The organism is Agrobacterium sp. NPDC089420, assembly GCF_044900305.1.
Taxonomy (GTDB): Bacteria; Pseudomonadota; Alphaproteobacteria; order Rhizobiales; family Rhizobiaceae; genus Agrobacterium.
In genome coordinates this window covers 346,029-402,222 of the sequence record NZ_JBJDMY010000003.1, presented here as the reverse complement: position 1 = coordinate 402,222, position 56,194 = coordinate 346,029, and the positions used below count along the sequence as shown (strand labels likewise).

Here is a 56,194-nt window from a genome sequence, read left to right as displayed (position 1 = left end):
CGCCATACGGCCGGCGCGGGCGCCGAAATTGTCTCGCAGCTTGAAATCACCGACCTCAGAAATCTGGGAGACGAGGTCGTCGTCGCCACCGCCGAGGGCAAGATTCTTTCCGCCCGCAACGTCGTCTTCTGCACCGGCTATCAGTTCCTGAAAATGCTTGAGAGCCCGCAACACCAGATCATTTCCACCTGGGCCTTGGCGAGCGGGAAAGGGCTCGACCTTCCGGACTGGTTGCGAAACCACATCGTCTGGGAGGCTTCCGACCCCTATCTTTATCTGCGCACCGACCGCGACGGACGCGTGATCGCCGGCGGCGAGGACGAAGAAAACCCAACCTCCTACCAGTCGGAGCGTAAACTCACCGCCAAGGCGAAGATCATCCGCCGCAAGATCGAAAAATTGCTGGGCATCGATATCGGCGAACCGGACTATCGCTGGGCGGCGGCCTTCGGCACCACCACGACCGGCCTGCCGCTGATCGGCACCGTTCCCGAGATGAGGAATGTCTATGCCGTCATGGGCTTCGGTGGCAACGGCATCACTTTCAGCCAGATCGCCGCCGAGATCGTCGCCGCTGCCGTAAGCGGCGGCAAGGACCCCGACGCCAATCTTTTCCGTTTCGGCTGATTTCGCTTCAGTTCTCCTTGATGCCCGCCGCCACCTGTACGCGGCGAAGCGTCCACAGAACGACAATGCCGACACCGGAGGCGAGCAGAGCAAGCGGCCACATGCCGAGACCGGCGGACAGACCGATCGCCGCCGAAAGCCACATGCTCGCCCCCGTCGTCAGGCCCTTGACATCGCCCTTGGTATAGACGACCACGCCGGCCGCAAGAAAGGCGATGCCCGCCGTCACGGCTTCCACCAGCCGGATGGGATCGAGCCGCGCCGCCTCATGACCTTCCGCCATGGTTTCCATCATATGGATGGTGATGATGCAGAAGGTGACCGCGGCGAGGCCGATCAGCATGTTGGTGCGCAGCCCGGCGGTATTCTTATGAAATTCCCGCTCCAGCCCGATCAGGCCGCACAGGATGACGGCGCCGAACACGCGCACCAGCAGCACCTCGAACGGAACGGAAATATTCATCGAAAATTCTTCTGCAAGGCTTTGGGGCACTGTCGCGTCTCCTCCCGAAATTTCATCACACTACGTTCGGCAAGGCCGGTTGGTTCCGCCCGGCAATATATAAACGTTGCGCGCAACGGAGCCGGAACCATAGGGGCGACGAAAGGTTTGCCTCCCGTGCGCATGGACGCACGTGACGCATTTTCACATCATGGGAGAAGCAACGATGGCCGAGAAGAAACTCGACGACCTGTTTTACGACACGCTGAAGGATATCTACTACGCCGAAAGGCAGGTCCTGAAAGCCCTGCCGAAAATGGCGCGTGCGGCAACCGACCCGAAGCTGAAACAGGCTTTCGAAAAGCACAAGGAAGAAACGCAGGGACACATCGAACGCCTGCAGGAGGTGTTCGAGATCGTCGGCAAGCGGGCGCAGGGCAAGACCTGCGAGGCGATCCAGGGCATCATTGCCGAGGGCGAGGAGATCATCGAGGATTTCAAGGGAACTGCGGCTCTCGATGCCGGCCTGATTTCGTCGGCCCAGGCCGTCGAGCATTACGAGATCGCCCGTTACGGCACGCTGAAGGCCTGGGCGGAAAAGCTCGGGCACACCAAGGCGGTGTCGCTGCTGGAAGCCACGCTCAAGGAAGAGTCGAAGACCGACGACGCCCTGACCGCGCTTGCCAAGACATCGGTGAATGCCGCCGCCCAGAAAAAGGCGGCGTGACACCGGCGAAGACCATCAAAAGAAAAACCGGAATGGTCGCCCATTCCGGTTTTTTATTGCCTGAAATCCGGTGAAAATTACGGCAGCGTATAGGCGATCACGTAATCACCCGGCTTGGTGCCGACCGAACCGTGGCCGCCCGCAACCATCACGACATATTGTTTGCCGTTATCCAGCGAATAGGTCATGGGGGTGGCCTGTCCGCCGGCCGGCAGACGTGCTTCCCAGAGCTGTCTGCCGGTGGTCAGATCATAGGCGCGCAGGTAGTTGTCGACGGCGGCGCCGAGGAAGGCGACACCGCCCTTGGTGATCATCGGCCCGCCAATGCCCGGCACGCCGACCTTGAAGGGCAGCGGCAGCGGCGTCATGTCATGGACCGTGCCGTTCTTGTGCTTGTAGGCGATATCGCCGGTGCGCAGATCAGCACCTGCGACATAACCCCATGGCGGCGCCTGGCAGGGAATCTGCAACGGGCCGAGGAACGGTCCCATGAACACGCCATAGGGCGCGCCGTCATTGCGGTTCAAGCCCTGCTCGCTGCCCTTTTCATCCTGACCCTTCGGCGGGATCTGGTCGCGCGGCACCAGCTTGGAGGTGAAGGCGAGATAGGTCGGCATGCCGAACATCACCTGCCGCTCGGGATCCACCGCCACGCTGCCCCAGTTGAACGTGCCGAAATTGCCCGGATAGATGATCGAACCGTTGAGCGAGGGCGGCGTGTAACGGCCCTTGTAGTTCAGCTGATGGAAGCGGATGCGGCAGGCAAGCTGGTCGAACATGGAGACGCCCCACATGTCCTTTTCCTTGAGCGGCTCCGGCTTGAAAGACAGCGCCGTCGTCGGCTGCGTCGGGGAACTGAAGTCCTCGGGAATGGCGCCGCCCGGGGCCGGTTCCTCGGTGATCGGCAGAAGCGGCTCGCCGGTGCGACGGTCGAGAACATAGATATCGCCCTGCTTGGTGGGTCCGACAAGCGCGGGAACGGTCTGGCCGTCCTTGGTGATGTCAAGCAGCACCGGCTGGGCGGGAACGTCCATGTCCCAAAGATCATGATGGACCGTCTGGCGCACCCAGCGGTCCTTGCCCGTATTGATATCGAGCGCGACAATGGAGGACGAATATTTCTCCACGCTCTCGCTGCGGCCCATGCCGAGCTGGTCCGGCACCTGATTGCCGAGCGGGACGTAAACGAGGCCCAACCCTTCATCGTAGCTGAAGACGGACCAGCTGTTCGGCGAATTGGTCGTATAGGTCTCGCCCGCCGCGATCGGCTCGGTCTTTTCCGGATTGCCGGAATCCCAGTTCCAGATGAGAGCCCCGGTGTTGACGTCGAAGGCGCGGATGACCCCGGACTGTTCCTGCGTGGAATAATTGTCATTCACCGCGCCGCCGATGATGATCTTGCCCGCCGCGATGGCGGGCGGCGAGGTCGAATAATAATAACCGGCCGGATTGTATTTCATGCCCTGTTCCAGATGCAGAACACCCTGATCGGCAAAGGACGTGCAGACCTGGCCGGTCGCAGCGTCGAGTGCGATCAGCCGCGCATCCGAGGTCGGCAGGTAGACGCGCTCGGCGCATGCCGTGCCTTGCGCGGCGCCTGGTTCGACATAATAGGAAACGCCGCGGCATGTCTGGTGCTGGCGGTCCGGATTGAGGCCGACATTGGGATCGTATTTCCACTTTTCCTTGCCGGTTGCCGCATCGATGGCAATCGCCCAATTATGCGGCGTGCAGATATAAAGCGTGCTGCCAACCTTGAGCGGAGTGACCTGATAGGTGGTTTCGCCGACATCGCCCGGCAGCTTCACATCGCCCGTCTGGTAACGCCAGGCTTCCTTCAGCTGCGAGACATTGTCCACATTCACCTGGGTCAGCGGCGAATAACGCTGGCCATAGGGCGTGCGGCCATATTGATGCCAGTCGCCATCCGGCACGTCGCCGCCATAGGCGGGCGTCGCCGACGCCGTCTCCTCGGGCAGGGAACCCGCCTGATCATGCGGGTCCTGCGCCATGGAATATCCCGCCACCACGATGGAAGCGAGAACGGACAATGCGAGCGGCCAGGCATTGGGGCCGTAATTCAGCCCGGTCGGGCTGGAAAAGCCGAGGGGCTTTCTGACCCACGGCACCAGAAGCCACAGGCCGATGAGAATGATGAGGCCGCCACGCGGGCCAAGCTGCCACCAGTCGAAGCCCACTTCCCAGATCGCCCAGAGAAGCGTCGCCACGATGAAGACGGCATAGACGTGGAGTGCCGCGCGATTGCGCTGGAACAGCAGAACGGCCGTCAACAGGAAGGCCAGTCCTGAAAGGACATAATAGAAACTGCCGCCCAGCATCACCAGCTGGGAGCCGAAACCGAACAGCGCAAGGCCGATCAGCGTGAGAACAACTGCAGTGACGGTGACTGCCATGAATGAAACCCCCGATTCCTGTCACTTTGCGTGAAATGAAATCGGGGCCAATCTGGTTCCATACAAACCATTCATTTGTCGTGAAAAATTTCACGCCATGGTCGTCAAGGGTTCTGCGGCGCCCCCGTGGAGTCCTGACGCGAGGGATTTGCGTCCGTGGAGGCAGGCGGTGAAGAGCCGCCATTCGCAGGATTGTTGTCGAAGCTTCCGGGTGCAGAAGGCTGCGGCGGTGCCGTCTCGGTCTGCGTCGCTCCAGGACGGTTTTCGTCCGGCTCGAAGACAGAATATTCGACAACCCCCCAGACCACCAGCGCAAGGACAAAGCTGACAATCAGGATGACGAGAACCGGCCGTCCTCTCTCTCCCTGCCGCGCCCGTGTCGCCGTCTCCGGTTTCGGTGCCTCGCCACCATGGAGAGTGCTGGCATTTTCTCTGGCCATGTCGTTTACTCCCTGTAACCCTGTCGATTTAATCCACAGGGTCACGGTTTGGTTCCAGACAGCCGCTGACGGCCAGCACGCCAAATTTATTTCGCGGTCCAGCCGCCATCGATGGAGATGGTGGTGCCGGTGATGGAGCGGGCCAGATCGCCGGCAAGATAAAGCGCCATTTCAGCTACTTCCTCCGGTTGCACGAATCGTCTGGTCGGCTGCGGCGCCAGCATCACCTTCTTCACCACCTCCTCCTCGCTCATGCCGTGCACCCGCACCTGATCGGCGACCTGCGCGGCGACAAGCGGCGTCCAGACGTAACCGGGGCAGATGGCGTTGCAGGTGATGCCGAGTTCGGCCACTTCCAGCGCCACGCTTTTCGTCAGCCCCACCACGGCATGTTTGGTCGCCACATAAGGCCCCTTGAAAGGCGAGGCGCGCAGGCCATGGGCAGACGCGATGTTGACGATGCGGCCCCAGCCCCTTTCCTTCATGCCCGGCAGGGCCGCGTGGATGGTATGAAAGGCGCTATCGAGCGAGATGGCGACGATGCGGGAGAAATCGGCGAAATCGAACGCGTCGATCGGCGCGACCTTCTGGATACCGGCATTGTTGACGAGCACGTCGATATGGCCGAATTCGGCGATGACGGTATCGGGCAGATGCGCGCTCTCGTCATAATTTGCGAGATTGGCCGAAAAATAGACCGGCCTGTGCCGCGCCACCTGCGCAACCATCTCCAGGGCCTGCGTCGCTTCTTCCGTCGTCTCTATGCCATGCACCGCGACCAGATAACCCGCCTCGGCAAAACGTCTGGCAATCGCAAGCCCAATGCCGCTGGTGGAGCCCGTGACGAGCACGGTTTTCGGTTGATCCTCCATCGGCCTAGTCCTTCAGCTGCGGCAGGTTGCGGAAAAGTTCGAGCGCTTCGGGATTGGCGAGCGCATCGGCATTCTTCACCGGCCGGCCGTGAATGGCGTCGCGCACCGCGATTTCGGAAATCTTGCCGGAACGGGTGCGGGGAATTGCGCTGACGGTGATGATCCTGGCCGGCACATGCCGCGGCGTCGCGCCCGAACGGATGCGGCTGCGGATGGTCTTTTCCAGCGCCTCCGTCAGCGCCGTGCCTTCCTTCATGCGCAGGAAGAGGATGACCCGCTGGTCGCCCTCCATATCCTGCCCGACGGCAATCGCCTCCTCGACCTCCGGCACGGTTTCAACCTGCCGGTAGATCTCCGCCGTGCCGATGCGCACCCCGCCGGGATTGAGCGTCGTGTCCGAACGGCCATGGATGACATAGCCGCCGGAGGGGCGCAGTTCGGCGAAATCGCCATGCGCCCAGATGCCGGGGAAGCGGTCGAAATAAGCGGCCTGATAGCGCGAGCCATCCTCATCGCCCCAGAATTTGACCGGCATGGACAGATGCGCATTGCGGCAGACGAGTTCACCGGCGACACCGCGAACGGAGCGCCCCTCGTCATCCAGCGTATCGATATCCATGCCCAGCATCGCGCCCTGCAATTCGCCGCGATGCACGGGCTGCAACGGATTGCCGCCAAGGAAACAGGCGCAGATATCCGTGCCGCCGGAAATGGAGGCAAGATGCACATCCGCCTTCCAGTCGCGATAGATGTAATCGAAGGATTGCGGGATGAGCGGCGAACCGGTGGAAAGGATTGTCCTCAGCGACGACAGATCGTGGCTTTCGCGCGGCTTCAGCCCGGCTTTGAGGCAGGCGTCGATGAACTTCGCCGAGGTTCCAAAGGTCGCGATCCGTTCGGCATCGATGAGATCGATCAGCCGCGCGGGCGTCGGATAACCGGGATTGCCGTCATAGGTGACGAGCGTCGCGCCGAGCGCCAGGCCGGAGACCTGCCAGTTCCACATCATCCAGCCGCAGGTGGTGAAATAGAAAAAGCGCTCCCCCTCCTCAATATCGCATTGCAGCTTTTGCTCCTTCATATGCTGAAGAAGCAGGCCGCCGCCGGAATGGGTGATGCATTTCGGCTTGCCTGTCGTGCCCGAGGAATAAAGGATCGCCAGCGGCGCCTTGACGGGAAGACGGTTGAAAGCAATCTCGCCCGCCGGATAGGGCGCGACGAAATCCGCAAGCGTCACGCAGCCGAGATCGGCGAGGCTTTCGGGAACGGTATCACCGATCAGCATGATCTTTTCGGGAGCCGCACTTTCCGCGACGGCGCGGATGGTCGGAGCGACATCGATGCGTTTGCCGGCATAACCATATTCCGGCACCGCGAGGAGGATTTTCGGGTCGATCTGCGACAGGCGATCGGAGGCGCCGGCAGGGCCGAAATCCGGCGAGCAAGACGACCAGATGGCACCGATGGCGCTGACAGCCAGATAGCTGACGATCGCTTCGATATCATGGATGACGATGGCCCCGACGCGGTCGCCCTCCTTCACGCCAGCATGACCGAGCGCCTGCACCATGCGGGACACTTCGTCGTAAAGCTGTCTGCGGGTCATCTCGCGCCTCGTGCCATCGTCGCGATGGGCGATGATGGCCAGCCGCTCGTCGGCATCGCGCAGCAGGTTTTCAGCATAACTGAGCCGGGCGCCCGGATAAAACTCGGCATCCCGGATCGTCGCGCCCGGTTTGAACGCCGTGTCGCCGCGTGTGCCAATGATCCCGAGTTCATCCCACAGCGCATCGTAAAACTCATCCGGCGCGTTGATGGACCAGCGCAGCAGCCCGGCATAATCATCGGCGGCCTGCCCGTGCAGCTTTGCCGTTTTCGTCGCGAAGGAGAAAAGCGCCGAGCGCTCCCGCCTCTTCTCAGGCGGCACCCATAAGATGTCGGATGGCGCGGCGTCCGTCATGCTTTGCCCCCGCGCAGCATTTCCACGATGGCGGAGAAATCGCGCCCGCCGCTCCCCTCGTCGACGAAATTCTCATAAAGCGACGCTGCCGCGGCACCGAGGGGAGTGGAGGCTCCGGCTCCATTCGCCGCCTCCTGCGAAAGCTTCAGATCCTTGAGCATCAAGGCCGCCGCAAAGCCGGGCTGATAATCCTTGTTGGCGGGCGATGTCGGCACCGGTCCCGGCACCGGGCAATAGGTGGTGAGCGACCAGCATTGCCCGGAAGAGGTGGAGGCGACATCGAACAGCGCCTGATACGAGAGCCCGAGTTTTTCGCCCAGCACGAAAGCTTCGGAAACGGCGATCATGGAAATGCCGAGGATCATGTTGTTGCAGATCTTCGCCGCCTGGCCGTTGCCGCTCTTGCCGCAATGCACGATCTTCTTGCCCATCGCCTCCAGCACCGGCCTTGCCGACGAAAACGCCTGCGCCTCGCCGCCGCACATGAAGGTCAGGGTGCCGGCCGCCGCGCCGCCCGTGCCGCCGGAGACCGGCGCATCCACCGAGGGGCAACCGGCGGAAGCGGCCAGCTCATGCGCTTTCAGCGCGCTTTCCATATCCACCGTCGAGCAATCGATGAGAAGCGTTCCGGCAGATACCTTTCGAACCAGATCGCCATAGACCGCAACGACATGTTCGCCCTTGGGCAGCATGGTGATGATCACATCCGCCGCGTCCGTTGCTTCGGCAGAATCCAATGCCACGGGAATGCCGGCCTCTTTCGCCGCCGTACGGCAGGCGTCGGCGAGATCATATCCCCTGACGGTATAACCCGCCTTGACGAGATTGGCGGCCATCGGCAGGCCCATATGTCCCAGCCCGAGAAAAGCGACGGTCTTCATCGGTGCGCTCCTTTCAGCGATTATCCGCAAGGATCATGTCCGCGGCCTTTTCGGCGATCATGATCGTCGGGGAATTGGTGTTTCCGGAAGTGATGCGCGGCATCACCGAGGCGTCGGCGACGCGCAGCCCGGCGAGCCTGCGGAATTTCAACCTGTTATCGACAACGCTCTCCACATCCGACCCCATGCGCAACGTGCCGACGGGATGGAAGATGGTGGTGCCGATATCGCCCGCCGCCTTGGCGAGATCATTGTCGTTTTCGAAGGATGGGCCGGGCCGGTATTCCTCTGGTTTGAAGCGGGAAAAAGCCGGCTGGGCAACGATGTGGCGCGTCAGCCGCATGGCGTCGATGGCCACCTGACGGTCGCCTTCGGTGGACAGGTAGTTCGGGCGGATTTCCGGCTGCATGGCGAAATCCGGTCCTTTCACATGCACGGAACCGCGGCTTTCCGGCCGCAGATTGCAGACACTTGCGGTAATGGCCGGAAAAGTGTGAACCGGATCACCGAACTTGTCGAGCGAAACCGGCTGGACATGATATTCCAGATCGGCGGTTTCCTTCTCGGGCGAAGAACGGGTGAAGACACCGAGCTGGCTCGGCGCCATCGACATCGGCCCGGAGCGGGTCAGCGCATATTCGAGGCCGATCCGCGCCTTGCCGAACAGGGTGGACGCCCTTTCATTCAGCGTCAGAACACCGGAGACCTTGTAGACCATGCGCAATTGCAGATGGTCCTGCAGATTTTCGCCCACACCCTGCACTTCGGTCACCGTGTCGATGCCGGCCGCCTGTAGCACGTCGCCACGGCCGACGCCGGAAAGTTCCAGAACATGCGGCGAGCCGATCGCGCCGGCCGACAGAACCGTCTCGCGCCGCGCCCGCATCTTTTTCAGGACGCCGTCATGGTGGAACTCGACACCCGTGACGCGGCCTTCTTCGATGATGAGCCGCTTGACATGGGCCTTGGTCAGAACCGTCAGGTTCTTGCGGCCGAGCGCCGGCTTCAGGAAGGCTTTGGCCGTGTTCCAGCGCCAGCCCGCCCGCTGGTTGACGTCGAAATAACCGGCGCCTTCATTGTCGCCCCGGTTGAAATCGTCGGTGGCGGGAATGCCGGCCTCCCCCGCTGCCGCCTGGAAGGCGTCCAGCACATCCCAGCGCACACGGGCCTTTTCCACGCGCCATTCGCCGCCGGCGGAATGCAGGTCGCTTTTTCCCCGATAAAAGTCTTCCGACTTCAGGAAATACGGCAGGATGTCGTTCCACCCCCAGCCCTCGCAGCCGAGCTGACGCCACATATCGTAATCGCGCGCCTGGCCGCGCATGTAGATCATGCCGTTGATGGACGAGCAGCCGCCCAGCACCTTGCCGCGCGGATAGATCAGCGCGCGGCCGTTAAGCCCCGGCTCCTCCGCCGTCTTGAAACACCAGTCGGTGCGCGGATTGTTGATGCAATAAAGGTAACCGACCGGAATATGGATCCAGTGGTAATTATCGTTGCCGCCCGCTTCCAAAAGCAGCACGCGGTTGTTCGGATCCTTCGAAAGGCGGTTGGCGAGGACACATCCGGCACTCCCCGCTCCGATGACGATATAGTCATATTCGCCCATGCTCTTCTCCATGCGCCACCCTTGCCGCATCGTCCCGGACGCGGGGGAGGCCTTGTCTGTGTTTTCAAAAATCCCTAGCCGCGGTGCTGGAAGCCGAGTTTTCTCCCGAGCCGCGACGCGTAAAATTCGCCGATCAGACCACGCCGGAACACCAGGACACAGGCCATGAAGACAAGGCCGGTGATGATGGTGACCGGGAAATCCGACGTCGCGAGATAGTTCTGCAAGGTGACGACGAGACCCGCGCCAAAGATCGGACCGATCATGGTGCCGATGCCGCCGAGTAGCGTCATCAGGATAACCTCGCCGGACATCTGCCAGGTCACATCCGTCAGCGTCGCGAACTGGAAGACCAGCGCCTTCAGACCGCCCGCAAGACCGGCCAGCGCCGCCGACATGACGAAGGCGCCGAGCTTGTAGCGCTGCACGCTGTAGCCCAGCGAAATGGCGCGCTGCTCGTTTTCGCGGATGGATTTCAGGATCATGCCGAAGGGCGAGTTGACGAAACGCCAGATGACCAGAAGCGCCAGCACGAAGGCGGCCAGAACCGTGTAATAGATGTTGAGCGGCGCATTGAGGTCGAGGATGCCGAAGAGATGGCCGCGCGGCACGCCCTGCAGGCCGTCTTCACCATGGGTAAACGGCGCCTGAAGGCAGAAGAAATAAAACATCTGCGACAGCGCCAGCGTGATCATGGCGAAATAGATGCCCTGGCGGCGAATGGCGACAAAACCGATGACAAGCCCGAGAAGGGCAGCACCCGCCATGCCGATCACAAGACCGATCTCCGGCGTCACGCCCCATTCTTTCACCGAATAGGCGGTGAAATAGGCGGCGCCGCCGAAAAACGCCGCATGGCCGAAGGACAGCAGGCCCGTGTAACCGATCAGCAGGTTGAAGGCGCAGGCAAACAGCGCAAAACACAGGAGCTTCATCAGAAAGATCGGATAGATAAACATCGGCGCGGCGATGAGCACGGCAAGCCCCGCCAGAATGAGGACGGTCTTGATGGTTCCGGCGGTCGTCGAAACCTCCGTCTGCGGCATCGCTCCGGCGGTGGGGCTATGGGTGGCTTTGGACATATCAGGCGTCCTTTCCGAAAAGTCCGGCGGGGCGGATGAGCAGCACAAAGGCCATGATGACGAAGATGACGATGTTGGAGGCCTCCGGGTAGAACACCTTGGTCAGGCCTTCGGCGATGCCGAGCATGTAACCGGTGACGATGGCCCCCATGATCGACCCCATGCCGCCGACGACGACCACGGCAAAGACGACGATGATGAGATTGGTGCCCATCAAGGGCGAGACCTGATAGATCGGTGCCGCCAGCACGCCGGTGAACCCCGCAAGGCCGGCCCCCAGGGCATAGGTCAGCGTCAGCAGTACCGGCACGTTGATGCCGAAGGCCTGCACCAGCGTCGGGTTCTCCGTCGCAGCCCGCAGATAGGAGCCGAGCCGTGTCTTTTCGATCAACGCCCAGGTGGCGATACAGGCGACCAGCGAAATGACCACGACGAAGGCGCGGTAGTTCGGCAGAAACATGAAACCGAGATTGGTGCCGCCGGCAAGTTCGCGCGGCACCGAATAAGGCTGGCCGGCAGCGCCGTAAAGCCAGCGGAACGTGCCTTCCACCACCAGCGCCAGGCCGAAGGTGAATAGCAGCCCGTAAAGCGGATCGAGATCATAAAGCCGCGACAGCAGGAAGCGTTCGACGATCGCGCCGAACAAAGCGACGACGAGCGGCGTCACCACCAGCGCCATCCAGAAATTGATGCCGAAATATTGCAGGCCGAGGAAAGCGACGAAAGCGCCGAGCATATATTGCGCGCCATGGGCAAAATTGATGACGCGCAGCAGGCCGAAAATGACGGCGAGGCCGAGCGACAGCAGGGCATAAAACGAACCGTTGATGAGGCCGATCAGCAATTGCCCGAGGAGCGCCTGGATTGGAACGCCGAAGATCATCGTCATTTTTAAACCCCCAGCACCCTGTTGAGTTCACCCATGCGGGCGGAAAGCTCGCTGACCGGAAAATCCCCGACCATCTGGCCGTGATCCATCAGGTAGAAACGATCGGCGATGCGGCTCGCAAACCGGAAATTCTGCTCGACCAGAACCACGGTCATGCCGCGGCTCTTCAGCTTCTGCAGCACCTCGCCGATGCGCTGCACGATAACCGGGGCAAGTCCCTCCGTCGGCTCGTCAAGCAAGAGCACCTTCACGCCGGTGCGCAGGATGCGCGCCATGGCGAGCATCTGCTGCTCGCCGCCGGAAAGCTTGGTGCCGGGGCTGGTGCGGCGTTCGTAAAGATTGGGAAACAGCTCGTAGATTTCATCGAGCGTCATGCCGCCCGATGCGACCACCGGCGGCAGCTTCAGGTTTTCCTCGACGCTCAGGGTTGCGAAGATGCCGCGCTCTTCCGGCACGAAACCGATGCCGTATTTCGCCGTGCGATGCAGCGGCACCGGCATCAGGTCCTTGCCGCCGAGCTTGATCACGCCCTTGCGGTTGCGAATGATGCCCATGATGGTGCGTAGCGTCGTGGTCTTGCCCACGCCGTTGCGGCCGAGAATGGTGATGGTTTCGCCTTCGCCGACCGTCAGATCGACGCCATGCAGCGCCTGGCTTTCGCCGTACCAGGATTTCAGGTTGGAGACTTCGAGCATTGCCGCCATGTCAAGCCTCCTCCGTGCCCATATAGGCCGTGCGCACGCGCGGATCGGCGGAAACGGCGGCATAATCGCCCTCCGCCAGAATTTCACCGCGCTGCAGCACCGTGACATGATGGCAGATATCGGCCACGACCTTCAGATTATGTTCGACCATCAGCACCGCGCGTGTTTTTGCCACCTCGCGGATAAGTTCGGCGACACGAGAAACGTCTTCGCCGCCCATGCCGGCCATCGGTTCGTCCAGCAGCAGCACCTTCGGATCGAGCGCCAGCGTGGTGGCGATTTCGAGAACCCGCTTGCGGCCGTAAGACAGATCGGCCGCAAGCGCATGTTTTTCCCTTGTCAGGCCGACCATGGCGATCAACTCCTCGGCGCGGACGTTCAGCCTGTCGAGCGAGGAGAGCGGCAGCCAGAACTGCGTTGCAAGGCTGTTCGGCCGCTGCAACGCCACCCGCACGTTTTCCAGAACCGTCAGATGCGGAAATACCGCCGATATCTGGAAAGACCTGACGAGGCCGAGACGCGCCACCTTGTCCGGCGGCGTCCTTGTTATGTCCGTTCCCATGAAGGTGATCGCTCCGCCCGTCGGCTGGAGAAACTTGGTCAACAGATTAAAGACCGTGGTCTTGCCGGCGCCGTTCGGACCGATCAGCGCATGCACGCGGGCATGATGCACGTCGAGATCGACGTTTTTCACGGCCGCGAATGCGCCAAAGGTTTTTGTCAGACCACGCGCCGAAAGAACGACGCGTGGTTTGGCCTGCCCGGCATGGGGTTCGGCCTGCCCGGCGGGGGCGGAAGCGATCGTCATGAAACTTTCCCCTCTGTCAGTCTTTTATTGGGTCACCAGCGGGCAACCGCTTTTTGCGGGGTCCATGAAGGCTTCCTTGCCGGGGATGGTGGCGAGCACCTTGTAATAATCCCACGGCTGCTTGCTCTCGTCCGGCTTCTTCACTTCCATCAGATACATGTCGTGGATCATGCGGCCATTGGCGGCCACATGGCCGTCCTTGGCGAAGACGTCATTGACGGGCATCTCCTTCATCGCCTTGGCGACGGCATCGGCATCGTCCGTGCCGGCCTTTTCGATGGCCTTCAGATAATGCAGCACGGCGGAATAGGTGCCGGCATGCACCATGTTCGGCATGGCGCCGGTGCGTTCCTTGAAACGTTCACCGAATTTGCGCGATTCATCGTCGCGATCCCAGTAGAAACCTTCCGTCAGCGTCAGGCCCTGCGCCGCTTCGAGACCGAGGCCGTGGACTTCGGCAAGCGTGAAAAGAAGCGCGGCAAGCCGCTGGCCGCCGGCGACGATGCCGAATTCGGCTGCCTGCTTGATGGCGTTGGAGGTGTCGAGACCGGCATTGGCAAGGCCGATGACCTTCGCGCCAGAGGACTGCGCCTGCAGCAGGAAGGAAGAATAATCCGTCGTCGCCAGCGGGTGGCGCACGGAACCCAGCACGGTGCCGCCATTGGCCTTCACGAAATTGGCGGTGTTTTCTTCGAGCGAATAACCGAAGGCATAGTCGGCGGTGAGGAAGAACCAGCTGTCGCCGCCCTGCTTGACGAGTGCGCCGCCGGTGCCGACCGCCAGCGAATAGGTGTCATAGGCCCAGTGGAAACCATAGGGGCTGCACTGCTTGCCGGTCAGTTCGGTGGTGGCAGCACCCGTGTTGATGGTGATCTTTTTCTTGTCCTTCGACAGCGCCTGCACGGCAAGACCCACCGACGACGAAGTCAGTTCCATGATCGAATCGACCTGTTCGGTGTCGTACCATTGCCGGGCGATGTTGGCGGCCACATCCGCCTTGTTCTGGTGGTCGGCGGTCACCACTTCCACCGGCGCGTCCAGCACCTTGCCGCCGAAATCCTCGACCGCCATCTTCGCGGCTTCATAAGAGTATTTGCCGCCGAAATTGGCGTAGACGCCCGATTGGTCGTTCAGGATACCGATCTTGACCTTGCCGTCCGAAATCTCGGCGGCATAAGCGGCGGTGCCGGCGGCAAGCGCCATGGCCGTGGATAAAACGATACTCTTGCGCATGACTTCTCCTCCCAGAGATGGATTGCGAGCCTCAGATTGTCTGTGCAAGGGTGAATGAAACCACATTGCGGCCTTCCGCATCCTTGCAGCGGAACGGTCACGCCGCCCTCCTCAAAGCGGCGCATCCTGAGCCTAGACTTCTCGAATTCGGCCGTTGACACAAGAGCCGGGCATCATCAAATTGCGAACAGGAACTGTTCATTTTTGAACAGAACTCGTGATCGGAGACGCAGATGGCCACGCCTTTTACCTGGGACGACCTGCAATATTTCCTGGCCGTGGCCCGCACCGGGCAGCTTTCTTCCGCAGCCAGAAGCCTGCGCACCAGCCACGCAACCGTCTCCCGCCATATCGACCGGCTGGAATTTTCCCTGAAAACCAAGCTGTTCGAGCGCAATCCGCGCGGTTACGAGCTGACGACGGTTGGACGGCGGCTGGTCGACACCGTCGAGCGCATAGAGGCGGAAGCCGAAAGGTTGCAATCGGATATTTCCGAAAGCGGCAGCCTGCTGCGCGGCGTGGTGCGGCTGAGCGCGCCGGAAGGTTTTTCCAATTTTTTCTTCGTCGAAAGGCTGAAGGACTTCGCCATAACCCATCCCCACATCATGGTGGAGATGGTGACGATCCAGCAGATCATGGCGCTGTCCCGCAAGGAGGCGGATGTGGCGGTGACGCTCGATCCGCCGAAGGCCGGTCCCTACATCAACGAACAGATCATCGATTACACGCTGCATATCTATGCCTCACGCTCCTATCTCGCCGGGCGGCCGAAGATCACACGGCGCGAGGACCTGCTCGACCATTTCTTCATCGGTTACGTGCAGGACCTGATCTTTTCGCCGGGCCTCGATTATATGCGCGACGTGCTGCCCGGCCTCAGGCCCAATTTCCAGTCATCGAGCATTTTTGCGCAGCTCACCGCCACGCTGAGCGGCCGTGGCCTGTGCATCTTGCCGAACTTCATCGCGGCGCGCTTTCCGGACCTGCAGATGGTGCTTGGCGGCGAGGTGGAATTGCGGCGCGGTTACTGGCTGACCAGCCACCACGATCTCGCCAACGTGCCGCGTGTGCGCTCGCTGATGGATTTCATCCTGACGACGGCACGCGCCCACGAAAATCTCTTCATCCTCGACCGCCGCACGATCGCCTGAAACGGCCATCGTTCACATTTCGGCGACACCGTGTCTACGGGCCGGCCGGTTGGAGGACATGCGCCCCTGCCTATATGACTGACAACAACGAAGCCGGTTTGTGAAAGCCGGCATCCTCCGACATCTGGAAGGTCATCATGAAAAAGATCGGATTTCTATCCTTCGGCCACTGGACGCCCTCACCCCAGTCGCAGACACGCTCGGCGGCAGACACGCTGCTGCAATCGATCGACCTCGCCGTCGCCGCTGAAGAACTCGGCGCCGATGGCGCTTATTTCCGCGTGCACCATTTCGCCCGCCAGCTTGCCTCGCCCTTTCCGCTTCTGGCCGCCGTCGGCGCCCGCACGAAAAACATCGAGATCGGCACCGGCGTCATCGACATGCGTTATGAAAACCCGTTCTATATGGCTGAAGACGCCGGTTCGGCCGACCTCATCGCCGGCGGACGCCTGCAGCTCGGCATCAGCCGCGGCTCGCCGGAACAGGTGATCGATGGCTGGCGTTATTTCGGTTACCGCCCGGCCGAGGGTCAGAGCGAAGAAGACATGGCGCGCCAGCATACCGAGGTCTTCCTCGAACTTCTGAAGGGCGACGGTTTCGCTGAGCCGAACCCGAGGCCGATGTTCCCGAACCCGCCCGGCCTTTTGCGGCTGGAGCCGCATTCCGAAGGGCTGCGTGAGCGCATCTGGTGGGGTTCGAGCTCCAATGCAACAGCGGTGTGGGCGGCAAAGCTCGGTATGAACCTGCAAAGCTCCACCCTGAAGACGGATGAGACCGGCGAGCCTTTCCATGTCCAGCAGGCGCAGCAGATTCGCACCTTCCGGGAAGCCTGGAAGGAGGCTGGTCATGCCCGTGAGCCGCGTGTATCGGTCAGCCGCAGCATCTTCGCCCTCGTCAGCGACCGTGACCGGGCCTATTTCGGTTACGGCAATGAAGGCGACGACAAGATCGGTTATATCGACGACAAGACGCGCGCGATCTTCGGGCGCAGCTATGCCGCCGAGCCTGAAGCGCTGATCGAACAGCTGAAGGCCGATGAAGCGATCGCCGAGGCCGACACGCTGCTCCTGACCGTGCCGAACCAGCTGGGCGTCGACTACAACGCCCATGTGATCGAGACGATCCTGAAGCAGGTGGCGCCGGCTCTCGGCTGGCGCTAAATTTGGAAAATTGCATCATCCACACTCCGTCACCCCGGACTTGATCCGGGGTCCAGAGCGATCAAGTCTTTGATCGCGAAGGACTCTTTTCACGGCGCAGACGCGCCGTGGCTGGATGCCGGATCATCCTCGGACTTGTTCCGGGGACCGGCATGACGGAGGACGGGCTTTCCCTCCCTTAAAATCCGGGCTGTATACCGCTGCTCATTTTACCGCCTTGCCATAACGGGCGAAGCTTTCCGCCAGCGGCGTGGTGCTGGTACCGGGGTGTTCCGGGCGTTTGTAAACGCCGTCCTGCACATGGATCGGCTCTTCGAAATGATCCTTGATCCACGGAATATATTCGAGAATGGTCGAAGCCGGATGCCAGTAGCTCAGATGCACATGCACCTGGCTCATCTCACCCGCATGCGGCACCACCGGCAGGCGATGGGCGAGTGCGAGATCAGCCACCTGAATATATTCGGTGATGCCGCCAAGCCGCGTCACGTCCGGCTGGACATAAGCGACCGCGCCGGCATCGATGAAGGAGCGGAACGCATCCACCGTATAAAGCTGCTCGCCCAGTGCAATGGGAATGGATGTGCTGCGCGCCAGCCGGGCGTGGCTGGTGACGTCATCGTACCACAGCGGTTCCTCGAACCAGTAGATGTCCAGATCTTTCGCCGCCGCACAGAAGCGCTGGCATATCGGCAGGTCCCACTTGCCATTGCCGTCAATGGCGATGCGGATGGCGGAGCCGACGCGCTTGCGAACAGCGGCAAGCCGGGCAATGTCGATATTCGGATCATCATGACCGACCTTGAGCTTCAGGCGGGTAAAACCATCCTCCTCCACGGCCTTTGCACTGCCCGCGAGCAAATCCTCCAGCTTGAAGGAAAGCCAGCCGATGTCGGTATTATAGGCTTCCACCACCGCCGTGCGCGCACCGCCAAGATAGTGCCAGAGCGGAACGCCCGCCTTTTTCGCCTTCAAATCCCAGAGCGCCACATCGATCGCGGCCAGCGCCAGATGCGTGATGCCGGCCCGGCCGACCCATTGCAGCGAGGGGTAACGGGCGAGTTTCGTCCAGAGCCTTGAATGCTCCGACGCATCCTCGCCCAGCAGCAGGGGCGCATAACAATCGCTGATGCAGGATGTGATCAACCGGTCGGACGGCAGATGCGCGTGGGTGCCGGTGAAACCATAACCCTCAATGCCGTCACTCGTCGTGATTTTTGCCCCGACGACGCCCCAATGGGTGATGCTGTGGGTGGAGTCGGAAATCGACTCCGAGGTCAGTGGCAGATGCAGGATGAAAGGTTCGACAGCGGTAATTTTCATGATCGGTCATTCCTCGATGCTTGAACGGCTTGCGGGGAGGAAAGGCGGAAATCCCTTTTCTGGCCGGCGCTTCGCCGATTGGCGGATGGAGCCGCGTCATTCTCCCGCACCCAACGACTGCGGGACTTGAACCGTCAGGGGATTGCCGAACTGCCCTCCTCCGGCAACCGGCTTCCGATGGTAGATAGAGCTAACGGAAAAACGGGCTTTGTAAAATAAAAAATTTTTTATTTTTAATATTTGGTCATTGCCCGCTTCTGCAAGCTAGGCAATGATGCGGCTATGAACACACTCGTCAAAGTCACGCTCGCCGAACAGGCGCACCGGGAACTGCGCGCGCGCATCGTCAGCGGCAGATTGCGCGGCGGCGAACGCCTGCTGCCGAACGAGCTTGCCGCCGATCTCGGCATCAGCCCCACCCCGGTCAAGGAAGCCTGCCTGAAACTCGAGGCCGATGGGCTGGTGATCAACTCCTCCAGGCGCGGCATGGTGGTGCGCGATTTCACCGTGGAGGATGTGGAAGAACTCTACGCAGCCAGAATGCTGCTCGAAAAAGGCGCGGTGGAAGTGGCCTTCGATGCCGGGCACCTGGATGGGGCGCTGCATGCGCAACTGCTGGAAAGCCTTGCCAAACATCGCGAATTCGCCAAAGGCCCGACGCTCGACGAATTGTCGAAAGCGCTTTTTCATGATCGCAGCTTTCACACGACACTGGTTTCGGCGGCCCGCATTCCGGTCATTTCCGGCTCGCATGAGCGGATTCTCGACCAGACCCACACGGTTTTCGTCTCGATCCTCGGCGATTACGCCCGTTCGGTGGAAGAGCACCAGAATATTGCCGACGCCATCGCCGCCGGCAGCAAGGCCCAGATCGTCGATGCTCTGTGGCGGCATCTCGAGCGCAGCCGGCAGAACACGCTGCGTCAGGTGCGGCTGCTCAAAGAGGCAGGCGCCTGATCCATTCTAACAACAAGGGGAGGAACTGACATGCGCAAGAACCCGAGCGCCGTAATTCCGGCGGCGCGAACCACGACTGGCGCGTTCGGGACGGGGATTTCGCATCGATGACAGACCGGCTTTCCACTGCCGCCCTTCCCCGCCTGCCGCAACCCGTTGCAAGGCCCGCCTATGACCGCCATACCGTAACGCCCGGCATCGTGCATCTCGGCGTCGGGGCCTTTCACCGGGCGCATCAGGCGGTTTTCATCGACGATTGCCTTAACCGCGGTGAAACGCAATGGGGCATCGTCGCCGCATCGCTGCGCAGCCCGGAGACGCGCGACGCCATCGAACCGCAGGACAATCTCTACACATTCTGCCTGCGCGACGGAAAGGGCGAGCGCCTGCGCATCATCGGCTCCATATTGGAAACCATCGTCGCACCCGAAAATCCCGAACGGCTGGTGGACAGGATGTCCGATCCGCGCATCCTCATCGTCACCCTCACCGTGACGGAGAAGGGTTACCTTACCAATCTCACCTCCCGCAGCCTGCTGCGCGATCATCCCGACATCGTCCACGATCTAGAAAATCCGGACCGGCCGCGCTCCATCTTCGGCTTCATTGTCGCCGCCACACGGCGCAGGCGCAAGGAAGGCGCCCTGCCGCTGACGCTCCTTTCCTGCGACAACCTGCCCGCCAACGGACAGGTGCTGCGAAAGCTGCTGCTGGAATTCGCCGCACTTGCCGATCAGGAACTGGCCGCGTTCATCGCAACCAATATTGCCTGCCCCTGCTCCATGGTGGACAGGATCGTTCCCGCCACCACCGACGCGGACCGGGATGCGATATCGGCAGCGCTTGGGGTGCGCGATGCCTGGCCCGTGGTGGCGGAGCCCTATTTCCGTTTCGTCATCGAGGACAATTTTCCGCATGGAAGACCCGCGCTTGAACGGTCGGGCGTGGAGTTCGTCGGCAACGTCGAGCCCTATGAACATATGAAGCTCAGAATGCTGAACGGCTCCCACAGCGCCATCGCCGCCATAGGCCAGATCGCCGGCCTTGCGACGGTTGCCGATGCATGGGGCGAAAAAACCGTGCGCGATTTCATCGATGCCTATTGGCGCGACGTCGGCCGGACGCTCGACGCCGCCGTCAACGGCGCGGAATTCGCAGCCGGCCTGCGCGAGCGTTTCGCCAATCCCTCGCTGCAGCACAAGACCATGCAGATCGCCTCCGACGCCTCGCAGAAAGTGCCGCTGCGCATTCTTGGTCCATTGCGCGAATTGCTGGCGGAGGGGGCGGAAAGCGGAGCGGTCATTTTCGCCGTCGCCCTGTGGATCAGATCCTGCGCGAACACGGATGAGAAGGGGCAGCCGATCACCATCCTCGATCCCGCTTTCCACGAGTGGGATGCACCGGACCAGCTGGCGATGGCGCCGGATGCCGTGGTTGACCGCTTTCTCACCTTCGGGCGCACATTCGGCGATGATCTGCCAGACGACGAAAGCTTCGTTGCCCGTCTGAAGGACGCCTATCGCGAAATCCGGGAACAAGGTGCGCTTGCCGCCATCGACCTGTTTTTGAAGTCCTGAAAAACAAACAGGCCGGAAAACCGGCCTGTTTTCAACGTCAATGCTCCGCCCTCAGGCAGTAGCGGCCAGCCGCGCCGCCTTGCGCCGCTCCACGCGGGCGCGGATGGCATCGACATCCGTGATCGGTGTCGCGGCAAAGAGCTGGCGCGTATAGGGATGCTTGGGATCGGCGAAGAGTTCCTCGCGCGTGCCCTGCTCGACCGCCACACCCTTGGAAATGACCATCACATCGTCGGCGATGTAACGGACAACCGAGAGATCGTGGCTGACAAAGACATAGGTGAGCTCGAATTCTTCCTGAAGGTCGGCGAGAAGGTTCAGCACCTGCGCCTGCACCGAAAGATCGAGCGCGGAAACCGGTTCGTCCAGCACCAGCAGCGCCGGGTTCAGCATCAACGCGCGGGCAATGGCGATACGCTGGCGCTGGCCGCCGGAGAACATGTGCGGATAGCGGTTGAAATGTTCAGGACCAAGGCCGACCTTCACCAGCATGGCTTCGGCCCGTTCGCGGCGTTCGGAGGCCGATATTTTCGTGTTGATGACCAGCGGTTCCATCAGCACGTCGCCCACCTTCTGGCGCGGATTGAGGCTGCCATAGGGGTTCTGGAACACCATCTGCACCTTGGAGCGCATCTGCGTGTCCGGACGCCGCCTGGCGATATCGACCGGCTGGCCCTCGATCTTCAACTCGCCGCCGGATGCTGGATCGATCAGCGCGATGATGCGGGCCAGCGTCGACTTGCCCGAGCCGGATTCGCCAACGATGGCAAGCGTCTTGCCGCGCTCGACGGCAAAATCGATGCCCTTCAGGGCCTGAACGGTCTTGGCGCCGCCGAACAGGCCGCCCGGAACGTGATAGTGGCGGGTGATGCCCTTGCCTTCGACAACAATGCTCATTGAACGCCCTCCTTGCCGAAGAAATCGGAAACCGTGGGCAGACGGTCGCCGGTGGCGTTTTCCGGCAGGGCCGAAAGCAATGCCTTGGTATAGGGGTGCTGCGGGGCTTCGAAGAGGCTCAGGACATCCGCCTCCTCCATCTTGCGGCCCTTATATTGCACCACGACGCGGTCTGCGGTTTCCGCCACCACGCCCATGTCATGGGTGATGAGGATCAACGCCATGCCGTATTCCTCCTGCAGGTTCATCAGGAGATCGAGGATCTGCTTCTGGATCGTGACATCGAGTGCGGTGGTCGGCTCGTCGGCGATCAACAGGCGCGGCTTGGAGGCGATCGCAATCGCGATCATCACACGCTGACACTGGCCGCCCGACATCTGATGCGGATAGGCCTTGAGCTTGGCTTCCGGCTCCGGAATGCCGACCGCGCGGAACAGTTCCAGCGCCCGCGCCCGGGCGGCGGCGGCGCTCATGCCGAGATTGAGGCGCAGCACCTCCTCGATCTGGAACCCGACCGTGAAGGACGGGTTGAGCGAGGCGACCGGCTCCTGGAAGATCATGGTGATCTCGCGGCCGATCACCCTGCGGCGCTCCTGCGGCGACATGGTCAAAAGGTTCTTGCCGTCGAAGGTCATCTCGTCGGCGGTGATCGTCGCCGTATCGGGCAGAAGCCCCATGACGGCAAGCATCGATACCGACTTGCCGGAACCGGACTCACCGACGATGGCCAGCACCTCATGCTTGTCGACGGAGACATCGATGCCGTTGACGGCAATGAAGGCGCCGGTGGCGGTGGCGAATTTGACCGTAAGGTTCTTGATTTTCAGCAGGCTCATCGCTCAGCTCCGCTTCAGTTTGGGATCGAGCGCATCGCGCAGGCCGTCGCCCATGAGGTTGATGGCAAGCACCGAAATCAGGATCGTCAGGCCGGGAAGGGTCACCACCCACCAGGCGCGCAGGATGAATTCCCGCGCTTCGGCCAGCATCGTGCCCCATTCGGAGGCAGGCGGCTGCGCGCCCATGCCAAGGAAGCCGAGGGCGGCGGCATCGAGAACCGCAGACGAAAAGGACAAGGTCGCCTGGACGATCAGCGGCGCAAGGCAGTTCGGCAGGATGGTCTTGAACATCAGCCGGAGATTGCCGGCCCCCGCCACACGGGCGGCGGTGACATATTCACGCCTGAGTTCGCTCATCACGGCAGCGCGTGTGAGACGCGCAAAATGCGGCTGATAGACGATAGCGATGGCGATCATGGCATTGGTGAGGCCCGGCCCAAGCACGGCGACCAGCACCAGCGCCAGAAGCAAAGACGGAAACGCCAGAATGACGTCCATCACGCGCATGATGACGGTATCCACCCAGCCGCCGAAAAAGCCGGCGACGAGACCGATGACGATGCCGCCGACAAGCGCGATGGAAACGACGACGACGCCGATGAACAGCGAATATTGCGCGCCGTAGATCAGGCGGGACAGCATGTCACGGCCCACCGCATCGGTGCCGAAGAAGAAGCCGGCGCGGCCGCCCTCCTGCCAGACCGGCGGGACGAGCAGCGCATCGCGATATTGCTGTGTCGGATCATGCGGCGCGATCAGCGGCGCGAAAACGGCCACCAGCACAAGCAGGATGAAGACGGCAAGGCCGATGACGGCGCCTCTGTTCTGGCGGAAATAGAACCAGAAATCGGCGAGCATCCGGCGGCGGATGGCGGCGTCGGAAAGGCGGACGCCGGGGGTGGTGGTCACATCGCTCATTTGTGACGGATCCTCGGATTGATGAGGCCATAGGTCAGATCGACGAGCAGGTTGACGATCATCACCAGACCCGCGATCAGGAGCAGGCCGCTCTGCACGACCGGGTAGTCGCGGCGCGAGATGGAATCGATCATCCACTTGCCGATGCCCGGCCAGGAAAAGATGGTTTCGGTCAGGATGGCGCCCGCCATCAGCACGCCGATTTGCAGGCCGATGGTGGTGATGACCGGGATCATGGCGTTGCGCAGCGCATGCACGCCGACGACGCGGGACGGCGACATGCCTTTTGCCCGTGCCGTGCGCACGTAATCTTCACCCAGAACCTCCAGCATGGCAGAGCGCGTCTGGCGCGCAATGACGGCGAGCGGAATGGTGGCCAGCACCACCGAGGGCAGGATGAGATGCGACAGGGCCGAGGCGAAAGCACCCTTCTGTCCCGAAATCAGGCTGTCGATCAGCATGAAGCCGGTGACGGAGGGGAAGAAATACATCAGCGAGATGCGTCCCGACACCGGCGTCCATTGCAGGATGCCGGAAAACATGATGATCAGCAGCAGGCCCCACCAGAAGATCGGCATGGAGAAGCCGACAAGGGCGGTCGTCATGGAAATCTGGTCGAACCAGGAGCCACGACGGATGGCGGCGATGACGCCGACCGGCACGCCGACCAATGTTGCGATGACGATGGCGACAAGACCAAGCTCGACCGTCGCGGGAAACAGCGACAGGAACTCGGTGAGGACGGGTTTCTTGGTGACCAGCGAATTGCCAAGATCGCCCTGAAGCAGCCGTCCGAGGAAATGAAGATATTGCTGCCAGATGGGCTGGCTGAAGCCGAGCTGTTCGGCAAGCTGCGCATGCCGCTCGGGCGAAATACCACGCTCGCCCGCCATCAGGAGCACGGGATCGCCCGGCAGGACGCGCACGAAGGCGAAGGCGACGAAGGTAATCCCGAGAAATGTCGGAACGAGGTAGAGAAGTTTGCCGAGAATGAACCGGATCATGGTTTTTTCCTGAAAAGACGCGCGGAAGAACAGGGTCCTTCCGCGCGTCCGTTGTTTGGGATTATTCCGCGATGTCGACGTTTTCGAAGGTGAAGTCACCAAGCGGGCTCATGGTGAAGCCGGAAACCTTGGCGGACATCGGAACGAACTGCGTGGAATGCGCAAGCGTCGCCCACGGAGCCTGTTCCTTGAAGATCACCTGCGCCTGTTCGTAGAGCTTGGTGCGCTCGGCAACATCCGTCGCCTGCTTCGCCTTGGAAATCAGGTCGGAGAACTCCTTGTTGCACCATTGCGCACGGTTCGTGCCGCCTTCGCCGGCAGAGGCGCAGGAAAGCAGAACGCCCAGGAAGTTGTCCGGGTCGCCATTGTCGCCGGTCCAGCCGAGGATGACGGCGCCGTCGCGCTTCACTTCGGTCGACTTCTTGAGATATTCACCCCATTCATAGGAGACGATCTCGGCCTTGACGCCGACCTTGGCGAAATCCGCCTGGATCAGCTCGGCCGTGCGGCGTGCATTCGGCATATAGGGACGCTGAACCGGCATCGCCCAGATCTTCATCGTCAGATCCTTGACGCCAGCGGCTTCGAGAGCCTTCTTGGCCGCTTCCGGATCGTAAGGATCGTCCTTGATGCTGTCGTTATAGGACCACATGGTCGGCGGGATCGGGTTTTTGGCAACCTGGCCGGCGCCCTGGAACACGGCGTCGATGATCGCCTGCTTGTTCATCGCCATGTTCAGCGCCTTGCGCACTTCCGGCTTGTCGAAAGGTGCAACGGTGGTGTTGTAGGCGAAGTAGGCGACGTTCAGACCCGACTGCTCGTCGAGCTTGAGGTTGGAATCGGCGCGGATGGCGGCAAGATCAGCCGGTGCCGGGTAAGGCATCAGATGGCATTCGCCGGCCTTCAGCTTCTGCAGGCGCACGGCGGCGTCCGGCGTGATTGCGAAGATCAGGTCGTCGATCTTCGGTGCTTCACCCCAGTAGTCGGCGTTCTTCTGGTAGCGGATGACCGCGTCCTTCTGATAGGCGACGAACTTGAACGGACCGGTGCCGATCGGCAGGTTGTTGAAGTCTTCCTTGGTGCCGGCCTTATCCAGCGTATCGGCATATTCCTTCGATACGATCGATGCGAAAGGCATGGCGATGTTGGCGAGGAACGGCGCTTCCGGACGCGTCAGCACGAACTTGACGGTATAATCGTCGACCTTGACGATTTCCTTGATCAGCGACGGCATTTCCATGGAGTTGTAATATTCGTAGGTGATGCCTGCGATATACTGGTTCCACGGGTTCTTCGCGTCGCCCTGGCGGTTGTAGCTGAAGATCACGTCGTCGGCATTGAAGTCACGGCTCGGCGTGAACTTCTCGTTGGAATGCCACTTCACGCCCTTGCGCAGATGGAAGGTGTATTCGAGGCCATCGCTCGAAACATCCCATTTTTCCGCAAGACCCGGCTCGACCTCGGTCGTGCCCTTCTTGAACTCGGTCAGACGGTTATAGACCGGATGCGCGGAAGCGTCGAAGGTGCCGCCGGCGGTATAGGGCGACGGATCGAAGCCTTCCGGCGATGCCTCGGAGCAATAAACGAAGGTCTTCGCCATGGCGGGCACGGCGGAAGTGATCGCAAGCGCAGAGGCGATAAGCAAACTGCGGGTCAGCGTTTTCATCTGGTGGTCCTTTCCCTCTTTTTCTGAGTTCCTGCGGCCCCGTCCGGGGGCCTACCTCTTCTGGTCAGCGGCGACACGCAACCGGCGTCGCCGTTCGGTCCTTTGCCTCCCGACCAATTACCCGGCGACCGGCTGGAACAGCCGGTCGAGGTTCGTTTCCGGCGGGCAGAACCAGCGCGGTCCTGCCTCCGTCATATAGACTATATCCTCAAGACGAACGCCGCATTCCCCATAAATGCACAGCATCGGCTCGATGGAAAAGCACATGCCGGGCGCAAGCGCCGTGGCATTTCCTGCAACGATATAGGGTTCTTCGTGAATATCCAGCCCAAGCCCGTGGCCGGTGCGGTGCGGCAGGCCTGGAAGCTGATAATCCGGGCCGAAACCGGCCGCCGTCAGGCTGTCGCGGGCGGCCTTGTCCACATCGGAACAAGCCGCGCCGACACGGGCCGCGGCAAAGGCCGCAGCCTGGGCGTCGCGCTCGGCGTTCCAGAGAAAACGCTGCCGTTCCGTCGGCGTGCCGAAGACATAGGTGCGGGTGATATCGGAACGATAGCCGTGAAGAATGCCGCCGAGATCGACCAGCACCATATCGCCGTCGTTCAGCGTCTGCGCATGGGGCACGCCATGCGGATAGGCCGTCGCCTCACCGAACTGCACCGCCACGAAAAGTGGCTTCAGGCCAAGGGCAATATGGGCGGCGTTGACGAAATCGGCGACTTCCGTGGTGGAAATGCCCGGACGCAACCCTTCGAACACGGCCTTCTGCACGCCGTAGCTCGCATCCATTGCCGTCTGGATAAGGGCGATCTCGGCCGCGGATTTGACCTGCCGCTGGGCGACAATCATCGGCTGGGCGGAGATGATGCGGCCTTCCAGGCGCTGCATGAGTGCCGATGCGAAGACAAAGGGCGTGGCGGGATCGATGGCGACAAGATGGCCGGGACAGGCCAGCGCCTCGATGCGCCGTGCCATCAGATCGAAGGGGCTTTCATCCTCTTCCCATACGGCGACTTCACCCGGGATACGGATCAGGGTCTGGAGTTTCGGCTCTTCAAAGGTCGGGCTGACATAAACCGGCGCACCCTCGGCCGGCACCAGGGCGCCATGAATGCGCTCCGACAGGCCAAGCGACAGGCCGGTATAATAGGTCAGCGACGATGATGCATCGAGCCAGACCGCCTTGATGTTTTGCTGGATCATCCGCGCCTGAAGGCCGCGCAGCCGCAACCGGAATTCGTTTTCAGCGATCGATGAAACCGCGATCGGCTGAAACCGCTTCAGCGCCTCTTGAAACTCTGCCATTCTCTCCCCGCCGCTTTCGGGCACACAGGCACAATGTGCCGGCAACCTCCCAAGCGTTCTTTTGCCCATGCTTAAACACAGGCCGGGGGCTAAGCAATGGGCCAGCGCCGCCCGCCGCCACAAAACTGTGCATATTTATCTAGACATAACGAAATCGTGATCGACACGCTTCCGATTTCCGCACTCATTGCCTTGACGGGAAAATTTGAAATCCCCCGGAAATCCACGGGGGAAGGATCGGAGACACAGCCGGCGCGGATCCGCGCCTTTTGAAAAAGGCCGACGAAAAACAGCGGAAAAGAAGCCCTGAAAAGGAAAAAGCCTGCCGCGGGAGGAGGTGCGGCAGGCTTCAAACTTGATCGGCGACTGGGAGGAGGAGTGTCACCGATCCACATCGAGCGACGCTGGGAGGAGGAGTGCGTCGCTTCGATGATTTGAATATAGTGACATCAGCGATTTTTAACAGAGCAAGTCTCGCAATGCAGCATTGCATTTCTGCATAGCTCGAAAATTCCTGCTTGGTTTTTCAGCACTCCCCTGAAACCGTTGAAAATCAGCTTTCCCGATGGACCTGAAAACCGGCAAAGGACTGGTTGACCGGCATGAGTTCGAGACTGTTGATGTTGATATGCCTGGGCTGCGAGGCGACCCAATAGATGGTGTTGGCAATGTCATCGGCGGTGATCGGATTGACCCCCTTGTAAAGATTGTCCGACGCATCCTGGTTGCCGCCGGTGCGCACCAGCGTGAATTCCGTCTCGCACATGCCGGGTTCGATCGAGGTCACCCGCACACCCTTGCCATGCAGGTCGGAGCGAAGGCCGAGCGAAAATTGCCGCAGGAAGGCTTTCGTCCCGCCATAGACATTGCCGCCGGTATAGGGCCAGTGCGCGGCAACCGACGAAAGGTTGACGACGATGCCCCTGCGCTCGATCAGCGTCGGCAGAATGAGGTGGGTGATGTTCAGCAGGCCGGTGATGTTGGTGTTCACCATGGTCTGCCAGTCTTTGAGCGGCACCTGCGGCGCGGGCGCGGTGCCAAGCGCCAGGCCGGCATTGTTGACGAGAATGTCGATATCCCGGAAAGCTTCCGGCAAAGCGGAAAGCGCCGTTTCCGTCGCATGTTCGTCCGTGATATCGAAGGCGGCGCCGTGGAAGGCCGAACCCAGTTCAGCCGCAAGCGCCGCAAGCCGCTCCGCCCGCCGGCCGGTGCCGATGACCTTCCAGCCCTCCTTGACGAAACGCCGCGCCGTGGCCTGTCCGAAACCGGACGTCGCGCCGGTGATGAGGATGGTTCCGCTCATGATGATGCCTCCGCTAAATTCGTTCTTTCAGTTGCGATCGGTGTCAGTAATTTTTCAGCCGCAGCCGCGAGACAGCGTCTATAGGCGTCGAGATCCGTATAAAGGGCCTCTTCAGGCGCGTTGCCGACAATGACGACGCCGCCGCGCCGCAGGATGCCGCCATGCAGCATGAGATTGTCGACCATGTCGAAATTCTCGATCGACAAGCCGTCCGGCCCGCGATAACGGCCCGTCTCGTCGATGGCGGCAACGCCGCCGTAATGGCCCATGATGCGGGTGAAATGATTGGCGGCGACATTGGTATAGGCGAAAACCGGCTTGCCCAGCGCGCACATGAAGCCCAGCTCATAGCTTGTTCCGGTATCGGCGGCGATGCCGCGAAACGGGGTCAAATTGGCGATCACCGCATCCGCTTCCAGCATCATTCGCTCATCGACTTCATTGATGTTGCAGCCATGGCCGATCCGGGTGTCCGCCGGCGGAATTTGCAGATCGCCCGGCGAAAGCGGCGTAAAACCGGCCTGCCGCGCCAGCGAGGCCTTGAGGTCGAGCATTTCCCGCGCATTCGGGAGGAAAACTTCCGGGCCGGCGAGATAGATTTTCTTTGTCATCGGGAATTCATGCAATCTGGAAGAACGGGATTTCCCGAACCTAACCCGGGGGCTTTTGCAAAGGCAAGCCAAGCCGCAGGGAAACGGCCCATAAAAGCGGTATCGTCCGGCCGCTCTTTCCGTTATAGCCGGAACACGAACTGGAATTCCCGGAGCAAGACATGGCCGCACCCATCCGTTATCACGAAGGCGATATCTCCGCCGCGGACGCCGCACGTTACACCGGCGCGATCGCCATCGACACGGAAACGCTGGGTCTGGTACCGCGCCGCGACCGTCTCTGCGTCGTCCAGCTTTCTCCGGGCGACGGCACGGCGGATGTCATCCGCATCGCCGCCGGACAGAAAGAGGCCCCGAACCTCGTTCGCATGCTTGCCGATCCCGCCCGCCAGAAAATCTTCCATTACGGCCGTTTCGACATTGCCGTCCTGTTCCACACCTTCGGCGTGACGACCACGCCGGTCTTCTGCACCAAGATCGCCTCGCGCCTCACCCGCACCTATACGGACCGGCACGGGCTGAAGGACAATCTGAAGGAAATGCTGGAAGTCGATATTTCCAAGGCGCAGCAATCCTCCGACTGGGCCGCGGAGACGCTGTCGCCCGCGCAGCTCGACTATGCCGCCTCCGACGTGCTCTACCTGCACGCCCTGCGCGAGAAGCTGACCCAGCGCCTTGTGCGCGACGGTCGTCTCGATCACGCCGACGCCTGTTTTGCGTTTCTGCCGACCCGTGCGAAGCTCGACCTTCTGGGCTGGGAAGAAACCGATATTTTCGCCCATAGCTGAGCGTTCCGACGCTTCGTTTAAACACTGGTTTACCGAAACTGCCTATTCTCGGCCGCAACTTTGGGCGGCCGGGGACTTTCCAGATGATTACTCCGCTACAGCAGACGGCGGCCATTGCAGTCGGCGACCTCATGCGGTCGATGGTGGAAACCATCGAGGAGCGCCGGCGCGAAGAGCAGGAAAAAGCGAACGGCACCCAAAAGGACGATACGGTCAAGACGCAGCCGCAGCCTGACCAAAGCCAGCGCGCCGCCAATGAAAAAATCAGCGCCTATCTGTTCGGTTTCATGAAACTCGATCCGGACGCCTTTGCCTCCCTTGTCTCCCGTTTCTCGTCTGCCCTCGGCATCACGCAGGACGCGAATGAATCGAGCTTCTCCTTCGCGCGACGGCTTCAGGATGCGCTGACCCTGACCACCCGTTTCGAAAAAACCGACGCGCAGGGAAAAGCCACGACGATTTCCCTGAGATCCTTCGGCGTTTCGGAAGCGCAGGTTGTGGACGTGCTGAACAACGGCGTCACCAGCACGACCGATCCCATGGCCGCCCTCGCAGCCCGCATCGCCCAGCGCGCCGGGCTGACGGGCCAGGAGGAGGATTTTGGCGCGCAGATGTCGACGGCCATCATGGCAATGCGTGCAACCCTGCCGAAAGGCGAAACCGAGCTCGAAGAATCCACCGGTCTCAAGGAACTCCGCATTTCGGCGCAACAGATGATCGCCGCCATCGCCAACCCCTTCGGCGACGCCGCGCGTGCGGTCAAGGACGCCCTGAACGATCAGGCGCAGGGCATCCACTTCATGACACGCGAGACACTGAAGGTCATCCAGCGACTGGAAGATGTCGCCGATCCGAAGAGCAGGGATGAATTGCTGGCCGAACGCGGCAAAGACCGTATCGGCGAAATCAACGATGCCGAGGTGAAGGCCGAGCGGGAAGAGGATATCCAGAGCCGCGATGCCCAGGGCAAGCTCGAGGATGTGCAGGAGCTTCAGGACGCCGTGAAGGAGCACGGCGACGCTGCTGCCGAAAGAACGGACGATACGGAAGGCCAAGGCTGGGTGGATGTTTCATCGGAAACAGCCCTGATCTCCGTACTTGCAGCCACGCCGCCGCCGGAAGCGGCCCCGGCTGAAAACGATGACACCCCCTCCGAGACGGACGCGGCCGCCACGCCGACAGAGGCGAAGGACGACGCCGAAAAGCTGCTCGATGCGCTGGCGGTCGTCGACAACGCCCGCATCGCCATTCTGCCGATCTCGGTCGACGACAATGGCCTTTATGAGCTGCTGAAGAAAAAGGCGGCATGATTGCCGCCCGTCACGACATTTGAGCGAAACATGATGTGAGTTCAGACATGACCGATATTTCCGGCCTGCCCGGCAGTGCCGTCCAAGATAACGAACCCAATACGCCGCAAACATTGCTGTCCCTGGCGGTTCCGCCGCTCGCGCCGGATGACGCAGCTTTCGCGGCAGCCGACAGCAATGACATTCTGCCCGATCCCGTGGATATTCGCCCCGACAGAAGCTTTCCCAAGGCAAGCTGGCTCGATGCCATGCCGCCGGAAGCCTTCGAGACCGCACCCGGCGAAGCGGATCATATTTCATCGGTCAATTCCGACGAGAACGGCCTTTACCGCATGTTCCTCGGCGTTTCGCCCTGACCGGCGCCGCCTGGCCGGACTGTGTTGGTTAGCCAAATGTTAACATCTGCGAGCCAAGATTGAGGCCGATGATTCTGTGTGCGCAGAAATCAACCGCCATCCGGCCAACGGCGCACACGGCGCTCCCGCATGAGCGGGCGAGATGACACCTGTACATCACCGGCGCGGCGATCTTTCAACATGCGAGCCAGATGCGGATCAGGGGGCCGGCGAGGACGGGCTCCTTCGCAGCCAGCGGCGGTCACCGATAGGAACGGAGCGCAGCATGTTACCGCCTGTACCGAAAATTCCGGCAACCGATGCCGCCCTTGCAACCGCCATGCCGCCGACACAGCGCGGGCAGGTGAAAGAGGTCGTACCGCCGCAGCCGAATAATCCCGTCTCCGACAATAGCAGCCGCCTTTTTGCCCGCGCGGCAATCGCCTCCCTTGCCAGCGAGCTGCAGCTTTCGCGCAGCACGGCGGTGCTGGCGGAGGCGCTTGGCAAGCTGATGAACCTGCCCCGGCGCGATGGCGAGGCCATAGCGCCCTATGTGACGCGCCTGACCGAGGTTCTGCGCGCCTTGCCGGCACCCCAGCGTCTGGCGCTGGAACAGCAGGTCGGCAAAGCGCTACAGGGCCTGACCCTTTCGATGCTGGCGGAGATCCTGAAACAGCCGACCGGGCCGGATGCCGCCCGCCTGGCGCTGCTGATCGAACTTTCCCGTTACAAGGGAACCGATCTGGCCGCGAAGGCGGTGGTATCCTCCTATCAGCAGAATAACGCCGCCCCTTCCGCGTCCCCGCAGCCAACCCAATCGAAGCAGCAGACCATGCCGAGCCAGAATGCGGACGGGCGTCAGAATCCGGCAATGACGGCACAAGCGGCGAGTTCGACAACGGCCGGCCGGCTCCTGCCCCTGCTCACCGGTCCGTTCACCTTCAGCGGCGCAGCCGTAAGAGCCACGATGGCGGCGTTGACCGCACAGCCGGCTCCACGGCCCGATGCTTCCGCCCCGCCTGCCGACGGCACCGATTCGCCGACCAATGCGGCGAAACCGGATGGACGAGCCGAAAATGCGGCACGTCCGCCTCAGCCGCAAACCGGCGGTGCGACCAAAGAGCCACCGGCAGAGGTTCGCCTGGCACATCCGCCTCGCGCCGAAGCCACTGAAATGCGCCCTGGCCCTCAGCACCGGGACATGATGAGGGCGGAACAGAGGGAAATCCGCCCGGCCCAGACCCTGCCCCCCGGTGCCTTCGCGGACGAGGCCGAGGCGATGACCAATCTGTTGCTTGCCGCCGCAGCCGGTAAACTTCCAGCCAGAGCCGCCACCGCGCAGCAGCTCCCGCCCCTGCCGCAGGGCGCCGCCCCACAACCGCCCGACGATCAGCCGGCCGAACGGGCAGCCCTGGCGACGGCCGCTGCCCGCCCCTCAGGCGAGGAAACGGAAACGGTGGCCCACCGCCCCGACGCCCAGCTCGTGCCCCGGGCCGCACTGGACCCGGAAGTACGAATGGCGATGCTGGAGCAATCCGCCACGCAATCGCTGATCGCCGCGGCTCTGGCGAAAGACGGCACGCCGCTGCCGCTGGTCGCCTATCCGCCTGCGGAAGAGGACTATGAATCGGAAACGCCCCCGCACGGCGGCGGCCCGTTCTCCGAGGATGAAGCGGATGGCGAAGCCGAGGCTGACAATTCTGACGGCCGGGACGACACGGAAGAACGGATCGCCGCCAATGACGAGATCGACGTGCCGGACAGCCCGCCAGAGGCGGCTTTGGACGACAGCGCGGAAAATTATTATCTTAAGATGAGCGGCATGCTCTGACTGCGGCGTCGTCAGATGGAAAGGCGAGCCGCGCCGACGGCGTCCGCGGAACTTTTATCGAGAACGACATCGGGAGACGCATTGCGCTTGGCGCTCAAGCCGGCAAGACCCGTTGACCCAATAAAAAACCCGCCGGAAATTCCGGCGGGTTTCTCGTTTCAAAAGATCGGAGCGATTATTCGCCGCGGTTCTTCAGAGCCGCGCCGAGAATGTCGCCGAGCGAAGCGCCCGAGTCGGAGGAACCGAACTGTGCGACGGCTTCCTTCTCTTCAGCGATTTCCAGAGCCTTGATCGAAAGCATGACCTTGCGGTCCTTCTTCGAGAAGTTGACGACGCGGGCGTCGACAACCTGGCCAACCGAGAAGCGCTCGGGGCGCTGCTCGTCGCGGTCACGGGAAAGGTCAGCGCGACGGATGAACGAGGTGAGGTCTTCGTGGTTGACGAGCTTCACTTCGATGCCGCCATCGTTGACGCCGATGACTTCAGCGGAAACGACTGCGTTCTTGCGCAGGTCGCCGGAAGAAGCGGCTTCGCCGACGGAGTCCTTGCCGAGCTGCTTGATGCCGAGCGAGATGCGTTCCTTCTCGACGTCAACATCGAGAACGACAGCCTTGACGACGTCACCCTTGTTGTACTCTTCGATGACCTGTTCGCCCGGGCGGTTCCAGTCGAGATCCGACAGGTGAACCATGCCGTCGACATCGCCTTCGAGGCCGATGAACAGACCGAATTCGGTCTTGTTCTTGACTTCGCCCTCAACTTCAGTGCCGGCCGGATGGCTGTAGGCGAATGCCTGCCACGGGTTTTCCAGCGTCTGCTTGAGGCCGAGCGAGATACGGCGCTTGGACGGATCGACTTCGAGAACGACAACGTCGACTTCCTGGCTCGTGGACAGGATCTTGCCGGGATGTACGTTCTTCTTGGTCCAGGACATTTCGGAAATGTGGATCAGGCCTTCGATGCCCGGCTCCAGCTCGACGAATGCACCGTAGTCGGTGATGTTCGTGACGGTGCCGGAAATCTTCTTGCCAACCGGGTACTTGGCGGAGATGCCATCCCACGGATCGGACTCGAGCTGCTTCATGCCGAGCGAGATGCGGTGGGTTTCCTGGTTGATGCGGATGATCTGAACCTTGACCTGCTGGCCAATGTTGAGGATTTCCGAAGGATGGTTGACGCGGCGCCATGCCATGTCGGTGACGTGCAGCAGGCCGTCGATGCCGCCGAGGTCAACGAACGCACCGTAATCGGTGATGTTCTTGACGACGCCGTCAACAACCTGGCCTTCTTCGAGGTTCTGAACGATTTCAGAACGCTGCTCGGCGCGCGACTCTTCGAGAACCGTGCGGCGCGAAACAACGATGTTGCCGCGGCGCTTGTCCATCTTGAGGATTTCGAAGGGCTGCGGGTTGTGCATCAGCGGGGTAACGTCGCGGATCGGACGGATGTCGACCTGCGAACGCGGCAGGAACGCGACAGCGCCGTCCAGATCGACGGTGAAACCACCCTTGACCTGGTTGAAGATGACGCCTTCAACGCGCTCGCCAGCTTCGAACTTGGCTTCGAGCTTGACCCAGCTTTCTTCGCGGCGAGCCTTCTCGCGCGACAGAACGGCTTCGCCGAGGGCGTTTTCGATACGCTCGACGTAAACTTCGACTTCGTCGCCGACCTTCAGCGTGCCGTCCTTGGACTTCGCGCCGAATTCCTTGAGCGGAACGCGACCTTCGACCTTGAGGCCGACGTCAACGATGGCGACGTCCTTCTCGATTGCCGTCACGATGCCCTTGGCAACATAGCCTTCGGCGAGATCGTTAGCGGCAAAGGATTCTTCGAGAAGCGCTGCGAAATCGTCGCGCGTGGGGGTAGATACTGACATGAAATCTCCTGAATGCATCCGCGCAAGGGCGAATACAAAGCGCCGGTGGGCTAGTGTTGTTGATACCCGACCCCATGCCCGCCTTTTCAAAAGGCTTTCCGGCGCAAGGACATGTCTTCGGGCAATTCCGGACTAAACGCGGACGGCGGCAAGCCGTTCCGCGAGAAACCTATTTCCTCAGGGCGGCGTCGATGATCGCCCGCGCGGCCTGAAACGCCGCCTCTATACTCATTTCCGACGTATCTAGCAAGTGCGCGTCTTCCGCCGGCCTCAGCGGGCTGTCGGCGCGGCCCATGTCGCGCTCGTCGCGTTTCTTCACCTCGGCGAAGATGGCGTCGTAATCGGCCTGCCCGCCATTGGCCAGAATCTCGTCATAACGGCGCCGCGCCCGCACATCCGGCGACGCGGTGACATAGAGCTTCACCGGTGCATCCGGGCAGACCACCGTTCCGATATCGCGGCCGTCCAGCACCGTGCCCGGCTCGCCGGCCGCAAAACGCTGCTGCGCCTTCACCAGCGCACGCCTCACCGGCGTCATCACCGCAATTCTGGATGCGGCTTCGCCAATATCGTGCCGGGAAAGAATGGAGCGGTCGAGACCGCCGAGGTCGAGTTCCAGCGCCACTTTTTCAGCCACGGCCTCATCGTCCAGCGGCAGACCGGCGTCCAGAAGCGCCTTGGCCGTCGCCCTGTAGGTCAACCCGGTATCGAGATGATGAAAACCATAGGTTTCGGCGATCCTGCGCGACAGCGTCCCTTTGCCCGCCGCTGCCGGCCCGTCTATGGCGATCGTGAAGGTCATGAAGCTTTCCGCCTGTGCATTGGTCGTTCATATAATAAAGCATGCAATACCGTCCGATCTTCGTGAGCATTTCCGCATATGGACTGCTGGAACGGAAGGCGGCATCCGAAGTTTGTCTTTGACACGAAAGAGCGCAACGATTAAGGGGACCGGCTATAAATTTTACCGTCTATGCCGGTTTTACGGCGTACACACCGAAACTCATTCGACAATTTGAGGCTTAGACAGTGGCAAAAGCGGAACTTGGTACCAAGCGCACAGACCCCGATACCGGCAAGAAGTTCTACGACCTGAACCGTGATCCGGTCGTTTCTCCCTACACCGGCAAATCCTGGCCGCTCTCCTTCTTCGAGGAAAGCACGGCCCAGGCGAAGCTGGAGCAGGCCGAAGAAGAGGATGTGGCGGAAGTCGACACCGAAAACACGGAAGTCGAACTCGTCTCGCTGGAAGATGCCGACGGCGACAACAGCGGCGACGATATCCCTGATCTCGGCGATGATGACGACGTCGAAATCGACGATGACGACGACACCTTCCTCGAAACCGATGACGAAGATGACGACGACGACATGTCCGGCATCATCGGCGTATCGGGCGACGACGAAGAAGCTTGATTTTGTTTGATAATTCGGCCCGACGACAAAAAAATGACGCCGGGCCGTTTTTTATGCTTGCACTCGTCGGAAAGCCGCAGTAGTAAGCCGCCACCGAACGGAACAACAACCGCTTCGGTTCCCGGAACCGGAAGAAATGCCGGAACCCTTATGGGGCTATAGCTCAGCTGGGAGAGCGCTTGCATGGCATGCAAGAGGTCAGCGGTTCGATCCCGCTTAGCTCCACCAAACTTCCCAGACAACGACATATCTCAGATACGAACAGGCATTGACGGTCGCCCTATCGCCTGGGTCCCGGCGCAACCGCGTCCTGCAAGAGCGCCCGCACGTCCTGGCCCCTGATCAGGCACTCCACCGAAAGCACACTGTCACCGCCACCCTCCCCCGCCGCCCGGCATTCGAGATATTTGCCGCGCAACCGGTTTTCCAGCGCCTTGAAGGCATTGAGGCCGCAGGCGTAGCGGCGGCCATCGGCGCCGGTACAGACGCGGTTGCGGTCGATGTCCTCCACCCCGACGAGACGGAATTGCTGGCTCTTGAAGGTGAAGCGGTTGCTGGCGATCACCCGCAGGCGCTGGTCCGCATGCATTTTAAGCGGATAGGGGTCGGGCGGGGTCGGAATACGTTCGTAATTCTGGCGGCGGACATCGATCTTTACCGGGGATGTCGTCCACAACATCTCCGTATTCGCCGCAAGGCCGGCGGTTGCGTAGCCATCCTCGCCGTTGAGAAACGAGGCGATGCGTATGCCGGCAATGCCGAGCCCCGTGACCAGCACGATCTGAAACAGCAAAATTGCAATCTGCCGGACCATGTCACCGAAACACGAAAGAGCTGAAACAGGACCCTGCCACGCAACCGGAGCAGGAAAGAAGCACATTACATCAACAGCAGCTTGCGTGCGCTGACGTCACGCACCGTACCCATTGCCATGATCGGGACGCCGTCGCGATCATGGATGACCCTTCCCGTCGTCCTCAACCAGCGAAAACCGCCGGCCTTGAGCCCGATCCGGTATTCCTGGTCATAAAAATCACCGCTCGTCAGCGCATTATGCACCGCCCTCGCCACGCGGGCCTGGGAACAGCGCTCCACCTGAGCGATGAACGTTTCCACCGGCACGCCGCGGGAAGCCTCTTCAAAGGAAAAATCGCGCAGACGCGAGGCCACGGCATCCAGATAGACCAGATTTTGCCCGATGCTCCACGTATAATAACCAACAAGCGTCTTTTCTAGAGATATATCGTCCAACATCGGCTTTCTACACTATATGAGTGCTTATAACATTTTTATAACATAATAAAAGATGCATGACTAACCACAAGAATTCATCCTTTTGTCTGATGAAGCGCTACTTTAGATTTTACGCGGATATCGAAAGCACTTTCGCCACCCCCTTGTTGGCGAACCGGTTTTCCTGTGTCAAAGAGGATTGATATCGCAGCCGAAGACAGGAGCCGCCGTGACCATCGGGCTTGCCCATGCCGAACTCATCGCCGTCGTCACCGCCATTACCGCGGACGAGCCCAGGGTCATGACCGTTCGCGCCGGCGCGGCCCTTCCGTCGGGGCCGTTCGAATTCGGGCATAGAACGCTGCAAAGCGGGCTGCGGGAATGGATCCACGAACAGACCCACCACCCGGTCGGTTATCTCGAACAGCTCTATACTTTCGCCGATCGCGACCGCAACAACGACATTCCTGGCGGAAGAACCATCTCCATCGGTTATCTCGGACTGGTGCGCGAGCAGGAGGCCTCCGGCGGCAAGCGCCCTCTCTGGCATGGCTGGTACGATTATTTTCCCTGGGAGGACCATCGCCAGGGGCGGCCGACGGTTCTTGAAACCATCATCGACAACCTGCGCGCCTGGGCGGATTCCGATCCCGCCAGCCGGACCCAGCGTCACCTGCGGGCCGATTTCACCTTCGGCCTCGACGGCGGCGGCTGGAACGAGGAGCTGACCCTGCAACGCTATGAATTGCTGTATGAGGCCGGGCTGGTCGAGGAAGCACAGGGCGAGCCCCGGATCAATTTCGGCAGGCCGATGTTCGCCGATCACCGCCGCATCCTCGCCACAGGCGTCGCGCGTCTGCGGGCCAAGATCAAATACCGCCCCGTAGTGTTCGAACTGATGGCCGACGCTTTCACCCTGCTGCAATTGCAGCGCGCCATCGAGGCGCTGGCGGGGCTGACCCTGCACAAGCAGAATTTCCGCCGGCTGATCGAACAGCAGCAGCTGGTGGAAGAGACCGGCGACATGGCCACCGAAACCGGCGGCCGCCCGGCAAAGCTTTTCCGCTTCCGCCAGACCGTGCTCGATGAACGTGCCCTCTCCGGAACGAAACTGCCCCTCTCCCGCAATTGACATATGCTCACAATGAGAATATGTCTTTGCCCAGGATATACTCAAAAAGAGTATAATTGGGAGAGCGCCGTGAACGAACAGATATCTGCCGCAAGCCTTTATGATCGGGTCAGCCGCGTCATTCCCAAGGCGGAGTGGATGGGTTTTCAGGACGATGTGGAGGCGATCCTCGACCTGAAACGCAAACGCAACGCCGTCATCCTCGCCCATAATTATCAGACGCCGGAAATCTTCCATGGCGTCGCGGATATCGTCGGCGACAGTCTCGCCCTTGCCCGCAAGGCGATGGAAGTGGAAGCGGATGTGATCGTCCTGGCCGGCGTGCATTTCATGGCCGAGACGGCAAAGCTGCTCAATCCGGACAAGACCGTGCTCATTCCGGATATGGCCGCGGGTTGTTCGCTGGCCGATTCCATCACGCCGGAAGACATCGCGCTTTTACGCAAGGCCTATCCCGGCGTTCCGGTCGTGACTTACGTGAACACCTCCGCCGCAGTGAAGGCGGCGTCCGACATATGCTGCACCTCCGGCAATGCCCGCCAGGTGGTGGAATCGCTCGGCGTACCGCGCGTTTTGATGCTGCCGGACGAATATCTGGCAAAGAACGTGGCGCGGGAAACCGATGTCGAACTGATCGCCTGGCGCGGCCATTGCGAGGTGCACGAGCTTTTCACCGCCGATGACATTCGCGAGTTGAGAGAAAGCCATCCCGGCGTCACCGTGCTGGCACATCCCGAATGTCCGCCGGATGTCGTCGAAGCCGCGGATTTTTCCGGCTCCACCGCCGTCATGTCGGATTATGTCGGCCGCGTGCGGCCTACCCGCGTGGTGCTTCTGACCGAATGTTCGATGAGCGACAATGTCGCCGTGCACCATCCCGACGTCGAATTCATCCGGCCCTGCAATCTCTGCCCGCATATGAAACGCATCACGCTTGGCAATATCCGCACAGCACTGGAGGAAAACCGCCATGAGGTGACGGTCGATCCGGCCATCGCCGCCGCCGCCCGCCGCGCCGTGGAAAGGATGCTGGACGTATGAGCGAGCGCCTCCCGCCGCCACAGGACTGGACGGTCATCGTCGGCAGCGGCATCGCCGGCCTCATGGCGGCGCTGACGCTTTCGCCGCAGCCGGTGCTGCTTCTGACGCGCGGCGCCCTCGGCGGCGAAACATCCAGCGCCTGGGCGCAGGGCGGCATCGCCGCAAGCCTCGGCCCGGACGACAGCGCGGCACTGCATCTTGCCGATACGCTCGCCGCCGGCGACGGTCTGTGCGATGCGGAAATGGCCGCGGATATCGTCGCCGCCGCGCCCGCCGTCATCGCGGCACTGGAGCAGGCCGGCGTCGGTTTCGACCGCGACGCCGCAGGCAGGCTCGTCTTCGGGCTGGAAGCAGCCCATTGCAGAAGACGTATTCTCCATGCCGAAGGCGACGGCTCCGGCGCGGCCATTATCAGGGCTCTGGCGGCCGCGGTCCTGCGGACACCCTCCGTCACGGTTCTGGAGGGTACGGAAGTGCGCCGGCTACTGACGGAGGACGGCGCAATCGCCGGGCTCGCCTGCGCCGGTCCGAAGGGCCTATTTCTTCTGCCGGCCACACGCGTGGTTCTTGCCACCGGCGGCCTCGGCGGGCTTTACGAGGCAACGACCAATCCATCCGGCAATTACGGACAGGGCATCATGCTCGCCGCGCGCGCCGGCGCTGTCCTTGCCGATATGGAATTCGTCCAGTTCCACCCAACCGCGCTGTCTTCGCCCAGGCGGCCGCTGGCCCTGGTCAGCGAAGCCGTGCGGGGCGAAGGCGCGTTGCTTCTCAACGAAAACGGCGAGCGTTTCATGGCGGCGGTGCCGGGCGCCGAGCTTGCATCGCGCGATATTGTCGCCCGCGCCATCGACCGCGAAATCCTGCGCGGCGGCGCGGTCTTTCTCGATGCCCGCAAGGCGCTCGGCTCCGGCTTCTCCACCCGTTTCCCCTCGATAGACCTGCTGTGCCGCGAGGCAGGCATCGACCCCGCCCGCGAGCTTGTTCCCGTCCGCCCGGCCGTGCATTACCATATGGGCGGCGTCGCTACCGATGCCAAAGGCCGGAGTTCGGTCGACGGCCTTTGGGTTGCCGGCGAAACCGGCTGTACGGGTCTTCACGGCGCCAACCGGCTTGCCAGCAATTCCCTGCTGGAAGCGGCCGCCATGGGCATGCGCGCGGCACGGAATATCGCCGGCCGCCCGGCATCGCCCGCAGGGCGGGCGGTGAGCGCGCCGCCGCTTACCGCGGCCGGCCTTGCCGCGGCAAATCCCGCCATCGTCCGCCCCATCGTGTCCCGGCACCTCGGTATCGCAAGACAAGCCGCAGGATTGCACGAGGCGATCCGACATTTGCTGCCGCTTGCCGAACAGGAAACCCCGGCATCCGATCCCGCCCTCGTCAGCCTTGGCATCGCCGTCTTCGCGGCCCTGCGCATGGAATCGCGCGGTGCGCATTTCCGCGACGATTTTCCGGGAAAGAACGCGGCGGCCGCACGGCGAAGGCTGAGCCTTGCCGAGGTGATCGCCATTGCCCGCGACCTCTCCTCTTCCAGCCTGTCCTCTTGCAGCCCGTCCTCTTCCAGCCCGTCCTCTTCCAGCATTGCGCGGAGCGCCTGACATGACCCTTGCCCCCCTGCCACGCCTCATCATCGAACCGCTTGTGCGCAATGCGCTTCTGGAAGACCTGGGGCTTGCGGGCGATATTACCTCCGCCGCCGTCATCCCGGCGGATCATCGCTCGGTCGTCGTTATGGCGGCACGGGAGCCCGGCGTCATCGCCGGCCTCGACGCGGCGGAACTGGCTTTCCAGCTGGTGGACCCGGCGATCGTGATGACGCGGCATATTGGCGAGGGAGCGGCCGTCACGCCCGGCACTATCATCGCGACGATCGAAGGTCCCTCGCGCGGGTTGTTGACGGGGGAACGCACGGCGCTGAATTTCCTCGGCCATCTGTCGGGCATCGCCTCCGTCACCGCAAAAATCGTTGCAGCGGTCGCCGGGACCAAAGCTTCCGTTGCCTGCACCCGCAAGACGACGCCCGGCCTCAGGGCGCTGGAAAAATATGCCGTGCGCGCCGGCGGCGGCATGAACCATCGTTTCGCGCTCTACGACGCGGTTCTCATCAAGGACAACCATATTGCCGTGGCCGGCGGCGTGCGTGACGCCATCCGCCGCGCGCGGCAGGGCGTGGGTCATCTCGTCAAGATCGAGGTGGAGGTCGACACGCTGGCGCAATTGCGCGAGGCCATGGAGGAGGACGTGGATGCGGTTCTTCTCGACAACATGACGCCCGAACAGTTACGGCAAGCCGTGGAGATCGTCGCCGGCCGCGCCATCACCGAAGCTTCGGGCCGCATCGATCCGCAGACGGCCGCCGCCATCGCCGCAAGCGGCGTCGACCTCATCTCCGTCGGCTGGCTGACCCATAGCGCCCCGGTCCTGGATATCGGACTGGATTTTCAAAGCCAGGGCTAAAACCGGAAGGCGGTGCGTCCGCGCGGAACCAAATGTCCGCATCTTCGTTATTCAGGCGCCTGGGGTCTATTCAAGGCGGGGGGATCAGTGCGCGCAAAAGCCTGTCCATAAGCCTGCGGACCTCTCTCACAAAGGAAAGGCCTGTTATGGAAGACGCACAAGTTGGCTGGATTGCAGCAATCATCATCGGCGGCGTAGCCGGTTGGCTCGCCGAACAGTTCATGAAAAGCAATATGGGTGTTTTCATGAACATCATCCTCGGCATTGTCGGCGCCATCGTCGCCAATTTTCTGCTGGGGCTGGTGGGTATTTCGCTCGGAGGCTGGATTGGCTATCTGATCGCCGGTTTCATCGGCGCCTGCATTCTCATCGCCGTCGGGCGGGCATTTCGCCGATAAGGGGAGGACAAAATGAGCTTTTTCGACAAGATCAAGAACGCGATTTTTGGCAAGGCCGAGGCCGCGCCGCAGACGTCGGCCCCCGCCGGAACGCCGACAAGCACCACAAGCCCGGCCGCACCGGCCGAGCCCGCCACACCCGCTCCGACAGCCGGCGCAGCGCCGTCGGCCGGCAGCGTCGACGTCGCCTCCATTCTGGATGCGGCCGTCAAGAAGAACGGGCAGAAGCTCGACTGGAAACATTCGATCGTCGACCTTCTCAAAGCGCTCGATCTCGACAGCAGCCTCAGCGCCCGAAAGGAACTGGCGGCCGAACTCGGCTATACCGGCGACACTTCGGATTCGGCGACCATGAACATCTGGCTGCACAAGGCCGTCATCAAGAAGCTGTCGGAAAACGGCGGCAAGGTTCCGGCCGAACTGCTGCATTGACCATCTGACCGGGAGAGCCGCAATGGACGACTATTCGAGCTTGAGGGAACAGATCGGCCAGGATCTCGACACCCTGCGGGCGACCGAGAATCCGAAGTCGATTTTCGAAATCGCCGACGACTATCTTCTCGGAAATCCGAACCTCAAAAGAGCGATCGTCGAAGACATCATCAAGCAGGAAGCGGACAAGCGCGGCATCGCGATCCACTAGGGGCCGTGCCACGGATACGGCTGATTTTACGAGAAGGGCGGCATCCACACCGGATGCCGCCCTTCCTGCCTCTTGCCCAAAGCATTATTTTTCCGGCTTGGCCTCTGCCTTTTTGGCGTTTTCTTCCATCAGCTCATACCACATGGCGTTCATGACGGCGAAGATGGCGGCAAGAGGCAGGCCGAGCAGCCAGGCGAAATACCACATGTTCGATCTCCTTCTATCGATGTCCTGCTTTTCGGACGCGATTGCGGACAAAAACCCGCTTCAGATTCTTCCGGGACTATCTCAATATGCGTGGCCGCTGTCGTCGCGGATCGCCTTTTCATCCACCTTGCCCCACAACACGCGATAGACCCATGAGGTGTAAGCAACGATGATGGGGACGAAGACGAGGGCGACGACCAGCATGATGAACAGCGTCATATGGCTGGACGAGGCGTCCCACACCGTCAGGCTCGATTTCGGATCGACCGAGGACGGCAGGATGAAAGGGAACATCGAAAGCCCGACGGCGGCGATGATGCCGAAAATGGCGAGCGAACTGGCCAGCAGCGCCAGCACCTCCCTGCCAAGTCTGAGCAACAGGAAAGCGACAAGCGGGAAGACAAGGCCGAGCGCCGGGGCCAGCATCATCCACGGATGCGCCGCATAGTTGGAAAACCACGCACCGCCCGCAACCTCCACCGTCTTCGACAGCGGATTGGAAGGCCCGTCGGTCACGACTTCCGAGGTGAAGCGATAACCATCGACACCGAGCCACAACAGGATGCCGCCGAGCGCGAAGAGAAGGGTGGTGGCAAGCGCCGCGACGCTGCCGAAACCGCGGGCGCGGGCGGCCACGGGGCCTTCGGTCTTCAGCACCAGCCAGGCAGCACCGTGCATCACCAGCATGGCGACGGAGACGAGACCGCACAGGATGGCGTAGGGGTTCAAAAGTTCGAACAGCGTCGTGCCATCGTAGAAGATCCTCAGATCGTCGTTGAAGTGGAAGGGCACGCCCTGCAGCACGTTGCCGATGGCCACGCCGAAAATCAGCGCCGGAACGAAGCCGCCCACGAACAAGGCCCAGTCCCAGGCGCTGCGCCATGCGGCGCTTTCGCGCTTGGAGCGGTACTTGAAGCCGACCGGCCGCAGGATCAGGGCAAACAGGGTGGCGAACATCGCCAGATAAAACCCTGAGAACGACACCGCATAGAGCGGTGGCCAGGCCGCGAAGATCGCGCCGCCGCCAAGGATGAGCCAGACCTGGTTGCCTTCCCAGACGGGACCGATGGAATTGATGACAACACGGCGTTCGATATCCGTCTTGGCCACGAAGGGCAGCAGCGCGCCCGTGCCGAGATCGAACCCGCCGGTGACGGCGAAACCGATGAGCAGCACGCCGAGCAGCAGCCACCAGATGATGCGCAGGGTTTCATAGTCGATGAGTTGGTGCAGGATCATGATGATTTACTCCGCAGCGGCGAGTTTTTCGGGAACGAGCGGCGCTTCCGGCTCATGGTCCGGATCCGGCCCCTTGCGGATCGCCTTCAGCATCAGCCCCATTTCCACGATGAACAGCACCGTGTAGATGGCGATGAAACACAGGAGCGTTATCAGGACCGTCGAAGCGCTGAGGCTGGAAACGGCGGCGGCCGTCGGCAGCACGCCTTCGATGATCCATGGCTGGCGACCGAATTCAGCCACCACCCAGCCCATTTCCGCCGCGATCCACGGCAGCGGGATGGCGAAGACCGCGACCTTCAGCAGCAACGGATAATGATCCAGCCGGCGGCGGGCCGAGAGATAAAAGAAGGTCGCCGTCAAAAGGATGAAGAATATGCCGAGACCGACCATGATGCGGAACGCCCAGAACAGCGTCGGCACATGCGGGATGGTATCGGCCGCCGCCCTGGCGATCTGCTCTTCGCTCGCCTGGCGCGGATCGTCGACATAACGCTTCAAGAGCAGGGCATAACCAAGTTCATGGCCGAGTTCGGCAAAGGTGCCGCGCACTTCCTCCGGCAGCTCCGCGCCCTTGCCGGTGGCGCGTATCTGCATCAGCGCGTCATAAGCCTTGATACCATCGCGGATACGGGTCTTCGCCAGCTCCACCAGATCGTTGATGCCCGGAATTTCCGTATCGAGCGAACGGGTGCCGATGAGACCCATGACCCACGGGATTTTCACCGCGAAATGTGTCTCGCGCGCCTCCTGATCGGGAAAACCTATGGCCGTGAAGGGGGCCGGGGCCGGCTCCGTTTCCCACATGGCCTCGATGGAGGCGAGCTTCATCTTCTGGTGTTCGGTGGAAAGATAACCGCTTTCATCGCCCAGCACCACGACCGACAGGGCGGATGCCAGGCCGAAGGAGGCCGCGACCGTCATCGAGCGCTTGGCGAGATCGACATGGCGTCCTTTCAGCACATACCAGGCCGAAACGCCGAGCACGAAGATGGAAGCGGTGACGTAACCCGCCGAGACCGTGTGAACGAACTTCGCCTGCGCCACCGGGTTGAACAGAACCTGAAAGAAATCCGTCACTTCCATGCGCATGGTCTGCGGATTGAAGGCGGAGCCCGTCGGGTTCTGCATCCAGCCATTGGCGATCAATATCCACAGCGCCGAAAAATTCGAGCCGAGCGCCACGCACCACGTCGCGATGAGATGGCCGAGTTTCGATAGCTTGTCCCAGCCGAAAAAGAACAATCCGACGAAGGTGGCCTCCAGAAAGAAGGCCATCATGCCCTCGATCGCCAGCGGCGCACCGAAAATATCGCCGACATAATGGCTGTAATAACTCCAGTTCATGCCGAACTGGAATTCCATGACGATGCCGGTGGAGACCCCCAGCACGAAGTTGATGCCGAACAGCGTGCCCCAGAACTTCGTCATCTGCCGCCAGATCGCCCGGCCGGTCATGACATAGACCGTTTCCATGATGGCGATCACCACCGACAGTCCGATCGTCAGGGGAACGAATAGAAAGTGATATAAAGCGGTAACCGCGAATTGCAGGCGCGACAGCGCCACGATGTCGAGTTCCATGTTCTTACCCCACCTTTCATGAAAGGTCAGCCTTCTGTTGTGAAACGATGCCGGCCCTGAAAAATCACTCAGTCCGGACGTAATGATTGCAGCACTACGTCGTATTCGGGCGCGCCGCTTTGACATTGATCAAGTTGGCGGCCGTCTTTCAGCACGATGACGCGATCGGCAAATTCCGCCTCGCGGCGATTATGGGTGATCATCACGACAGTCTTGCCTTCGGCTCTCGCAAACAGCCGCAGGAGCACGTCGCGCGCCGTCTCGCCGTCCAGTCCCTCCGTCACCTCGTCGAGAAGCCAGAGCGGTTTGTCGACGAGCAGGAAACGGGCGAGCGCCAGCCGGCGCGACTGTCCGCCGGAGAGGCCCTGCCCGGCTTCGCCGAGCCGCGTCTCCAGCCCGGCCGGCAGGGTTTTCACGTGTTCGGCAAGGCCGGCCGCCGTGAGCGCATCCCACAATTCGTCTTCCGTCGCCGTGGGTTTCGCCAGCCGCAGATTGTCGGCGATACTATCGCGGAAAAGCTGGCTGCGCTGCGTCATCAGGGTGGACGGCAAGGCGCTGACCGTGCCGGCGGCCGGGCGCAATTCACCCGCAAGAAGCTGGATGAGGCTGGTCTTGCCCGCCCCGCTCGGACCGATGATCGCGATCCTTTGCCCGCAGGGGATGGCAAGGTTGATATTCGTCAGAACCGGATCGGTATTCCCGTCCCGTTCCAGACGCAGATTTTCGAGTTCTGCCGCCACGCCGGTAACCGGCGACAGGAGACAGCGCGCCTCGGCCCCTGCCGAAAGACGCGGCGCGATACGCCTTGCGGAAAACAGCGTGCGGCCGAGTTCCATCGCCCCGCGGCGCAGCGCCGCAAATGGCTCCAGCGCGGCGAAACAGGCAAGCAGCCCAAGCGCTGCCGCCGGCGCGCTCACCGTTCCGCGCTCCGCAAGCCACGCCATGCCGATAAGCGCCGCACTCAGCAGGACAGCGGCTGAAACTCCGAAGGAAAAACCCGCATTCGTCTCGATACGGTTCAGCTTGGCGTCGCAGGCAAGCAGATAGTCATCCGCCCGCTTGACCGCCTCTATCTGCGCCGACATGCGGCCCGTGGTCAGCAGTTCCGTCTGCCCGGTCACGAGATCGGCCGTGCGGGCACGCAGCGCTTCAAGCCCGATTGCCCGGCGGCGCGAGAATTTCTCCGCCTTCAATGCGGCGCGCACCGAAATGCCAAGTCCTGTCGCAAGGAGGAAGAGGGCCGCCAGAATGCCCGCAAGCGGATCGAGCAAAGCAAGTCCGATACCCGTTGCGATCGCGGCGAGGACCGCGACGGCAGCGGGAACCAGCACGCGCAGATAAAGCGAATCCAGCGCATCGATATCCGCCGTCAGCCGGTTCAGCAGGCGGGCGGGTCTTGCCTGCAGGTTTTTCGCCGCCTGCGGCGCGGCAAAACCGCGAAACAGCCTTTCGCGCAGCGCCGCAAGCACGGAGAGCGTGGCTTCATGGGTGGTCATGCGCTCGCCATAACGGGCGGCGGTACGCGACAGCGCCAGAAGGCGAATGGCCGCCGAAGGTGCAAATACATCGAACGCATAGGCCGTTGCCGGAAGCAGGCCGGCGATTGCGGTGGCGGTGATGAACCAGCCGGACACGCCGAGAAGGCCGATGCCCGCCAGCACCGTGGCGGCCGCCAGAACCGCGCCGGCAAGCAGCATGCCGCGCCGGGCCGACCAGAAAAGGGCGATGACGGGTTTCAATACGGCCAAACGTGCAATCATGACCGGCCTCCCGCATGGACCGCCGTCATATCCACGACCCTGTCCATGCGCGCGGCCAGCACCGGATCGTGGGTTGCGACGACCAAGGTCCTGCCTTTTGCGAGTTGCAGCAGGTTTTCCGTAATGAGGGCGGCGGTTTGCCGGTCGAGATGCGCCGTCGGCTCGTCGGCCAGGATGAGGCGAACTCCGGGATCGGCGACGGCGCGGGCAATAGCGAGCCGCACCGCCTCGCCGCCGGAAATGCCGTGGCCGCCATCGCCGACGATGAGATGCGGCCGGGCGGACGACAATCCATCGAGCCCGGTCTGTTCCAGCGCCGCCTCGACCATGTTTCGCGTGAGGCCGGCCCGGCCGAAACGGATATTCGCCGCCAGTGAACCGGCAAAAAAGAACGGTTTCTGGCCGATCCACCCGATGGTCGTGCGCAGCCTGTCGGCAGTCTCGTCCTCAAGGGCAATGCCGCCGATGTCTATCGTGCCGCTTTTTGGTGGAACCAGACCGGCAATCAGCGACAGCACGGTGGATTTGCCGCAGCCCGACGGCCCGAGAAGAGCAACCGTCTCGCCCGCCCGAACGCCAAGATCGAAATGTCGCAACACGGGCGACGCGCCGGGATAAGCGAAGGACAGATCGTTCATCTCCACCGTACCGGGCGTGGGCAATGCAGCCGTCGCTGCGACCCGGCCCTCGCCCACGATCGCCGCACCGCCCTTCGCCAGTTTGTCGAGCGCGCCGAGCGCCGCCTCGCCGGCCGCGCGGTCGTGCCAGACCGCGGACAAGTCCCGCAGCGGCTCGAAAAAGGCCGGTGCGAGAAGCAGGATGAACAGACCTTCCGCAAGCGTCAGCTTTTGACCCCAGGCGCCGAAGTCGAGAAAGCCGAGCAGATGGAAACCGATATAGACCGCGGTCATGGCAACGCCGAGGGCGGCGAAAAGCTCCAGCACCGCCGAGGAGAGAAAGGCGATCCTGAGCACCGCCATCGTCCGCGTCTTGAGGCTCTGCGCATCGGCGTCGAGACGCCCGGCGGTCAGATCGACGGCCTCCAGCGCCCGGATCGTTTCCAGTCCGCGCAGGCGATCCAGCAGGAAGGCGTTCATGGTGCCCGTCTCGGCCAGCTGCTTTTCGCTGGCCGCCTTGGCCTGCCAGCCGATCAGCGCCATGAAGAGCGGGATGGTGGGCATGGCGAGCAGGAGCACCAGCGCCGCAACCCAGGTAAACGGCAGGATCACCAGCACGAAAACCAGGGGGACGATGGTGGCCTTCATGCGCGCCGGCTGGAACCGGGAAAGATAGGGCACCAGTGCTTCGGCCGTCTCAGCCAGCATGCTTGCGGCCTCACCGGAGGCCGTTCGTGACAGATCGAGCGGCGAGACCCGGGCCACGGCCTCCAGCACTTCCAGCCGCCGCCGGGAAAGGACGGCGCGTGCAGCCCGGAACGACAGCCGCGCCGCCATTTTTTCAAGCAAGGCCTTGATGAGACCAAGGATGAGAACCGCAACGGCTGCCGGAACGATTGCCATCATCGGCTGGCCATCGGCGATTTTTCCGACCGAAAAGGCAAGCAGGCCCGCCTGCGGCAGCCAGAGCAGGGCCGCCAGAACATGCAGCAGGGCCACGGATCGTCCCACTCCTTGCGCATGTGTCGTTTTCACGGCGGCATTGCCGCGCGAGCCCTTACGGTTGGCGCCGCTGAAGAAGCGCCGCCGCGCCCTATCGGGCGCAGCCACGGCCGGCGCGGGACAGCCCGAACCATTGCTGTCGACCGTCTGGCGGATTTGTGCGGACATGTTCATGGCCGGTCTCCTCACCCGTCCTTCTTCGCGCCGCGCGGCCTGGCGAGGGAGACGATCTTATCCTTGGCCTCCAGAAGCTTCGTGACCTTCGAGCCGAGCGCCAGAAGCGAGGCCAGCCGTTCCGTCTCCAGCCGCTTCACATCGTCATACCAGCCGGTGAGCTGCTCGATCAGCGTCTTCATCTCATCGATGCGCTTTTGCGCGTGCCGCTCGTCCTCGTTTTCCGGAGCCTCCATCAGAATTTCCCGAAGCACGCTGAGCGTCGGGTCGATCTCGCGCTTCTTTCGCTCCTCGGCAAGAGTGCGGAGAATTTGCCAGACATCCTCCGGCGTGGTGAAGAAATCGCGCCTGTCGCCGGGAAAGTGCTTGAGAATTGCAAGGTTCCAGGCCTGAAGCTCCTTCAGGCTCATCGACACGTTGGAACGGGAAATGCCGAGCGCCTCTACAATATCGTCCGCGCAGAGCGGCTGCGGCGAAATATAAAGCAAAGCATAGACTTGGCCGACGGTGCGGTTGATTCCCCAGCGGCTGCCCATTTCGCCAAAATGCAGCACGAAGGACTGGACGAGGGGGGAGAGAGCGGTCGACATTTCTTTGCTTCCTGAATTTTCAGTAATTTCTGAAATTTCGATAACGCAAAAAACCAAAAGCGGCAAATCACCTTTTTGACCTGCGTCAAAATGTGCAGCGCGACGGGAAAACGTCAGCGGGGGGAAGGCCGGGCGTAAACGGGAGCCTGGCGCGGATCATCGATGATACCGATAACATCGACATCTGCCGGCGGGGGCGGAAATCTCCCAGTGAAAACCCGCGACGGAACCATCCGCCGCGGGTCGAAGCACCGCACGCCACTATGCGGAAAAGCGCTCAGGAAAAAGCGATCTGGACCTTCATGGCGCGGCTGCGGTCCGAGGCGAATTCGAAGGCGGCGATGGCGTCGGCAAGGTCGACGGTCTGGGTGATGAAGGGCTTGACGTCGATCAGGCCCTTGCGCATCAGCTCGACACCGGTGGCGAATTCCTCGTGGAAGCGGAAGGAGCCGCGCAGGTCCAGTTCCTTGGCGGTGATCGCCATCATCGGCAGGCTCATGTCGCCCCCCAATCCGAGCTGGACGATGATGCCGCGCGGCCGCAGCGCGGCAATGCCGCCGGCAAGCGCCACGGCGGCACCCGAGCATTCATAGAGAACGTCGAAAGTACCCTTGTTGGCGCCGTAAGCGGCAAGCGCATCGGGCTCGTCCTTGCTGTTGATGACACGGTCCGCACCCGCTTCGCGCGCCTTGGCAAGCGTGAAGTCCGACAGATCTGTCGCAACGATTTCAGCCGCCCCCGCCCGGCGGGCGGCGAGGATGGACAGGATGCCGATGGGGCCGCAGCCGGTGACAAGCACGCGCTTTCCCAGCAGATCCCCGGCGCGGCGGGTGGCATGCAGCGTCACCGCCAGCGGTTCCGCCATGGCCGCCTCACCGGCGCTGAGCCCGTCGGCCGGCACGCATTGCAACGCATCCGCCACCAGAACCTCACGGAAAGCACCCTGAATATGCGGGAAAGGCATGGCGCTGCCATAAAAGCGCATGTTGAGGCACTGGTTGTGCAGGCCTTCCTGGCAGAATCGGCAGCTCCGGCACGGGCGCGACGGCGACACCGCCACCAGGCCGCCGACCTTCAGCCCTTCCACGCCTTCGCCCAATTCCTCGATGACGGCGGAGACCTCATGGCCCAGCACCATGGGTTCACGAAGCCGCACGGCCCCGAAACCGCCATGGTTGTAGTAGTGGAGATCGCTGCCGCAAATCCCGCCCCGGGCCAGACGAAGCCGCACTTCTCCCGGCCCCGGCTTTTCCTCCGGCCGCTCCTCGATGCGCACATCCTTTGCCCCATGGGCGACAATCGCTCTCATAAACAACTCCCGTTCAACCGCGCACCACTGTGGTGCGCCAAAATTTCCGCATCCAGATCGTGCCCGCAAGGCGCATATTTCCCCGCCCTGCGGCCGCCCTGCGCGCCGGCTCCGTACCGAAACCGGGCGTTTAAGCCTTGACATCCACGTCTGAAAGGGATGAATGTTATCGATAACATAAACCTGTACGAATGCAAATGTCGAGAGACTGGAGGAAACAGTGGGCCTTAATTTGTTCGATCTTTCCGGCCGCCGCGCCCTGATCACGGGTTCGTCCCAGGGCATCGGCTTCGCGCTGGCGCAAGGGCTGGCGGAAGCCGGCGCGGAAGTGGTGCTGAACGGGCGCGACGAAGCCAAGCTGAAGGCGGCCGCCGCCGGCATCAAGGGCGCAAAAACGCTCGCCTTCGACGCCACCGACCACGGTGCGGTGCGTGAGGCGATCGACCGTTTCGAAGCCGAGGTCGGCCCCATCGATATTCTGGTCAACAATGCCGGCATGCAGCATCGTACGCCGCTCGAGGATTTCCCGGCCGATGCCTTCGAACGCCTTTTGCAGACCAACATCGCCTCGGTGTTCCACGCCGGACAGGCCGCGGCGCGCCACATGATTTCCCGCGGACGCGGCAAGATCATCAACATCGCCAGCGTTCAGACCGCCCTTGCCCGCCCCGGCATCGCGCCCTACACCGCCACCAAGGGCGCCGTCGGCAATCTGACAAAGGGCATGGCGACGGACTGGGCTAAATACGGCCTGCAATGCAACGCCATCGCGCCCGGCTATTTCGACACGCCGCTGAACGCGGCCCTCGTCGCAGACGAGACCTTTTCGGCATGGCTTGAAAAGCGCACCCCGGCCGGCCGCTGGGGCAAGGTCGAAGAACTTGTCGGCGCGTGCATCTTCCTGTCGTCCGACGCCTCCTCCTTCGTCAACGGCCATATTCTTTATGTCGACGGCGGCATCACCGCCTCGCTCTAAAAACCGCCATTCCGGACGGCAGGCCGCGGCCGCCATCCGGAATGAACCGATGCCACCACGATAGTCTGGGAGGAGGCCGTGAACACCATGACCGAGAAGAACAAAGTCGCGCTCATCGGCGCGGGCGCCATGGGCGGCGCGATCGGCACCCGGCTCGTCGAAACCGGCAATCAGCTGACGGTTTTCGATCTGGATGCGGAAAAGGTGGCGGCGCTGACCAGCCGCGGCGCGCAAAGCGCCGGCACGGCGGCGGAAGCAGCGTCTGTCTCCGACGTCGTGATCCTCAGCCTCAATTCGCCGAAGATCGTCCGTATCGCCGTCTTCGGCAAGGATGGCGTCGCGGCCGGGGCAAAGCCCGGCACGCTGATCATCGACATGTCCTCCATCGACCCGGAAGCGACCAGGGAACTGGCGGCCGATGCCGCCGAAAAGGGTCTGCGCTGGGTGGACAGCCCCCTTTCAGGCGGTGCGCCCAAGGCGCTCATCGGGCAATTGACGCTGATGGCGGGCGGCAGCGAAAAGGATGTGGCCGATGCCCATCGCGTGCTGCAACACGTGGCCAGCAACTACACCCATATGGGACCCTGCGGCGCCGGGCAGACGACCAAGCTGATCAACCAGGTTCTCTGCGGCCTGAATTTCCTGGCGGTTGCGGAGGCAACGCAGCTGGCGCTCGACGCCGGCGTCGATGCGGACAAAATCCCGCAGGCGCTGAAGGGCGGCCGGGCCGATAGCGCCATCCTGCAGGAATATATGCCGCGTTATGTCGCAAAGGATTACCGCCGCACCGGCCGTATCGACAATATGGTCAAGGACCTGAACGGCGCGCAGGATCTGGCCCGGCGCACCAACACCGCCATGCCGCTGACGGCGGTTTGCGCCGAGGTGCACCGCATGCTGACGGCGGCGGGGCTGGGCGGCGAGGATCAGGCCGCGCTGATGGAATTTTTCAGCGGCGCAAAACGCACCTTCCCGGACTGATTGCCGCCGCGGGCGCGAGCATTTCCGATAAAAGGGCGTCGCGGTCTTACCTCGGGAAAATGCGGAGAACGAAAGGCGGGAGCACGTCCGGCGATTCCGTTTGGACCGCAGGTGCTTAAACGGTGAAACATCGAAATGGCGGCGGCCCTGTTGATACAGGCCGTCATCGCCATTGCGCAATCGTCCCGCAGCGAAGATGATCGGGCGAATCGGCGCGGCCATTGCCCCCGATGACCGCAGATGCATGCATGCAAAGGACGATGTCCCGATGACCACCTCCGCGACAGGCACGGGGATTGCCGCTATTGCCGTTTCCGGCGAGGGCTTCAGTGCCGAGATCGCTTATGAGGGCGCAACGCTTCTGAGTTGGCGGCCAAAGCCCGCCGATGGCGGCGAAGGCGAAAATCTCGTCGACGGTTATTTGACGGCCGCGGAACTGCAATCACAGAACGGCGTCAGAAACGGCATTCTCGCGCCCTTCACCAACCGCATTCCGGATGGCCGATATGGCTTCGGCGGGGAGATGCACCACATCGAACCCGTGCTTGCCCATGAGACCCTCGTCTTCCACGGATTTGCCAGAGCCCTGCCCTTCGCGCTTGTGCAATCTTCCGAGGAGCCCGGCGCACATATCCTCATTTTCCGGGCGGAAATATCGCCGGCCGATTTCAGGGGTTATCCCTACCGGCTTGCCATCGAGGTGGAATATCGTTTTGCCGGTCACGAGGTCGCCCTCGACATACGCGGCATCAATCGCGGCGACCGGCCGCTGCCTTTCGCCGCCGGCTGGCATCCCTATTTCCGGCTGCCCGGCACGAGGTCCATCGACGATCTCCTTCTGACGCTGCCCTCGCGGACGGCGATTGCAACGGACGGGAACCTCATTCCCCTGCGGGACCCGCAGGCGGACATCGTCAAACGGGAGGATAGCCGTTTTCTCCATGCGCCGCTGGCCGGCCATGTGCTCGACGTCTGCTTTACCGATCTGGTCGCATCCGAAAACGGGCTTTACGAGACGAGGCTGGAGAACCGGCACGACGGTTCGAGCCTCACGGTCTGGCAGGAGCGCGGGCACATGCATGTCTTCACCGGCGACACGCTGGCCCGCGGCAGGCGGCACTCCATCGCGCTCGAACCGGTGGAAATGCCCACCAATGCCTTCAACCATCGGGAACTCGCGGATGCGATCACCCTGCAGCCGGGCGAGACGCGAAGCTTCCGCTTCGGCGTGCGTTTAGAGGACGCGCGCTGATCAAGGTTCGATGAGCCCTCGGATATGCGTCGTCGGCAGCGAGGACGACAGCTTCACCGTCTCCATGGAGATATAGGCCGACATGTCGTAAAGCTGGACGCGGCGCAGGATCTGTTTGTAGATCGTGTCGTAATATTCGACATTCGGCAGCACGAGTTTCAGAATATAATCGAAATTGCCGGTCAGCCGGTGAACCTCGACGATTTCCGGTATCGTGCTGACGGCGGCATGGAACTGGTCCAGCCAGTCCTCCGCATGCAGGCCGGTTCTCACCAGCAGGAAAACCGTGGTTGGCAGGTTGATCTTCCGCCGGTCGAGCAACGCCATCGTGCCCGTCACATAACCTTCCGCCCGCAGCCGCGTGATACGCCGCGAACAGGCGGACAAAGACAGCGAAACCTGCTGCGCGATGTCAGTGAGTGGCGTTTCGGCATTTTCCTGGAGAATCGCAAGGATTCGGCGGTCACGGTCATCAATCATCCCTTAAGAATGCATCGGTTTACGCGATGGCGCAAGAAATTTGCGGTATTCTCCAATAAGGCGCGTTAGATTTGCATTATTGCTGCGCAATCCTCTAAAAAACGCATGCCGTTTTCATGCCCGTGATGGCATTCTTGTCTTCAATCAAACTTGATAAGGGAACTCTT

Annotated in this window: 54 protein-coding genes and 1 tRNA gene (1 of these 55 running past the window's edge); 22 read left to right on the top strand and 33 right to left on the bottom strand. The window is 61.8% G+C overall.

What is annotated here, in order from left to right:
- A protein-coding gene (locus ACI2KA_RS06570) for an NAD(P)/FAD-dependent oxidoreductase (protein WP_404500345.1) crosses the window boundary here: on the top strand, positions 1 to 627 show its 3' portion. Its footprint begins 600 nt before the window's first position; only the last 627 of its 1,227 coding nucleotides appear in the window; the start codon falls outside the window, past its left edge; the stop codon is at positions 625 to 627.
- Between the two features lie 7 nt (positions 628 to 634).
- Here ACI2KA_RS06570 and ACI2KA_RS06565 read toward each other — a convergent pair whose 3' ends face one another.
- Positions 635 to 1,120: an MgtC/SapB family protein gene (locus tag ACI2KA_RS06565; RefSeq protein WP_404500343.1), complete on the bottom strand. Its 486-nt coding sequence runs from the start codon at positions 1,118 to 1,120 to the stop codon at positions 635 to 637.
- A 175-nt stretch (positions 1,121 to 1,295) separates the two neighbouring features.
- Between ACI2KA_RS06565 and ACI2KA_RS06560 the strand changes: the two genes are divergently transcribed.
- Entirely contained in the window at positions 1,296 to 1,796 is a 501-nt protein-coding gene (locus tag ACI2KA_RS06560; RefSeq protein ID WP_404500341.1) for a ferritin-like domain-containing protein, read from the top strand.
- 77 nt (positions 1,797 to 1,873) lie between these two features.
- Here the strand turns inward: ACI2KA_RS06560 and ACI2KA_RS06555 are convergent, their stop codons facing one another.
- The 11 genes from ACI2KA_RS06555 to ACI2KA_RS06505 form a co-directional block, all read right to left on the bottom strand.
- Positions 1,874 to 4,210 carry a glucose/quinate/shikimate family membrane-bound PQQ-dependent dehydrogenase gene (locus ACI2KA_RS06555; RefSeq protein ID WP_404500339.1) on the bottom strand — a complete coding sequence of 779 codons (2,337 nt, stop codon included), beginning with the start codon at positions 4,208 to 4,210 and terminating at the stop codon, positions 1,874 to 1,876.
- Positions 4,211 to 4,314: 104 nt separating this feature from the next.
- Entirely contained in the window at positions 4,315 to 4,650 is a 336-nt protein-coding gene (locus ACI2KA_RS06550; RefSeq protein WP_404500337.1) for a hypothetical protein, read from the bottom strand.
- A gap of 86 nt (positions 4,651 to 4,736) precedes the next feature.
- A complete protein-coding gene (locus ACI2KA_RS06545; RefSeq protein ID WP_404500335.1) occupies positions 4,737 to 5,522 on the bottom strand; it encodes a 3-hydroxybutyrate dehydrogenase in 786 nt (261 codons plus the stop codon).
- 4 nt (positions 5,523 to 5,526) lie between these two features.
- A complete protein-coding gene (locus ACI2KA_RS06540) occupies positions 5,527 to 7,482 on the bottom strand; it encodes an acetoacetate--CoA ligase (RefSeq protein WP_404500333.1) in 1,956 nt (651 codons plus the stop codon).
- Complete coding sequence (gene mmsB, locus ACI2KA_RS06535) at positions 7,479 to 8,363, bottom strand: 3-hydroxyisobutyrate dehydrogenase (protein ID WP_404500331.1); 885 nt, start codon at positions 8,361 to 8,363, stop codon at positions 7,479 to 7,481. The genes ACI2KA_RS06540 and mmsB overlap by 4 nt, the downstream gene beginning before the upstream one ends.
- 13 nt (positions 8,364 to 8,376) lie before the next feature.
- Positions 8,377 to 9,972 (bottom strand): GMC family oxidoreductase, encoded by a 1,596-nt coding sequence (locus ACI2KA_RS06530; protein WP_404500329.1) that lies wholly within the window; start codon positions 9,970 to 9,972, stop codon positions 8,377 to 8,379.
- A 74-nt stretch (positions 9,973 to 10,046) separates the two neighbouring features.
- Positions 10,047 to 11,054 (bottom strand): branched-chain amino acid ABC transporter permease, encoded by a 1,008-nt coding sequence (locus tag ACI2KA_RS06525; RefSeq protein ID WP_404500327.1) that lies wholly within the window; start codon positions 11,052 to 11,054, stop codon positions 10,047 to 10,049.
- A 1-nt stretch (position 11,055) separates the two neighbouring features.
- Positions 11,056 to 11,943 (bottom strand): branched-chain amino acid ABC transporter permease, encoded by an 888-nt coding sequence (locus ACI2KA_RS06520; protein WP_404500325.1) that lies wholly within the window; start codon positions 11,941 to 11,943, stop codon positions 11,056 to 11,058.
- Positions 11,944 to 11,945: 2 nt separating this feature from the next.
- Positions 11,946 to 12,647 carry an ABC transporter ATP-binding protein gene (locus ACI2KA_RS06515; protein ID WP_404500323.1) on the bottom strand — a complete coding sequence of 234 codons (702 nt, stop codon included), beginning with the start codon at positions 12,645 to 12,647 and terminating at the stop codon, positions 11,946 to 11,948.
- A 1-nt stretch (position 12,648) separates the two neighbouring features.
- Entirely contained in the window at positions 12,649 to 13,455 is an 807-nt protein-coding gene (locus ACI2KA_RS06510; protein WP_404500321.1) for an ABC transporter ATP-binding protein, read from the bottom strand.
- 24 nt (positions 13,456 to 13,479) lie between these two features.
- Positions 13,480 to 14,688 carry an ABC transporter substrate-binding protein gene (locus ACI2KA_RS06505; RefSeq protein ID WP_404500319.1) on the bottom strand — a complete coding sequence of 403 codons (1,209 nt, stop codon included), beginning with the start codon at positions 14,686 to 14,688 and terminating at the stop codon, positions 13,480 to 13,482.
- Positions 14,689 to 14,921: 233 nt separating this feature from the next.
- Here ACI2KA_RS06505 and ACI2KA_RS06500 point away from each other — a divergent pair, with 233 nt between their 5' ends.
- Positions 14,922 to 15,839: a LysR family transcriptional regulator gene (locus tag ACI2KA_RS06500; RefSeq protein ID WP_404500317.1), complete on the top strand. Its 918-nt coding sequence runs from the start codon at positions 14,922 to 14,924 to the stop codon at positions 15,837 to 15,839.
- 137 nt (positions 15,840 to 15,976) lie between these two features.
- A complete protein-coding gene (locus ACI2KA_RS06495) occupies positions 15,977 to 16,999 on the top strand; it encodes an LLM class flavin-dependent oxidoreductase (protein WP_404500315.1) in 1,023 nt (340 codons plus the stop codon).
- A gap of 204 nt (positions 17,000 to 17,203) precedes the next feature.
- Here ACI2KA_RS06495 and ACI2KA_RS06490 read toward each other — a convergent pair whose 3' ends face one another.
- The gene (locus ACI2KA_RS06490; RefSeq protein WP_404500313.1) at positions 17,204 to 18,322 is read right to left on the bottom strand and encodes a mandelate racemase/muconate lactonizing enzyme family protein; all 1,119 of its coding nucleotides are present in this window, start codon (positions 18,320 to 18,322) and stop codon (positions 17,204 to 17,206) included.
- A gap of 282 nt (positions 18,323 to 18,604) precedes the next feature.
- Here ACI2KA_RS06490 and ACI2KA_RS06485 point away from each other — a divergent pair, with 282 nt between their 5' ends.
- Together ACI2KA_RS06485 and ACI2KA_RS06480 are read left to right on the top strand one after the other, a co-directional pair.
- The gene (locus ACI2KA_RS06485; protein WP_404500311.1) at positions 18,605 to 19,279 is read left to right on the top strand and encodes a GntR family transcriptional regulator; all 675 of its coding nucleotides are present in this window, start codon (positions 18,605 to 18,607) and stop codon (positions 19,277 to 19,279) included.
- Between the two features lie 107 nt (positions 19,280 to 19,386).
- Positions 19,387 to 20,856, top strand: a complete 1,470-nt coding sequence (locus ACI2KA_RS06480; protein ID WP_404500309.1) for a mannitol dehydrogenase family protein — start codon at positions 19,387 to 19,389, stop codon at positions 20,854 to 20,856.
- Between the two features lie 51 nt (positions 20,857 to 20,907).
- Here ACI2KA_RS06480 and ACI2KA_RS06475 read toward each other — a convergent pair whose 3' ends face one another.
- From ACI2KA_RS06475 to ACI2KA_RS06440, 8 genes are all read right to left on the bottom strand, one after another.
- A complete protein-coding gene (locus ACI2KA_RS06475; RefSeq protein WP_404500307.1) occupies positions 20,908 to 21,753 on the bottom strand; it encodes a dipeptide ABC transporter ATP-binding protein in 846 nt (281 codons plus the stop codon).
- Positions 21,750 to 22,589: an ABC transporter ATP-binding protein gene (locus tag ACI2KA_RS06470; RefSeq protein WP_404500305.1), complete on the bottom strand. Its 840-nt coding sequence runs from the start codon at positions 22,587 to 22,589 to the stop codon at positions 21,750 to 21,752. The genes ACI2KA_RS06475 and ACI2KA_RS06470 overlap by 4 nt, the downstream gene beginning before the upstream one ends.
- Positions 22,590 to 22,592: 3 nt before the next feature.
- Positions 22,593 to 23,507 (bottom strand): ABC transporter permease subunit, encoded by a 915-nt coding sequence (locus ACI2KA_RS06465; RefSeq protein ID WP_404500303.1) that lies wholly within the window; start codon positions 23,505 to 23,507, stop codon positions 22,593 to 22,595.
- Positions 23,504 to 24,511, bottom strand: coding sequence for an ABC transporter permease subunit (locus ACI2KA_RS06460; RefSeq protein ID WP_404500301.1), 1,008 nt, complete (start codon positions 24,509 to 24,511; stop codon positions 23,504 to 23,506). Before ACI2KA_RS06460 ends, ACI2KA_RS06465 begins: the two co-directional genes overlap by 4 nt.
- Positions 24,512 to 24,572: 61 nt before the next feature.
- Positions 24,573 to 26,177, bottom strand: a complete 1,605-nt coding sequence (locus tag ACI2KA_RS06455; protein WP_404500299.1) for an ABC transporter substrate-binding protein — start codon at positions 26,175 to 26,177, stop codon at positions 24,573 to 24,575.
- A gap of 117 nt (positions 26,178 to 26,294) precedes the next feature.
- The gene (locus tag ACI2KA_RS06450) at positions 26,295 to 27,482 is read right to left on the bottom strand and encodes a M24 family metallopeptidase (protein WP_404500297.1); all 1,188 of its coding nucleotides are present in this window, start codon (positions 27,480 to 27,482) and stop codon (positions 26,295 to 26,297) included.
- A 553-nt stretch (positions 27,483 to 28,035) separates the two neighbouring features.
- The gene (locus ACI2KA_RS06445; protein ID WP_404500295.1) at positions 28,036 to 28,785 is read right to left on the bottom strand and encodes an SDR family oxidoreductase; all 750 of its coding nucleotides are present in this window, start codon (positions 28,783 to 28,785) and stop codon (positions 28,036 to 28,038) included.
- On the bottom strand, positions 28,782 to 29,396 hold the full coding sequence (locus tag ACI2KA_RS06440; RefSeq protein WP_404500294.1) for a nucleoside 2-deoxyribosyltransferase: 615 nt from the start codon (positions 29,394 to 29,396) through the stop codon (positions 28,782 to 28,784). The genes ACI2KA_RS06445 and ACI2KA_RS06440 overlap by 4 nt, the downstream gene beginning before the upstream one ends.
- Positions 29,397 to 29,557: 161 nt before the next feature.
- Between ACI2KA_RS06440 and ACI2KA_RS06435 the strand changes: the two genes are divergently transcribed.
- The 4 genes from ACI2KA_RS06435 (at position 29,558) to ACI2KA_RS06420 (ending at position 33,660) form a co-directional block, all read left to right on the top strand.
- The gene (locus ACI2KA_RS06435) at positions 29,558 to 30,184 is read left to right on the top strand and encodes a ribonuclease D (protein WP_404500292.1); all 627 of its coding nucleotides are present in this window, start codon (positions 29,558 to 29,560) and stop codon (positions 30,182 to 30,184) included.
- Between the two features lie 83 nt (positions 30,185 to 30,267).
- Entirely contained in the window at positions 30,268 to 31,494 is a 1,227-nt protein-coding gene (locus ACI2KA_RS06430) for a hypothetical protein (RefSeq protein WP_404500290.1), read from the top strand.
- 47 nt (positions 31,495 to 31,541) lie between these two features.
- On the top strand, positions 31,542 to 31,850 hold the full coding sequence (locus ACI2KA_RS06425) for a hypothetical protein (RefSeq protein WP_404500288.1): 309 nt from the start codon (positions 31,542 to 31,544) through the stop codon (positions 31,848 to 31,850).
- 265 nt (positions 31,851 to 32,115) lie between these two features.
- A complete protein-coding gene (locus ACI2KA_RS06420; protein WP_404500286.1) occupies positions 32,116 to 33,660 on the top strand; it encodes a hypothetical protein in 1,545 nt (514 codons plus the stop codon).
- Between the two features lie 175 nt (positions 33,661 to 33,835).
- Here the strand turns inward: ACI2KA_RS06420 and rpsA are convergent, their stop codons facing one another.
- Together rpsA and cmk are read right to left on the bottom strand one after the other, a co-directional pair.
- Positions 33,836 to 35,536 carry a 30S ribosomal protein S1 gene (rpsA, locus tag ACI2KA_RS06415; RefSeq protein ID WP_404500284.1) on the bottom strand — a complete coding sequence of 567 codons (1,701 nt, stop codon included), beginning with the start codon at positions 35,534 to 35,536 and terminating at the stop codon, positions 33,836 to 33,838.
- Positions 35,537 to 35,705: 169 nt separating this feature from the next.
- Positions 35,706 to 36,338 carry a (d)CMP kinase gene (gene cmk / locus ACI2KA_RS06410; RefSeq protein WP_404500282.1) on the bottom strand — a complete coding sequence of 211 codons (633 nt, stop codon included), beginning with the start codon at positions 36,336 to 36,338 and terminating at the stop codon, positions 35,706 to 35,708.
- 227 nt (positions 36,339 to 36,565) lie between these two features.
- On the opposite strand from cmk, the gene ACI2KA_RS06405 reads away from it, so the two are divergent.
- Both ACI2KA_RS06405 and ACI2KA_RS06400 read left to right on the top strand, forming a co-directional pair.
- A complete protein-coding gene (locus ACI2KA_RS06405) occupies positions 36,566 to 36,952 on the top strand; it encodes a TIGR02300 family protein (protein WP_004437826.1) in 387 nt (128 codons plus the stop codon).
- Positions 36,953 to 37,104: 152 nt separating this feature from the next.
- Positions 37,105 to 37,180: transfer RNA gene (locus ACI2KA_RS06400), tRNA-Ala, on the top strand.
- A gap of 52 nt (positions 37,181 to 37,232) precedes the next feature.
- Here ACI2KA_RS06400 and ACI2KA_RS06395 read toward each other — a convergent pair.
- Together ACI2KA_RS06395 and ACI2KA_RS06390 are read right to left on the bottom strand one after the other, a co-directional pair.
- Positions 37,233 to 37,766: a thermonuclease family protein gene (locus ACI2KA_RS06395; protein WP_404500280.1), complete on the bottom strand. Its 534-nt coding sequence runs from the start codon at positions 37,764 to 37,766 to the stop codon at positions 37,233 to 37,235.
- A gap of 65 nt (positions 37,767 to 37,831) precedes the next feature.
- Entirely contained in the window at positions 37,832 to 38,206 is a 375-nt protein-coding gene (locus ACI2KA_RS06390; RefSeq protein WP_404500278.1) for a PAS domain-containing protein, read from the bottom strand.
- 208 nt (positions 38,207 to 38,414) lie between these two features.
- Here ACI2KA_RS06390 and ACI2KA_RS06385 point away from each other — a divergent pair, with 208 nt between their 5' ends.
- The 7 genes from ACI2KA_RS06385 to ACI2KA_RS06355 all read left to right on the top strand — a co-directional run bounded on the left by ACI2KA_RS06385 (position 38,415) and on the right by ACI2KA_RS06355 (position 43,856).
- Entirely contained in the window at positions 38,415 to 39,317 is a 903-nt protein-coding gene (locus ACI2KA_RS06385) for an NrtR DNA-binding winged helix domain-containing protein (protein ID WP_404500276.1), read from the top strand.
- 69 nt (positions 39,318 to 39,386) lie between these two features.
- Entirely contained in the window at positions 39,387 to 40,358 is a 972-nt protein-coding gene (gene nadA / locus ACI2KA_RS06380) for a quinolinate synthase NadA (protein ID WP_404500274.1), read from the top strand.
- Positions 40,355 to 41,956, top strand: coding sequence for an L-aspartate oxidase (locus tag ACI2KA_RS06375; protein WP_404500272.1), 1,602 nt, complete (start codon positions 40,355 to 40,357; stop codon positions 41,954 to 41,956). Before nadA ends, ACI2KA_RS06375 begins: the two co-directional genes overlap by 4 nt.
- 1 nt (position 41,957) lies before the next feature.
- On the top strand, positions 41,958 to 42,815 hold the full coding sequence (nadC, locus tag ACI2KA_RS06370; protein ID WP_404500270.1) for a carboxylating nicotinate-nucleotide diphosphorylase: 858 nt from the start codon (positions 41,958 to 41,960) through the stop codon (positions 42,813 to 42,815).
- Between the two features lie 146 nt (positions 42,816 to 42,961).
- Positions 42,962 to 43,213, top strand: a complete 252-nt coding sequence (locus tag ACI2KA_RS06365) for a GlsB/YeaQ/YmgE family stress response membrane protein (RefSeq protein ID WP_065116337.1) — start codon at positions 42,962 to 42,964, stop codon at positions 43,211 to 43,213.
- 12 nt (positions 43,214 to 43,225) lie between these two features.
- Positions 43,226 to 43,645: a DUF3597 domain-containing protein gene (locus tag ACI2KA_RS06360; RefSeq protein WP_404500268.1), complete on the top strand. Its 420-nt coding sequence runs from the start codon at positions 43,226 to 43,228 to the stop codon at positions 43,643 to 43,645.
- A 22-nt stretch (positions 43,646 to 43,667) separates the two neighbouring features.
- Positions 43,668 to 43,856 carry a hypothetical protein gene (locus ACI2KA_RS06355; RefSeq protein ID WP_404500266.1) on the top strand — a complete coding sequence of 63 codons (189 nt, stop codon included), beginning with the start codon at positions 43,668 to 43,670 and terminating at the stop codon, positions 43,854 to 43,856.
- An 84-nt stretch (positions 43,857 to 43,940) separates the two neighbouring features.
- Here ACI2KA_RS06355 and cydX read toward each other — a convergent pair whose 3' ends face one another.
- The 7 genes from cydX to ACI2KA_RS06320 form a co-directional block, all read right to left on the bottom strand.
- Positions 43,941 to 44,063: a cytochrome bd-I oxidase subunit CydX gene (cydX, locus tag ACI2KA_RS06350; protein ID WP_006313811.1), complete on the bottom strand. Its 123-nt coding sequence runs from the start codon at positions 44,061 to 44,063 to the stop codon at positions 43,941 to 43,943.
- 81 nt (positions 44,064 to 44,144) lie between these two features.
- Entirely contained in the window at positions 44,145 to 45,302 is a 1,158-nt protein-coding gene (gene cydB / locus ACI2KA_RS06345) for a cytochrome d ubiquinol oxidase subunit II (protein WP_404500263.1), read from the bottom strand.
- A 6-nt stretch (positions 45,303 to 45,308) separates the two neighbouring features.
- Complete coding sequence (locus tag ACI2KA_RS06340) at positions 45,309 to 46,886, bottom strand: cytochrome ubiquinol oxidase subunit I (RefSeq protein ID WP_404500261.1); 1,578 nt, start codon at positions 46,884 to 46,886, stop codon at positions 45,309 to 45,311.
- A gap of 68 nt (positions 46,887 to 46,954) precedes the next feature.
- On the bottom strand, positions 46,955 to 48,646 hold the full coding sequence (gene cydC, locus ACI2KA_RS06335) for a thiol reductant ABC exporter subunit CydC (RefSeq protein ID WP_404500259.1): 1,692 nt from the start codon (positions 48,644 to 48,646) through the stop codon (positions 46,955 to 46,957).
- A complete protein-coding gene (gene cydD / locus ACI2KA_RS06330; RefSeq protein ID WP_404500441.1) occupies positions 48,643 to 50,433 on the bottom strand; it encodes a thiol reductant ABC exporter subunit CydD in 1,791 nt (596 codons plus the stop codon). Before cydD ends, cydC begins: the two co-directional genes overlap by 4 nt.
- A gap of 17 nt (positions 50,434 to 50,450) precedes the next feature.
- Entirely contained in the window at positions 50,451 to 51,029 is a 579-nt protein-coding gene (locus tag ACI2KA_RS06325) for a GbsR/MarR family transcriptional regulator (RefSeq protein ID WP_404500257.1), read from the bottom strand.
- A gap of 277 nt (positions 51,030 to 51,306) precedes the next feature.
- Entirely contained in the window at positions 51,307 to 52,338 is a 1,032-nt protein-coding gene (locus tag ACI2KA_RS06320) for an L-idonate 5-dehydrogenase (RefSeq protein ID WP_404500255.1), read from the bottom strand.
- Between the two features lie 220 nt (positions 52,339 to 52,558).
- Here ACI2KA_RS06320 and ACI2KA_RS06315 point away from each other — a divergent pair, with 220 nt between their 5' ends.
- From ACI2KA_RS06315 to ACI2KA_RS06305, 3 genes are all read left to right on the top strand, one after another.
- Positions 52,559 to 53,314 carry an SDR family oxidoreductase gene (locus tag ACI2KA_RS06315; protein WP_110759189.1) on the top strand — a complete coding sequence of 252 codons (756 nt, stop codon included), beginning with the start codon at positions 52,559 to 52,561 and terminating at the stop codon, positions 53,312 to 53,314.
- 87 nt (positions 53,315 to 53,401) lie between these two features.
- Positions 53,402 to 54,295 (top strand): NAD(P)-dependent oxidoreductase, encoded by an 894-nt coding sequence (locus tag ACI2KA_RS06310; RefSeq protein ID WP_404500439.1) that lies wholly within the window; start codon positions 53,402 to 53,404, stop codon positions 54,293 to 54,295.
- Positions 54,296 to 54,563: 268 nt separating this feature from the next.
- Positions 54,564 to 55,547 carry an aldose 1-epimerase gene (locus tag ACI2KA_RS06305; RefSeq protein ID WP_404500253.1) on the top strand — a complete coding sequence of 328 codons (984 nt, stop codon included), beginning with the start codon at positions 54,564 to 54,566 and terminating at the stop codon, positions 55,545 to 55,547.
- Here the strand turns inward: ACI2KA_RS06305 and ACI2KA_RS06300 are convergent, their stop codons facing one another.
- A complete protein-coding gene (locus ACI2KA_RS06300; protein WP_404500251.1) occupies positions 55,548 to 56,027 on the bottom strand; it encodes an Lrp/AsnC family transcriptional regulator in 480 nt (159 codons plus the stop codon).
- Positions 56,028 to 56,194: the final 167 nt, after the last annotated feature.

Coding starts and splice junctions, on each gene's coding strand:
- ACI2KA_RS06320 (WP_404500255.1), bottom strand. CDS start 52,338: ATGAGAGCGATTGTCGCCCATGGGGCAAAGGATGTGCGCATCGAGGAG.
- ACI2KA_RS06420 (WP_404500286.1), top strand. CDS start 32,116: ATGTTACCGCCTGTACCGAAAATTCCGGCAACCGATGCCGCCCTTGCA.
- ACI2KA_RS06550 (WP_404500337.1), bottom strand. CDS start 4,650: ATGGCCAGAGAAAATGCCAGCACTCTCCATGGTGGCGAGGCACCGAAA.
- ACI2KA_RS06470 (WP_404500305.1), bottom strand. CDS start 22,589: ATGAGCCTGCTGAAAATCAAGAACCTTACGGTCAAATTCGCCACCGCC.
- ACI2KA_RS06300 (WP_404500251.1), bottom strand. CDS start 56,027: ATGATTGATGACCGTGACCGCCGAATCCTTGCGATTCTCCAGGAAAAT.
- ACI2KA_RS06340 (WP_404500261.1), bottom strand. CDS start 46,886: ATGGAACTCGACATCGTGGCGCTGTCGCGCCTGCAATTCGCGGTTACC.
- cydB (WP_404500263.1), bottom strand. CDS start 45,302: ATGATCCTGCACCAACTCATCGACTATGAAACCCTGCGCATCATCTGG.
- ACI2KA_RS06305 (WP_404500253.1), top strand. CDS start 54,564: ATGACCACCTCCGCGACAGGCACGGGGATTGCCGCTATTGCCGTTTCC.
- ACI2KA_RS06510 (WP_404500321.1), bottom strand. CDS start 13,455: ATGACGATCGCTTCCGCCCCCGCCGGGCAGGCCGAACCCCATGCCGGG.
- ACI2KA_RS06560 (WP_404500341.1), top strand. CDS start 1,296: ATGGCCGAGAAGAAACTCGACGACCTGTTTTACGACACGCTGAAGGAT.
- ACI2KA_RS06445 (WP_404500295.1), bottom strand. CDS start 28,785: ATGAGCGGAACCATCCTCATCACCGGCGCGACGTCCGGTTTCGGACAG.
- ACI2KA_RS06515 (WP_404500323.1), bottom strand. CDS start 12,647: ATGGCGGCAATGCTCGAAGTCTCCAACCTGAAATCCTGGTACGGCGAA.
- mmsB (WP_404500331.1), bottom strand. CDS start 8,363: ATGAAGACCGTCGCTTTTCTCGGGCTGGGACATATGGGCCTGCCGATG.
- ACI2KA_RS06325 (WP_404500257.1), bottom strand. CDS start 51,029: ATGTCGACCGCTCTCTCCCCCCTCGTCCAGTCCTTCGTGCTGCATTTT.
- nadC (WP_404500270.1), top strand. CDS start 41,958: ATGACCCTTGCCCCCCTGCCACGCCTCATCATCGAACCGCTTGTGCGC.
- ACI2KA_RS06390 (WP_404500278.1), bottom strand. CDS start 38,206: ATGTTGGACGATATATCTCTAGAAAAGACGCTTGTTGGTTATTATACG.
- ACI2KA_RS06450 (WP_404500297.1), bottom strand. CDS start 27,482: ATGGCAGAGTTTCAAGAGGCGCTGAAGCGGTTTCAGCCGATCGCGGTT.
- ACI2KA_RS06555 (WP_404500339.1), bottom strand. CDS start 4,210: ATGGCAGTCACCGTCACTGCAGTTGTTCTCACGCTGATCGGCCTTGCG.
- cydC (WP_404500259.1), bottom strand. CDS start 48,646: ATGATTGCACGTTTGGCCGTATTGAAACCCGTCATCGCCCTTTTCTGG.
- ACI2KA_RS06435 (WP_404500292.1), top strand. CDS start 29,558: ATGGCCGCACCCATCCGTTATCACGAAGGCGATATCTCCGCCGCGGAC.
- ACI2KA_RS06375 (WP_404500272.1), top strand. CDS start 40,355: ATGAGCGAGCGCCTCCCGCCGCCACAGGACTGGACGGTCATCGTCGGC.
- ACI2KA_RS06480 (WP_404500309.1), top strand. CDS start 19,387: ATGACAGACCGGCTTTCCACTGCCGCCCTTCCCCGCCTGCCGCAACCC.
- ACI2KA_RS06460 (WP_404500301.1), bottom strand. CDS start 24,511: ATGATCCGGTTCATTCTCGGCAAACTTCTCTACCTCGTTCCGACATTT.
- rpsA (WP_404500284.1), bottom strand. CDS start 35,536: ATGTCAGTATCTACCCCCACGCGCGACGATTTCGCAGCGCTTCTCGAA.
- cydD (WP_404500441.1), bottom strand. CDS start 50,433: ATGTCCGCACAAATCCGCCAGACGGTCGACAGCAATGGTTCGGGCTGT.
- ACI2KA_RS06430 (WP_404500290.1), top strand. CDS start 30,268: ATGATTACTCCGCTACAGCAGACGGCGGCCATTGCAGTCGGCGACCTC.
- ACI2KA_RS06500 (WP_404500317.1), top strand. CDS start 14,922: ATGGCCACGCCTTTTACCTGGGACGACCTGCAATATTTCCTGGCCGTG.
- ACI2KA_RS06540 (WP_404500333.1), bottom strand. CDS start 7,482: ATGACGGACGCCGCGCCATCCGACATCTTATGGGTGCCGCCTGAGAAG.
- ACI2KA_RS06360 (WP_404500268.1), top strand. CDS start 43,226: ATGAGCTTTTTCGACAAGATCAAGAACGCGATTTTTGGCAAGGCCGAG.
- ACI2KA_RS06485 (WP_404500311.1), top strand. CDS start 18,605: ATGAACACACTCGTCAAAGTCACGCTCGCCGAACAGGCGCACCGGGAA.
- ACI2KA_RS06525 (WP_404500327.1), bottom strand. CDS start 11,054: ATGTCCAAAGCCACCCATAGCCCCACCGCCGGAGCGATGCCGCAGACG.
- ACI2KA_RS06520 (WP_404500325.1), bottom strand. CDS start 11,943: ATGACGATGATCTTCGGCGTTCCAATCCAGGCGCTCCTCGGGCAATTG.
- cmk (WP_404500282.1), bottom strand. CDS start 36,338: ATGACCTTCACGATCGCCATAGACGGGCCGGCAGCGGCGGGCAAAGGG.
- ACI2KA_RS06465 (WP_404500303.1), bottom strand. CDS start 23,507: ATGAGCGATGTGACCACCACCCCCGGCGTCCGCCTTTCCGACGCCGCC.
- ACI2KA_RS06495 (WP_404500315.1), top strand. CDS start 15,977: ATGAAAAAGATCGGATTTCTATCCTTCGGCCACTGGACGCCCTCACCC.
- ACI2KA_RS06425 (WP_404500288.1), top strand. CDS start 31,542: ATGACCGATATTTCCGGCCTGCCCGGCAGTGCCGTCCAAGATAACGAA.
- ACI2KA_RS06545 (WP_404500335.1), bottom strand. CDS start 5,522: ATGGAGGATCAACCGAAAACCGTGCTCGTCACGGGCTCCACCAGCGGC.
- ACI2KA_RS06310 (WP_404500439.1), top strand. CDS start 53,402: ATGACCGAGAAGAACAAAGTCGCGCTCATCGGCGCGGGCGCCATGGGC.
- ACI2KA_RS06440 (WP_404500294.1), bottom strand. CDS start 29,396: ATGACAAAGAAAATCTATCTCGCCGGCCCGGAAGTTTTCCTCCCGAAT.
- ACI2KA_RS06490 (WP_404500313.1), bottom strand. CDS start 18,322: ATGAAAATTACCGCTGTCGAACCTTTCATCCTGCATCTGCCACTGACC.
- ACI2KA_RS06530 (WP_404500329.1), bottom strand. CDS start 9,972: ATGGGCGAATATGACTATATCGTCATCGGAGCGGGGAGTGCCGGATGT.
- ACI2KA_RS06365 (WP_065116337.1), top strand. CDS start 42,962: ATGGAAGACGCACAAGTTGGCTGGATTGCAGCAATCATCATCGGCGGC.
- cydX (WP_006313811.1), bottom strand. CDS start 44,063: ATGTGGTATTTCGCCTGGCTGCTCGGCCTGCCTCTTGCCGCCATCTTC.
- ACI2KA_RS06455 (WP_404500299.1), bottom strand. CDS start 26,177: ATGAAAACGCTGACCCGCAGTTTGCTTATCGCCTCTGCGCTTGCGATC.
- ACI2KA_RS06475 (WP_404500307.1), bottom strand. CDS start 21,753: ATGAGCATTGTTGTCGAAGGCAAGGGCATCACCCGCCACTATCACGTT.
- ACI2KA_RS06395 (WP_404500280.1), bottom strand. CDS start 37,766: ATGGTCCGGCAGATTGCAATTTTGCTGTTTCAGATCGTGCTGGTCACG.
- ACI2KA_RS06355 (WP_404500266.1), top strand. CDS start 43,668: ATGGACGACTATTCGAGCTTGAGGGAACAGATCGGCCAGGATCTCGAC.
- ACI2KA_RS06505 (WP_404500319.1), bottom strand. CDS start 14,688: ATGCGCAAGAGTATCGTTTTATCCACGGCCATGGCGCTTGCCGCCGGC.